General features: G+C 68.2%; 55 protein-coding genes and 1 pseudogene (1 of these 56 only partly in view). 27 read left to right on the plus strand and 29 right to left on the minus strand.

The window, feature by feature from the left end:
- The 3 genes and pseudogenes from J2852_RS21955 to J2852_RS21960 form a co-directional block, all read left to right on the plus strand.
- Positions 1-88, plus strand: a pseudogene (locus J2852_RS21955) (IS5/IS1182 family transposase); the annotation flags it as partial.
- 311 nt (positions 89-399) lie between these two features.
- Positions 400-870, plus strand: a complete 471-nt coding sequence (locus J2852_RS31660) for a DUF4755 domain-containing protein (RefSeq protein ID WP_246499915.1) — start codon at positions 400-402, stop codon at positions 868-870.
- A 1-nt stretch (position 871) separates the two neighbouring features.
- Entirely contained in the window at positions 872-1,258 is a 387-nt protein-coding gene (locus J2852_RS21960) for a hypothetical protein (RefSeq protein WP_209879759.1), read from the plus strand.
- A gap of 631 nt (positions 1,259-1,889) precedes the next feature.
- Here J2852_RS21960 and J2852_RS21965 read toward each other — a convergent pair.
- Together J2852_RS21965 and J2852_RS21970 are read right to left on the minus strand one after the other, a co-directional pair.
- Positions 1,890-2,780 carry a LysR family transcriptional regulator gene (locus J2852_RS21965; RefSeq protein ID WP_209880079.1) on the minus strand — a complete coding sequence of 297 codons (891 nt, stop codon included), beginning with the start codon at positions 2,778-2,780 and terminating at the stop codon, positions 1,890-1,892.
- A gap of 187 nt (positions 2,781-2,967) precedes the next feature.
- Positions 2,968-4,620, minus strand: a complete 1,653-nt coding sequence (locus J2852_RS21970; RefSeq protein WP_246499908.1) for a thiamine pyrophosphate-dependent enzyme — start codon at positions 4,618-4,620, stop codon at positions 2,968-2,970.
- Positions 4,621-4,800: 180 nt separating this feature from the next.
- Between J2852_RS21970 and J2852_RS21975 the strand changes: the two genes are divergently transcribed.
- Positions 4,801-5,046, plus strand: a complete 246-nt coding sequence (locus J2852_RS21975; RefSeq protein WP_209879765.1) for a hypothetical protein — start codon at positions 4,801-4,803, stop codon at positions 5,044-5,046.
- Here the strand turns inward: J2852_RS21975 and J2852_RS21980 are convergent.
- The 3 genes from J2852_RS21980 to J2852_RS21990 form a co-directional block, all read right to left on the minus strand.
- Positions 5,012-5,215 carry a hypothetical protein gene (locus tag J2852_RS21980; protein WP_209879768.1) on the minus strand — a complete coding sequence of 68 codons (204 nt, stop codon included), beginning with the start codon at positions 5,213-5,215 and terminating at the stop codon, positions 5,012-5,014. The genes J2852_RS21975 and J2852_RS21980 overlap by 35 nt on opposite strands.
- A gap of 45 nt (positions 5,216-5,260) precedes the next feature.
- Positions 5,261-6,688, minus strand: coding sequence for a DHA2 family efflux MFS transporter permease subunit (locus J2852_RS21985; protein ID WP_209879771.1), 1,428 nt, complete (start codon positions 6,686-6,688; stop codon positions 5,261-5,263).
- A 203-nt stretch (positions 6,689-6,891) separates the two neighbouring features.
- Positions 6,892-7,698 carry an enoyl-CoA hydratase-related protein gene (locus J2852_RS21990; RefSeq protein ID WP_246499909.1) on the minus strand — a complete coding sequence of 269 codons (807 nt, stop codon included), beginning with the start codon at positions 7,696-7,698 and terminating at the stop codon, positions 6,892-6,894.
- Between the two features lie 117 nt (positions 7,699-7,815).
- On the opposite strand from J2852_RS21990, the gene J2852_RS21995 reads away from it, so the two are divergent.
- From J2852_RS21995 to J2852_RS22005, 3 genes are all read left to right on the plus strand, one after another.
- Complete coding sequence (locus J2852_RS21995) at positions 7,816-9,477, plus strand: peptide ABC transporter substrate-binding protein (RefSeq protein WP_209879774.1); 1,662 nt, start codon at positions 7,816-7,818, stop codon at positions 9,475-9,477.
- Between the two features lie 133 nt (positions 9,478-9,610).
- Positions 9,611-10,576, plus strand: a complete 966-nt coding sequence (locus J2852_RS22000) for an ABC transporter permease (RefSeq protein ID WP_209879777.1) — start codon at positions 9,611-9,613, stop codon at positions 10,574-10,576.
- A complete protein-coding gene (locus J2852_RS22005) occupies positions 10,573-11,466 on the plus strand; it encodes an ABC transporter permease (RefSeq protein ID WP_209879779.1) in 894 nt (297 codons plus the stop codon). Before J2852_RS22000 ends, J2852_RS22005 begins: the two co-directional genes overlap by 4 nt.
- Positions 11,467-11,519: 53 nt before the next feature.
- Here the strand turns inward: J2852_RS22005 and J2852_RS22010 are convergent, their stop codons facing one another.
- From J2852_RS22010 to nhaA, 7 genes are all read right to left on the minus strand, one after another.
- Positions 11,520-11,996 carry a protease complex subunit PrcB family protein gene (locus J2852_RS22010; RefSeq protein ID WP_209879783.1) on the minus strand — a complete coding sequence of 159 codons (477 nt, stop codon included), beginning with the start codon at positions 11,994-11,996 and terminating at the stop codon, positions 11,520-11,522.
- 4 nt (positions 11,997-12,000) lie between these two features.
- Entirely contained in the window at positions 12,001-13,194 is a 1,194-nt protein-coding gene (locus J2852_RS22015; protein WP_209879786.1) for a M20 aminoacylase family protein, read from the minus strand.
- A gap of 36 nt (positions 13,195-13,230) precedes the next feature.
- On the minus strand, positions 13,231-13,848 hold the full coding sequence (locus J2852_RS22020; protein WP_209879789.1) for a glutathione S-transferase family protein: 618 nt from the start codon (positions 13,846-13,848) through the stop codon (positions 13,231-13,233).
- A gap of 275 nt (positions 13,849-14,123) precedes the next feature.
- On the minus strand, positions 14,124-15,530 hold the full coding sequence (gene hemN / locus J2852_RS22025) for an oxygen-independent coproporphyrinogen III oxidase (RefSeq protein ID WP_209879792.1): 1,407 nt from the start codon (positions 15,528-15,530) through the stop codon (positions 14,124-14,126).
- A gap of 105 nt (positions 15,531-15,635) precedes the next feature.
- On the minus strand, positions 15,636-16,310 hold the full coding sequence (locus tag J2852_RS22030) for a hypothetical protein (RefSeq protein WP_209879794.1): 675 nt from the start codon (positions 16,308-16,310) through the stop codon (positions 15,636-15,638).
- Between the two features lie 116 nt (positions 16,311-16,426).
- Complete coding sequence (locus tag J2852_RS22035; RefSeq protein ID WP_209879796.1) at positions 16,427-16,852, minus strand: DUF4112 domain-containing protein; 426 nt, start codon at positions 16,850-16,852, stop codon at positions 16,427-16,429.
- An 87-nt stretch (positions 16,853-16,939) separates the two neighbouring features.
- On the minus strand, positions 16,940-18,166 hold the full coding sequence (gene nhaA / locus J2852_RS22040) for a Na+/H+ antiporter NhaA (RefSeq protein ID WP_209880085.1): 1,227 nt from the start codon (positions 18,164-18,166) through the stop codon (positions 16,940-16,942).
- A gap of 393 nt (positions 18,167-18,559) precedes the next feature.
- On the opposite strand from nhaA, the gene J2852_RS22045 reads away from it, so the two are divergent.
- The 3 genes from J2852_RS22045 (at position 18,560) to J2852_RS22055 (ending at position 20,963) form a co-directional block, all read left to right on the plus strand.
- Positions 18,560-18,814: a hypothetical protein gene (locus J2852_RS22045; RefSeq protein WP_209879798.1), complete on the plus strand. Its 255-nt coding sequence runs from the start codon at positions 18,560-18,562 to the stop codon at positions 18,812-18,814.
- Positions 18,815-18,972: 158 nt separating this feature from the next.
- The gene (locus tag J2852_RS22050) at positions 18,973-20,064 is read left to right on the plus strand and encodes a Tim44 domain-containing protein (RefSeq protein WP_209879800.1); all 1,092 of its coding nucleotides are present in this window, start codon (positions 18,973-18,975) and stop codon (positions 20,062-20,064) included.
- Positions 20,065-20,198: 134 nt separating this feature from the next.
- Positions 20,199-20,963: an ImuA family protein gene (locus J2852_RS22055; RefSeq protein WP_209879801.1), complete on the plus strand. Its 765-nt coding sequence runs from the start codon at positions 20,199-20,201 to the stop codon at positions 20,961-20,963.
- A gap of 21 nt (positions 20,964-20,984) precedes the next feature.
- Here the strand turns inward: J2852_RS22055 and J2852_RS22060 are convergent, their stop codons facing one another.
- On the minus strand, positions 20,985-21,155 hold the full coding sequence (locus J2852_RS22060) for a hypothetical protein (protein ID WP_209879803.1): 171 nt from the start codon (positions 21,153-21,155) through the stop codon (positions 20,985-20,987).
- Positions 21,156-21,418: 263 nt separating this feature from the next.
- On the opposite strand from J2852_RS22060, the gene J2852_RS22065 reads away from it, so the two are divergent.
- Together J2852_RS22065 and J2852_RS22070 are read left to right on the plus strand one after the other, a co-directional pair.
- Positions 21,419-22,126, plus strand: coding sequence for a tRNA-uridine aminocarboxypropyltransferase (locus J2852_RS22065; RefSeq protein WP_209879805.1), 708 nt, complete (start codon positions 21,419-21,421; stop codon positions 22,124-22,126).
- A 9-nt stretch (positions 22,127-22,135) separates the two neighbouring features.
- A complete protein-coding gene (locus J2852_RS22070; protein WP_209879807.1) occupies positions 22,136-22,714 on the plus strand; it encodes a tyrosine phosphatase family protein in 579 nt (192 codons plus the stop codon).
- Positions 22,715-22,859: 145 nt separating this feature from the next.
- Here the strand turns inward: J2852_RS22070 and J2852_RS22075 are convergent, their stop codons facing one another.
- Both J2852_RS22075 and J2852_RS22080 read right to left on the minus strand, forming a co-directional pair.
- Positions 22,860-26,006 carry an error-prone DNA polymerase gene (locus tag J2852_RS22075; protein ID WP_209879809.1) on the minus strand — a complete coding sequence of 1,049 codons (3,147 nt, stop codon included), beginning with the start codon at positions 26,004-26,006 and terminating at the stop codon, positions 22,860-22,862.
- Positions 26,007-26,157: 151 nt separating this feature from the next.
- Positions 26,158-27,693 (minus strand): Y-family DNA polymerase, encoded by a 1,536-nt coding sequence (locus J2852_RS22080; RefSeq protein WP_209879812.1) that lies wholly within the window; start codon positions 27,691-27,693, stop codon positions 26,158-26,160.
- A 194-nt stretch (positions 27,694-27,887) separates the two neighbouring features.
- Here J2852_RS22080 and J2852_RS22085 point away from each other — a divergent pair, with 194 nt between their 5' ends.
- The 3 genes from J2852_RS22085 (at position 27,888) to J2852_RS22095 (ending at position 30,239) form a co-directional block, all read left to right on the plus strand.
- Positions 27,888-28,409: a hypothetical protein gene (locus J2852_RS22085; RefSeq protein WP_209879815.1), complete on the plus strand. Its 522-nt coding sequence runs from the start codon at positions 27,888-27,890 to the stop codon at positions 28,407-28,409.
- 91 nt (positions 28,410-28,500) lie between these two features.
- The gene (locus J2852_RS22090) at positions 28,501-29,064 is read left to right on the plus strand and encodes a HupE/UreJ family protein (protein WP_209879818.1); all 564 of its coding nucleotides are present in this window, start codon (positions 28,501-28,503) and stop codon (positions 29,062-29,064) included.
- 89 nt (positions 29,065-29,153) lie between these two features.
- A complete protein-coding gene (locus J2852_RS22095) occupies positions 29,154-30,239 on the plus strand; it encodes a TAXI family TRAP transporter solute-binding subunit (protein WP_209879821.1) in 1,086 nt (361 codons plus the stop codon).
- A gap of 148 nt (positions 30,240-30,387) precedes the next feature.
- Here the strand turns inward: J2852_RS22095 and J2852_RS22100 are convergent, their stop codons facing one another.
- On the minus strand, positions 30,388-31,041 hold the full coding sequence (locus tag J2852_RS22100) for a glutathione S-transferase family protein (RefSeq protein WP_209879824.1): 654 nt from the start codon (positions 31,039-31,041) through the stop codon (positions 30,388-30,390).
- 144 nt (positions 31,042-31,185) lie between these two features.
- Between J2852_RS22100 and J2852_RS22105 the strand changes: the two genes are divergently transcribed.
- The 7 genes from J2852_RS22105 to J2852_RS22135 all read left to right on the plus strand — a co-directional run bounded on the left by J2852_RS22105 (position 31,186) and on the right by J2852_RS22135 (position 35,576).
- A complete protein-coding gene (locus J2852_RS22105; protein ID WP_209879827.1) occupies positions 31,186-32,568 on the plus strand; it encodes a leucyl aminopeptidase family protein in 1,383 nt (460 codons plus the stop codon).
- Positions 32,569-32,710: 142 nt separating this feature from the next.
- Entirely contained in the window at positions 32,711-33,733 is a 1,023-nt protein-coding gene (gene fliG, locus J2852_RS22110) for a flagellar motor switch protein FliG (protein ID WP_209879829.1), read from the plus strand.
- Between the two features lie 181 nt (positions 33,734-33,914).
- Positions 33,915-34,157, plus strand: coding sequence for a DUF4160 domain-containing protein (locus J2852_RS22115; protein WP_209879833.1), 243 nt, complete (start codon positions 33,915-33,917; stop codon positions 34,155-34,157).
- Positions 34,132-34,389, plus strand: coding sequence for a DUF2442 domain-containing protein (locus tag J2852_RS22120; RefSeq protein ID WP_209879836.1), 258 nt, complete (start codon positions 34,132-34,134; stop codon positions 34,387-34,389). Before J2852_RS22115 ends, J2852_RS22120 begins: the two co-directional genes overlap by 26 nt.
- 58 nt (positions 34,390-34,447) lie before the next feature.
- A complete protein-coding gene (locus J2852_RS22125) occupies positions 34,448-34,702 on the plus strand; it encodes a CopG family ribbon-helix-helix protein (RefSeq protein WP_209879839.1) in 255 nt (84 codons plus the stop codon).
- Positions 34,699-35,004: a type II toxin-antitoxin system RelE/ParE family toxin gene (locus tag J2852_RS22130; RefSeq protein WP_209879842.1), complete on the plus strand. Its 306-nt coding sequence runs from the start codon at positions 34,699-34,701 to the stop codon at positions 35,002-35,004. Before J2852_RS22125 ends, J2852_RS22130 begins: the two co-directional genes overlap by 4 nt.
- A 125-nt stretch (positions 35,005-35,129) precedes the next feature.
- Positions 35,130-35,576, plus strand: coding sequence for a MarR family transcriptional regulator (locus J2852_RS22135; RefSeq protein ID WP_209879845.1), 447 nt, complete (start codon positions 35,130-35,132; stop codon positions 35,574-35,576).
- 8 nt (positions 35,577-35,584) lie between these two features.
- Here the strand turns inward: J2852_RS22135 and J2852_RS22140 are convergent, their stop codons facing one another.
- Positions 35,585-36,523, minus strand: coding sequence for a 2-hydroxyacid dehydrogenase (locus tag J2852_RS22140; RefSeq protein WP_209879848.1), 939 nt, complete (start codon positions 36,521-36,523; stop codon positions 35,585-35,587).
- Between the two features lie 67 nt (positions 36,524-36,590).
- On the opposite strand from J2852_RS22140, the gene J2852_RS22145 reads away from it, so the two are divergent.
- Positions 36,591-37,229, plus strand: a complete 639-nt coding sequence (locus tag J2852_RS22145) for a pseudouridine synthase (RefSeq protein WP_343206799.1) — start codon at positions 36,591-36,593, stop codon at positions 37,227-37,229.
- Here the strand turns inward: J2852_RS22145 and J2852_RS22150 are convergent.
- The 6 genes from J2852_RS22150 to J2852_RS22175 all read right to left on the minus strand — a co-directional run bounded on the left by J2852_RS22150 (position 37,147) and on the right by J2852_RS22175 (position 45,357).
- Entirely contained in the window at positions 37,147-37,632 is a 486-nt protein-coding gene (locus tag J2852_RS22150) for a BLUF domain-containing protein (RefSeq protein ID WP_209879852.1), read from the minus strand. The genes J2852_RS22145 and J2852_RS22150 overlap by 83 nt on opposite strands.
- 11 nt (positions 37,633-37,643) lie before the next feature.
- Positions 37,644-39,284: an ABC transporter ATP-binding protein gene (locus J2852_RS22155; protein WP_209879855.1), complete on the minus strand. Its 1,641-nt coding sequence runs from the start codon at positions 39,282-39,284 to the stop codon at positions 37,644-37,646.
- Positions 39,285-39,310: 26 nt separating this feature from the next.
- Complete coding sequence (locus J2852_RS22160) at positions 39,311-40,453, minus strand: ABC transporter permease (RefSeq protein ID WP_246499911.1); 1,143 nt, start codon at positions 40,451-40,453, stop codon at positions 39,311-39,313.
- Positions 40,453-41,568, minus strand: a complete 1,116-nt coding sequence (locus tag J2852_RS22165; protein ID WP_209879858.1) for a microcin C ABC transporter permease YejB — start codon at positions 41,566-41,568, stop codon at positions 40,453-40,455. The genes J2852_RS22160 and J2852_RS22165 overlap by 1 nt, the downstream gene beginning before the upstream one ends.
- Before the next feature lie 18 nt (positions 41,569-41,586).
- Positions 41,587-43,425: an extracellular solute-binding protein gene (locus J2852_RS22170; RefSeq protein WP_246499912.1), complete on the minus strand. Its 1,839-nt coding sequence runs from the start codon at positions 43,423-43,425 to the stop codon at positions 41,587-41,589.
- Between the two features lie 90 nt (positions 43,426-43,515).
- Complete coding sequence (locus J2852_RS22175; protein WP_209879862.1) at positions 43,516-45,357, minus strand: extracellular solute-binding protein; 1,842 nt, start codon at positions 45,355-45,357, stop codon at positions 43,516-43,518.
- 153 nt (positions 45,358-45,510) lie between these two features.
- Between J2852_RS22175 and aqpZ the strand changes: the two genes are divergently transcribed.
- Positions 45,511-46,251, plus strand: a complete 741-nt coding sequence (gene aqpZ, locus J2852_RS22180) for an aquaporin Z (RefSeq protein WP_209879865.1) — start codon at positions 45,511-45,513, stop codon at positions 46,249-46,251.
- Between the two features lie 240 nt (positions 46,252-46,491).
- On the opposite strand, the gene J2852_RS22185 is transcribed toward aqpZ, so the two are convergent.
- Together J2852_RS22185 and hisN are read right to left on the minus strand one after the other, a co-directional pair.
- Positions 46,492-46,992 carry a hypothetical protein gene (locus tag J2852_RS22185; protein WP_209879868.1) on the minus strand — a complete coding sequence of 167 codons (501 nt, stop codon included), beginning with the start codon at positions 46,990-46,992 and terminating at the stop codon, positions 46,492-46,494.
- A 157-nt stretch (positions 46,993-47,149) separates the two neighbouring features.
- A complete protein-coding gene (hisN, locus tag J2852_RS22190) occupies positions 47,150-47,932 on the minus strand; it encodes a histidinol-phosphatase (protein ID WP_209879870.1) in 783 nt (260 codons plus the stop codon).
- A 135-nt stretch (positions 47,933-48,067) separates the two neighbouring features.
- Here hisN and nudC point away from each other — a divergent pair, with 135 nt between their 5' ends.
- Together nudC and J2852_RS22200 are read left to right on the plus strand one after the other, a co-directional pair.
- Positions 48,068-48,979 carry an NAD(+) diphosphatase gene (gene nudC / locus J2852_RS22195; protein WP_209879872.1) on the plus strand — a complete coding sequence of 304 codons (912 nt, stop codon included), beginning with the start codon at positions 48,068-48,070 and terminating at the stop codon, positions 48,977-48,979.
- 200 nt (positions 48,980-49,179) lie between these two features.
- Complete coding sequence (locus J2852_RS22200) at positions 49,180-50,664, plus strand: SulP family inorganic anion transporter (protein ID WP_209879875.1); 1,485 nt, start codon at positions 49,180-49,182, stop codon at positions 50,662-50,664.
- A gap of 43 nt (positions 50,665-50,707) precedes the next feature.
- On the opposite strand, the gene J2852_RS22205 is transcribed toward J2852_RS22200, so the two are convergent.
- Positions 50,708-51,574, minus strand: a complete 867-nt coding sequence (locus J2852_RS22205; RefSeq protein WP_209879879.1) for a prephenate dehydratase — start codon at positions 51,572-51,574, stop codon at positions 50,708-50,710.
- Between the two features lie 16 nt (positions 51,575-51,590).
- Positions 51,591-52,370, minus strand: coding sequence for a 3-deoxy-manno-octulosonate cytidylyltransferase (locus J2852_RS22210; protein WP_209879882.1), 780 nt, complete (start codon positions 52,368-52,370; stop codon positions 51,591-51,593).
- Between the two features lie 233 nt (positions 52,371-52,603).
- Between J2852_RS22210 and J2852_RS22215 the strand changes: the two genes are divergently transcribed.
- Entirely contained in the window at positions 52,604-53,140 is a 537-nt protein-coding gene (locus tag J2852_RS22215) for a c-type cytochrome (RefSeq protein WP_209879885.1), read from the plus strand.
- A gap of 51 nt (positions 53,141-53,191) precedes the next feature.
- On the opposite strand, the gene J2852_RS22220 is transcribed toward J2852_RS22215, so the two are convergent.
- Positions 53,192-53,788 (minus strand): DJ-1/PfpI family protein, encoded by a 597-nt coding sequence (locus J2852_RS22220; RefSeq protein WP_209879887.1) that lies wholly within the window; start codon positions 53,786-53,788, stop codon positions 53,192-53,194.
- Positions 53,789-53,845: 57 nt separating this feature from the next.
- Positions 53,846-54,426, minus strand: the 3' portion of a protein-coding gene (gene recR / locus J2852_RS22225) for a recombination mediator RecR (RefSeq protein WP_209879890.1). Its footprint extends 13 nt past the window's final position; the window shows 581 of its 594 coding nt (coding positions 14-594); its start codon lies off the right edge, out of view; the stop codon is at positions 53,846-53,848.

The raw sequence follows: 54,426 nt of genomic DNA on the forward strand, positions 1-54,426 counted from the left end.
CGAGCGGCGCGCCGACATCTTCTCCGCCTTCCATCACATCGCCGCCAGCCTCATCTGCTGGCGCTTCGTCCAGAAATGGTTTTGTTAGGCGCTCTAAACGGTAAACAGTTTACCGTCTCTATCGCGGTGCCTGCGACATTGCGCCGCAGAGCGGATGGTCTTCCAGCTTTACCCCTGAGAATTGCAACGGTACTTTCCGCCGTTCGTCAAATGCTACCGCGTCAGTCTGTTTTGCACCATCTAAGGAGAGAGCGAGTGCCCATTAAAACCACGAAGATCTTCGACGATCAGGTGGTCAGCCCAGGATCTGGCGCGGCCGTCATTTTGTTCCTTTTAGCCGTGCTCAGCATAGTCCTCATTCCTATAGCTGTCATCATGTACAAAAGCTCATGCAAGAAGATGACGGAGGAGGCAGAGAAACGGCTCCGCAATCAAGCGCGTGAGTGGGCAGCTAAACACTTTGGGGCAGAGCCAGATTACCTTGATGTTGCGCGAGTTCAAATCGCAGTGAACAGCATAAATGCAAGCGGCTTTGCAGTTTCGCGGAACCGCATCATCGTTATTGAAAAAGGGGTTGCTGCTGAGTTGCCTTGGTCCAGTATTCGCAGCTGGAACTGGAAAGTATCCGGGTATGAACAAATAAGGACTTTCGGGCCGGTTGGCCTCATTCAGGGTGCGCAGGTTGACGCTGTCAACAGAGCGCAGAGAGACCAAGCAAAGGCAGAGAGCGGATTCTTTATTCAAGTCGCTGATATTGAAAAGCCTGAATGGCATGTCCAAACGGACGACATGAAGATGCTGAAGAAGTGGCATGAGATTTTCCTTCAGCTTAAAGAGACATGCAACCAAAGTACGATGGCGCAGGCGTGAGGTGAAAGCCGCCGCCATCATCCTGATCGCCACCACCACGCCAGCGGTGGCGGCCGACCTTGCCGTCCGCGCCCGCGGCCACGAGGTCTATGAGGTGGTGAAGGACACCGCCGTCCTGGACGCGGTGCGCAAGATCATGCCTGCGAAGGATTACAAGGTCTGGTTGAAGTGGGCCAAAAACGGCGTCAGCGCGCCCATGGAGGAGCGCAACGGCGTCGTCTTCGGCTTCGGCTGCCAGCCGGGCAACTGCTCGACGGTGCACGGCCGCTTGGCCTTCGACCACGAAGGCCACGTCTGGGCGTCACTGACCGAGGACGGCGAGATCACCCGCTACTACGGCGATCCGCCCGGCGCAGTGAAGCCGCTGCTGACCGTCGGCACGAACTGAAGCAGTGCCGGGCTCCTGGCCGCCCGCGGGCAGTCAGGAAAGCGGGCAAAACGGGTGCCTGCACCGGCCCCTCCTTTCCCCCGCCCTGCGGTAGGGGTGACGATGCCACCAATCTAGTGGAGCGCGCCAGACGGATCATCTCGTTCTACAAACGTAACGATCCGTCTGGTGCATACCACTAGGTGCCCCCGTGCGAGTTTGACTGAGGCGAATTTAGGAAAGGGCCGGAGGTCGGTTGAATGCCAGCCCGTGCGAACTGTGGCCCCGGTGTGGCTCCAGCGCCCTCCCGATAAAAAAACCGCCGCTAACCCAGTGGATTAGCGGCGAGTTGAACAGGGAGGCTTCACGTCTGGGAGACGCTGGGTCCGAAGACCCAACCCCGGAAGCCAGGCTTCCGGGACGAAACGCCGGATGTTGCGTCGCAATATCCAACGCCCAAAATTTGGCCATTCTGGTGCCGCGAATCCATCCACAAATCGCTAAATCGGCCATGCGATATCCGCATGGCTTGCAAGTGGCTGGAATCGCTCTCAAAAATCGTATTCCAGTGGTGGTGATGCCAAAGAAGCATCACCCCACCACCCGGCGCGGCAACCGGCTTGCAATGCCGCTTTATCGGACGCCTGACTGATCAGAAGGCAGTCTCGGCCACCTTTTTGACCAGGAAGTCGCGGAACACCGCGATGCGCTTGGAATGGCGCAGTTCCTCGGCGTAGACGAAATAGGCGTCCACCTTCGGCCCGTCGATGTCCGGCAGAACGCGGGCCAGATCCTTCGATCCGTCCACTAGGAAGTCCGGCAGGGCCGCGATGCCCAGGCCGCTCTCCACCGCCCGGTAGATGGCGTAGATGCTGTTGACCTGCAGGATCGGCTTGCGGGCACCCGGCGCCGGGTCGCCGATGTCCATGATCCAGTTCACGTTGGTGACCGGGGCGCGCACGTCGGGCGGGTAGGCGATGATGTCGTGCCCGTCCAGGTCGGCCGGCAGCTTCGGCACGCCGCGCTTCTTCAGGTAGCTCTGGTGCGCGTAGAGGTGGAAGCGGATCGACATCAGGTGCCGCTGGATCAAATCCGGCTGGCGCGGCGTGTTCATGCGGATGGCGATGTCCGCCTCGCGCATGGCGAGGTCCAGTTCCGTGTCGTCGATCAGCAGCGTCAGCTGGATGTCCGGGTAGATCGACAGGAACTCGTTGATGCGCGGCGTCAGCCAGGTGGAGCCGAAGGCCACGGTGGTGGTGACGCGCAGCGGTCCCTTGGGATGCTCCCGGCTTTCGGTCAGCATCGCCTCGGTCATCGACAGCTTGGCGAACACGTCGCGCGCCGTCCGGTGCAGAAGCTCGCCCTGCTCCGTCAGGATGAGGCCCCGCGCGTGCCGGTGAAACAGCGGCACCCCGAGGCTTTCCTCCAGCGCACTGATCTGGCGGCTGACCGCCGATTGGCTGAGGTTCAACGTCTCGCCGGCGTGCGTGAAGCTTCCAGCCTCGGCCACGGCGTGGAAGACCCGAAGCTTGTCCCAGTCCATCATGCCTGTCCTTGCCCAGCCGCATCGTGGCGGAGGGCCTCCCGTTCATTCTTTATTGCCGGCGCATAGCCGCCATGCACTTATATACCGGGAACGCGGTGCGAACGCACGTCCAACCGCAAGCGGTCGGCACGAAAAAGAGCCAAGCTTGGTAAGAATTTTCGGCCGCCACAGCAATAGTGGGCCTTTATTCACCCTTTCTCGCCGCCAAGGCGACCGCCCGCAACTGCGAGATGGTAAAGCCGGCGGTGATTTGCTCGGGGTCCACACGCAGTTCGATGACCGCTGGCTTGCGACTCCACATCGCGTCCCAGAAGGCCTGGACGAAATCCTCCGTGCGCTCCACGGTCACGCCGAAGGCGCCGAAGCTCTCGGCCAAGGCCTTCAGGTCGGGGTTGGCGAGCGCGGTGGCACCGACCCGGCCGGGGAAGCGCCATTCCTGGTGCAGGCGCGCGGTGCCGAACATGCCGTTGTTGACGACGATCAGGATCACGGCGGCGCCAGCCTGGACGGCTGTCGCCAGTTCGGCCGAGGTCGCCAGGAAACCGCCGTCCCCCGCCATGCCCACGGCGACCTTCTTCGGGTTGGCGAGCTTGGCCGCGATGGCCGCCGGCAGGGCGTAGCCGAGCGCGCCGTTGGCCGGCCCCAGCTGTCGCCCCGGCCGGCGGTAGAGCAGGTGCCGTTGCGCCCAGTTGGAAAAGCTGCCGGTATCGACCGCCACGGCGGCGTCCAGCGGCAGCCGGTCGCGCAGCCAGCCGAAAACCCAGCCGAGGTCGAGGTCGCCGACGCAGGGGCCCGGTTCCAGCCATGCCATGAAGTCCGCGCGGGCCGCCTCGGTCCATTCCGCCCAGCGCGGGGATTCGGTGGTGGGCAGGGTGGCGGGCATGGCGGCCAGAGCGGCGGCCAGCGGGGCCATGGCGGTGCGGATCGTCAGAGCGGCGCCGGGGATGCGGTCCAGTTCCTCCGCGCAGGGGTGCGCGTGGACCACCGTGCCGGTCGGCGCGGCGTCGCCGATCTCGTCCAGCCGCGCGCCCAGCACCAGCAGCAGGTCGGCGTCAGCCACCCGCTGGACCAGAGCCGGGCTCGGCCAAGTGCCGAGATCGCCGGCATGGCTGGGGCTTTCGTTGTCAAGGATGTCCTGACGCCGGAAGGCGCAGGCGACGGGCAGGCCGTGGGCCTCGGCAAAGCTCTTCAGGTCGGCGCAGGCCGCGTCGGTCCAGGTGGAGCCGCCGACGAGCAGCAAAGGCCGTTCGGCCTCGGCGAGCAGTGTGCGGAGCGCATCGAGGTCGGGGAACGGGGTGTCTTCCGGGGGGAAAGGGGGCGTGTCGGGAATCGCTGCCTCGGCCGCCAGCATGGTTTGCGGCAGGACCAGCACGACCGGCCCCGGCTGACCGGAGATGGCGGTGTGGAAGGCCTGGGCGACGATCTCGGGAAGCTGGGCGGCTTCGTCGATGCGCGCGGTCCATTTCGCGACGGGCTCGAACAGGCGGCAGGGATCGGGGGTGCCGTAAACGCCCGCCGCGCCCTCGCCGATCAACAGAAGCATGGGGGTGGCGTCCTGCCGGGCGGTCTGCACCCCGATCATGACCGACGCGGCGGATGGGCCGCCGTTGACCAGGGCGACGCCGGGGCGGCCAGTCAGCCGGCCGTGCGCCTCGGCCATGAAGCTCAGCCCCACCTCCTGCCGTCCGGTCACCGTGCGGACGTCGGGCGTGTCGAGCAGGGCGTCGAGCACATCCACCAGATGGTCGCCGGGCAGGGTGAAGACGGTGTCGGTGCCGTGGGCGCGCAGCGCATCGACCAGCAGGCGGGCGCCGGTGCGGGCGGGGAGGTCGGGCATGGGCTGGCCTTTCGCGGCGTCCAGACGGTGAATGCGCGCGGAGTTAAGGCGGGCCGCCGCCCTGCTGTCAACGCGGCGAAATCGGCCCATCAAATCTGATGCTGCCACCCTTGCGCCGTTGCGCCCACTCTGGCCGCCCGCTAATCCGGTGGCAGCGGTTCAGGCAAGGAGGACCCCCGAATGCCCGATCAGCACCAGCCGACCCTCACCCGCGATCAGGTGATCGAGATCTGCGGCCGGCTCGACGACATGCGCATCGCCGGCATCATCGGCACCGGCGCCAGCCCGGCCGAGCTGATGGAGGCACGCACCTGGACGGCGGCCGACGACTACATGGGGCTGGCGACCCGCCATCCGCCGTCCGGCCGCGTCGCGCGCCTCGTCGAACTGCTCAAGGCCGACGAGCCGGATTGGGACGATCAGTAGCTTCGTCTTCCGTGCCGACCTCGCTGTTGCTGTCGGCCTCCGGCCGCGACGGCGCGCGTCCGGGCAGCGGCGTCTGCGGGATGGTGCCGGGCGTCGTCTCGATGGACGGCGCCTGCAATCCGTCCAGGTCGTTGGCGAAGGTCGGCTTGTCGCGGTTCTTGTCGGGCATGGTGAATCTCCGGTGGTGTCGTTCCGGAAGTAACAGGCGTAGCCGTCAATCCGCCGCTTCGACCGCCTCCGACACCGCTTTTTGTGTCCGGCCGTGGCCGCTGATCTCCGCGCCCGCGTCGGCCGGCAGCGGCACGAAGAACAGCGCCGAGACGCAGGCCATCACGCCGATGGTCAGGAAGGCCGGCACGAAATCCGCCGGCGCCAGCGCAGTGCCGCCGGTCCACAGCTGCGTCAGGCTCAGCACCAGGGCGCCCACCGCGACGCCCAGGCTCAGCGCGATCTGCTGCATCACGGTGGACAGGGTGTTGGCGCGGCTCATGCGCCGCTGCGGCACCTCGGCGTAGGCGAGGCTGTTGAGGCCGGAGAACTGGAGCGAGCGGAAGAACCCGCCGGCCAGCAGCGCGCCCAGGATGACCCAATGCGCCGTGTCCGGCCGGAAGGCCGCGTAGCTCATCAGGATCAGGCCGCTCAGCAGCGCGTTGGCGATCAGCACGCGGCGGAAGCCGAAGCGGCGCAGGATCGGCGGGGCCACCGTCTTCATGGCCAGGGCGCCGACCGCCCCGGCGAAGGTCAGGCTGCCGGCCTCGAACGCCGTCCGCCCGAACCCGACCTGGAGCAGCAGCGGCATCAGGAAGGGCACGGCACCGATGCCGATGCGGAACAGCGTGCCGCCGAGAACCGAGGCCGAATAGGTCGGCAGCCGGAACAGCGTGGGGTCGAGCACCGGCCGCTCCACCCGGCGGGCGTGGCGCAGGTAGAGCCATGCGGTCAGCACCCCGACCGCCAGCACCCCGGCGACCGCCCAGGGCCGCAGGACGCCGTGGCCGACATTCTCCAGCCCGAACATCAGGGCGGCCAGCGCCAGCGCGCTCAGCACGAAGCCGGTGGCGTCGAACGGGTCGCGCTCCGCCTCCTTGACGTTCGGGATGAGGCTGAGCACAAGGCCGAGGCCAAGCAGGCCGATGGGCACGTTGATGAAGAAGATCCAGCGCCACGAGGCGTAGGTGGCGATGAAGCCGCCGACCAGCGGTCCCAGCGCCGGCCCGATCAGCGCGGGGAGGGTCATGGTCGCCATGGCGCTGACCAGCTGGTCCTTGGGCACGGTCTTCAGCAGGATCAGCCGGCCGACCGGCACCATCATGGCGCCGCCGATGCCCTGGACCACGCGCGCCGCCACCAGCTCGTAAAGCCCGTTGGACAATCCGCACAACACCGAGCCCGCCGTGAACACCACGATGGCCGAGGCGAACACCGTGCGCGCGCCGAACCGGTCGGCGGCCCAGCCGCTGACCGGCAGGAACACCGCCAGCGCCAGCATGTAGGAGGTCATGGCGAGGCTGAGCCGCAACGGATCCTCGCCCATCGACCGCGCGATCTGGGGGAGTGCTGTCGCGATGATCGTCGCGTCCAGATGCTCCATGAAGAAGGCGCAGGCGATGATCAGGGGGACGATGCGGCTGGTGCGAGGCATAGCGAGCTATGTGGGGTTTGCGGGTGCGTGGACCATCGCTTTGGCGGGGACCCTGTCATGCGGTCAGAGAAGTTCGGCAAGCGGGCCCCCATCCCGACCTTCCCCCACCTTCGGTGGGGGAAGGGGTTTAAAGTTCCCTCCCTCGCCGAAGGTGGGGGAGGGTTAGGGTGGGGGCCCGCCGCAGGGGCTTCTCACGGGGCTTCTCACCGCCCCCGGAACACCGGCTTGCGCCGTTCCAGGAAGGCCCGGTAGCCCTCGCGGAAGTCTTCCGTGCCGTAGCAGTCGCAGCATTCGGCGATCTCATCCTCGCTGAGCGGGCCCGGGTCGGCGAAGCGGCGGATGAAGCGCTTGTGCAGGCGGGCGGCCAGCGGGGCGCCGCCGACGATGCGCTCGCAGGTCGCGGCGATTTCGCCTTCGAAGGCGTCCTGGGCGACGATGCGGTGGACGAGGCGCTTGTCCTTGGCCTCCGCGGCGTCGAAGACGCGGCCTTCCAGCAGGATTTCCAGCGCCGCCGGGCCGCCGGCGATGTCGTAGAGAAGCTTCATTTCCGGCAGGGGCATGGAGATGCCGAGCCGGCTGACCGGCACGCCGAAGCGGCTGGCGTCGGTGCACACCCGCAGGTCGCAGGCCAGCGCCACGGCGAGGCCGATGCCGCAGCAGGCGCCCTGGATGGCGGCCAGCGTCGGGTGCGGCAGCTCGCGCAGCAGGTGCAGCCCTTCGTCCATCAAATGGCCGTAGGCGATGCCCTGTTCGGGGCTGTTGCGCTCCGTCTCGAACTCCGAGATGTCGGCGCCGGGGCTGAAGGCCCGCCCGCCGTCCCCGCGCAGCACCACCACGCGCACCGAGTCGTCCGCCCCAAGCTGCCGCAGCGCCGGGATCAGCGCGTGCCACATGGGCTTGTCGAAGGCGTTGAGCTTGTCGGGGTTGCTGAGCGTCAGGGTGGCGACGACGCCCTCGCGCGTCAGGGTCACGGTGCCGGCCATGGGGTTCCCGGTGGTTTCGTTGTCCATTAGCGAATGCACAACCACGCACCCGCGTTGCGCGTCAAGCGCTTAGACTCTGGACCAGGACTGCGCCGCTCCCCATAGTCCGTAGGTTCGAATGTCGAGGAGGGGGACGACACCGCGATGCGATCCGGATTGGCCGCGCTTACCATTGCCACCTCGCTGCTGTCGGCCCCGGCTCTTGCCGAGAAGGACGAGCTGGTCATCGGCCTGACCCAGTTCCCGGCCAACTGGCACCCCTCCATCGAGGCGATGGCGTCCAAGGCCTATGTGCTGTCGATGGCGCGCCGGCCCTTCACCGCCTACGACACGGACTGGCAACTGACCTGCCTGCTGTGCACCGAACTGCCCGCGCTGGAGAAGGGCACGGCGGAGTATGAGACGCGGCCTGACGGCGGCAAGGGCATCAAGGTCACCTACACCATCAACCCCAAGGCGGCCTGGGGGGACGGCAAGCCGGTGACGACCGAGGACGTGCTGTTCACCTGGACGGTTGGCAAGCACCCGCAGAGCGGCTACGGCAACTTCGACCTCTTCGCCCGCGACATCGTCGCCATCGACGTGAAGGACGAGCGCACCTTCACCATTCATCGCGAAAAGCCGGTCTGCACCTACCGCGAGATCAACGACTTCGAAATCCTGCCGTCCCATCTGGAACGCCCGGTGTTCGAGGCCGACCCGGCCAATTACCGCACCCGCTCCAAATACGAGACCGACACCACCAACCCCGGCCTGTGGTTCGGCCCCTACCGCATCACCCAGGTCGAGCCCGGCAGCCATGTGGTGCTGGAGCCGAACCCGACATGGTGGGGTCAGGCGCCCGCCTTCAAGCGGGTGATCGTCAAGACCATCGAGAACACCGCCGCGCTGGAGGCCAACCTGCTGGCGGGCCAAGTGGACATGGTGCCGGGCGAGACGGGCCTGCCGCTCGATCAGGTGCTGGCCTTCGAGAAGCGGCACGGCAGCCGGTTCCAGGTGATCTACAAGCCGGGCCTCTTCTTCGAGCATGTGGAGCTGAACCTCGACAACCCGGCGCTGAAAGACCTGCGCGTGCGCAAGGCTCTGCTGCACGCCATCGACCGCGAGGCGATCTCCAAGCAGTTGTTCGACGGGCGCCAGCCGGTCGCACACAACGAGATCAGCCCGCTCGACCGCGTGCACGCGCCGGGCTACGCGACCTATGCTTACGACCCGGCGCTGGCGGCCAAGCTGCTCGACGAGGCCGGCTGGAATCAGCGGCGCGCCGGCGTGCGCCACAACGCCCAGGGCGAGCGGCTGTCGCTGGAGATCATGACCACCGCCGGCAACCGCTCCCGCGAGGTGTTGCAGCAGGTGCTTCAGGCGCAATGGCGGCAAGCCGGCGTCGACGTGCGCATCGTCAACGAGCCGCCGCGCGTCCTGTTCGGCGAGACCCTGGACAAGCGCCGCTTCAAGGCGATGGCTCTGTTCGCCTGGGTCAGCGCGCCGGAGAACATCCCGCGCACCATCTTCCATTCCAGCATGGTCCCGACCGAGGCGAACAACTGGTCCGGTCAGAACTACGCAGGCTACCGGAACCCCGAGATGGACAAGGTTCTGGAAGACCTGGAGCATGTCTGCGAGCCGGACGCCAACCGCGCGCTGTGGGCGAAGCTGCAAAGGATTTACGCGGAGGATCTGCCGAACCTGCCGCTGTTCTTCCGCGCCGACCCCTACATCCTGCCGCCCTGGCTGGACGGCGTCGTGCCGACCGGGCATCAGGATTCCAGCACCCTGTGGATCGAGACGTGGAAGCCGAAGGGGTGAGGAGGTTCTTGATGCGGGCCCCCACCCAACCCTCCCCCACCTGCGGCGGGGGAGGGCTTCTCTCCTTCCCCCGCCGCAGGTGGGGGAAGGCCGGGATGGGGACTCGTTGCAGAAGCGCGGCCAAGGAGCCCGCATGACCCGCTTCCTCGCCTCCCGCCTGCTCCAGGCGCTGGTCGTGCTGGCCCTGATGAGCCTTGCCGTCACGGTGCTGATGGCGCTGATGCCGGGCGACCCGGTGGACATGATGCTGGCCGGCAACCCGCGCGCCACGCCGGCCGATGCGGCGCGGCTGAAGGCGCTGTACGGGCTCGACAGGCCGCTGCTGGAACGCTACTGGCACTGGCTCTCCGCCGCGCTGTCCGGCGACTTCGGCTATTCGCGGCTCTACGCGCAGCCGGTGCTGACGGTCCTGGGGCCGCGCCTGCTGAACACGCTGGTGCTGCTGGGGGCGTCCATGGCGCTGTCGGTGGCGGTCGCCCTGCCGCTCGGCGTCTACGCGGCGCGGCGGCCGCACGGCTGGGCGGACAACGTCATCAACCTGTTCTGCTTCGCCGGCATCTCCGTTCCGGTCTTCTGGCTGGCGCTGCTGCTGATCCTGCTGTTCGCCGTTGAACTGCAATGGCTGCCGGCCTCCGGCCTCGGCCCGGTCGGCGGGGAGAGCCTGGTGGAGCGGCTGCCCTACCTCGTGCTGCCGGTGGCCTCGCTGACGCTGGCCAGCATCGGCGGCTACACGCGCTACGTCCGGGCGGCGATGATGGGGGAACTGCGCCAGGACTATGTCCGCACCGCCCGCGCCAAGGGGCTGGGCGAGAGCCGCGTCGTCTGGCGGCACGCGCTGCGCAACGCGCTGATCCCCATCGTCACCGTCGTGGCGCTGGAGTTCGGCGTGCTGTTCTCCGGCGCTCTGGTGACCGAAACCATGTTCGCGTGGCCGGGCATGGGCAAGCTGATCTACGACAGCATCATGGGCAACGACCTGAACGTGGCGCTGGTGGCGCTGCTGTTCGCCACGCTGACCACGTTGGTCGGCAACCTGCTGGCCGACATCGCCTACGCCGCGCTGGACCCGCGCGTGTCCTTCAAGGGAGGGGAGGGGTGAGGGGCCGGCGCTTCCTGCGGCGTTTTGGGCGTCACCGTTTGGCGGTCGCGAGCGCCGTTCTGCTGCTGGTGCTGGCCGGCGCGGCGCTGGCCGCCCCCTGGGTGGAAAACGCACTGGGCACGGAGGTGACGGCGATCAGCCTGCTCGACCGCTTCGGCCCGCCGACCCTGGCGCACCCGTTGGGCACCGACGAGCTTGGGCGTGACGTGCTGGTGCGGCTGCTCTACGGCGGGCGGGTGTCGCTGTTCGTCGGGGTGGCGGCGGCGCTGGCCTCCGGGATCATCGGGACGGGCATCGGGCTGCTGGCCGGCTATTTCGGCGGGCGGCTGGATGACTTGCTGATGCGGCTGACCGACGGGCTGATCGCCTTGCCGCTGCTTCCGCTGCTGATCGTGCTGGGCGCCATCGACCTGACGCGGCTGGGTGTTCCGCCGGAGGTCGCGGGTGCGGAGGACGCCAGCCTGCTGCGCATCGTCGTGCTGGTGGCGCTGTTCGGCTGGACCACCGTGGCGCGGCTGGTGCGCGGGGCGACCCTGTCGGCGCGGCGGCGCGACTATGTGCGGGCGGCGGTGGCGATGGGGGCGGGCAGCCGGCGCATCATGCTGGCCCACATCCTGCCGAACGTGGCCGCCCCCGCCGTGGTGGCGACGACGCTGACGGTCGGCAACGTGATCCTGCTGGAATCGGTGCTGAGCTTCCTCGGCCTCGGCATCCAGCCGCCGCTGCCCTCCTGGGGCAACATGCTGACCAACGCGCAGGAACTGGTCGGCACGGCGCCCCTGCTGGCCGTGTGGCCGGGGCTGCTGATCTTCCTGACGGTGATCGCGGTCAACCTCCTGGGGGATGGGTTGCAGGATGCGCTGGACCCGAGGACCTCGGGGAAGCGGTGAGGCGCTCTGCCCCCTCCCTAACCCTCCCCCGCTTCGCAGGGGAGGGGATGTGGTTACTTCTCGCGCTGGAACTTCGGCGTGCCGGCGACCTTCGGCAGCAGGCGCACGGCGTAGGGGCTGGTTTGCATCTGCGCCACGGCCTGCGTCGGGCCGGGGACGCGCTCATGATAGCCGACGAGGAGATCGCCGCCGTTCACCTGCACGCGGTCGATGCTGACGCCGTAACCCGCCGTGTCACGGGGGCCGACGAACACGGCGACCGCCATCTGGCCGTCCGGCAGCGACACCGGCGCGGGTTCGCCGACGCGGGACCACAGCTCCGTCCATTCCTGGGGAGTGCGGGCGACGACGTAGGCGCGCTCGAACGCCTGGCTGCGGTCGCCCTGCCAGTAGGTGCCGGGGGCGGCGTCGGCGGGGATCAGCGAACGCGACGCCCCCGCCCCATCCGAAGTCGTCTGGCAGGCGCCCAGCAGAGGCAGAGCGACGGCGAAGGCGAGAAGGGCGGCGGCGGGGGAGGTCGTCACTCGCATGCGGTCAGGCGCTCCGTGGCAGGATGGTCTCGACCAGCGTGGCCCAATAGCTGGCGCCCGTGGTCAGGATGTCGTCGTTGAAGTCGTAGTGCGGGTTGTGCAGCCGGCAGCCCGGACCCCCATGCCCATCGTTGCCGCGGGCTCCGTGGCCGAGCCAGATGTAGGCGCCCGGCCGTTCGCGCAGCATGTAGCCGAAATCCTCCGCCCCCATGGTCGGGTCGGGGGCCCAGGACACGTTGGTCTCGCCCACCACCTTGGCCGCGACGGCGGCGACGACGCGCGCCTCGGCCTCGGTGTTGACGGTCGGCGGATAGCCGGGGCGGAACTCCAGCGACGCCTTCGCGCCGAAGCCGGCGGCGATGCTCTCGGCCATGCGGCCCAGCTGCTGCTCGATGCGGGCGCGGGTGGCCTCGTTGAAGGTGCGCACGGTGCCGTGCAGCTTCGCCTCGTCGGGGATGACGTTGTAGGCGGTGCCGGCCTGCACCCAGGTGACGGAAACGACGGCGCTGTCCGCCGGGTCGGTGAAGCGGCTGACGAGGCTCTGCACCGCCGTGACGATGTGTGCGGCGACCAGCACCGGATCGACCGCCTTGTGCGGGATCGCGGCGTGGCCGCCGTGGCCTTCCACGGTGATGGTGAACTGGTCGGCCGCCGCCATCACCGGGCCGGGGTGCACGGCGATGGTGTTGGCCGGCAGGTCCGGCCAGTTGTGCAGGCCGTAGACCTGTTCGCAGTCGAACTGTCGGAACAGCCCTTCCTCGATCATGCGCCGGCCGCCGCCGCGCCCTTCCTCGGCGGGCTGGAAGATGAAATGCACCGTGCCGTCGAAGTTGCGCGTCTCCGCCAGATAGCGGGCCGCACCCAGCAGCATGGTAGTGTGGCCGTCGTGGCCGCAGGCGTGCATCTTGCCATCGTGGCGCGAGGCGTGGTCGAAGGTGTTCGCCTCCGGCATCGGCAGCGCGTCCATGTCGGCGCGCAGCCCGATGGCCCGCGTGCCCTCGCCCCGGCCCTTCAGCGTGCCGACCACGCCGGTGCCGGCAAGGCCGCGGTGCACCGCGATGCCCCACTCGGCCAGCTTGGCGGCCACGATGTCGGAGGTGCGGTGCTCCTCGTACCCCAGTTCGGGGTGGGCGTGGATGTCGCGCCGCCAGGCGGTCATGTCCGTGTGGAATTCGGCGATGCGGTTGATGATGGGCATGTTTCTAACGTGCGTTGGTTGGGGCGGCGGGCCGGGTTACTCCGGCACCGCCATGCCGCGCTTGACCGCCGGGCGGTCGGCGACCGCGTCGTGCCAGCGCTTCAGGTTGGGGAAGCGTTCCAGCAGGCTGCCGCCGGCCACTGCCGCCGCCGCGATGAAGGGATAACAGGCGATGTCGGCGATGGAGTAGCTGTTGGCCAGATACTCCGCCTCGCCCAGCCGGCTATCCAGCGCGCCGTAGGTGCGCATCAGCTCGCCCTTGAACAGGTCGATGGCGTAGGGGATGCGCTCCGGCGCGCGGACGGAGAAGCGGAACATGTCCACCGCCGTGGGGCCGAGATCGCTGATGCCCAGCATGAACCAGCTCATCGCCTCGGCGCGGTCGTCCACGCTTTCGGGCAGCAGGCGGCCGGTGCGCTCGGCGTAATGCAGCAGGATGGCGCCCGACCCGAACAGCCGGCGCTTCTTGCCGCCGGGCAGATCCTCGACCACCGCCGGCACCTTGCTGATCGGGCTGACGGCCAGATAGTCGGGCCGCTTGTTCTCGCCCGCGACGATGTCGATCTTCTGGACCTTGTAGGTGAGGCCCAGCTCCTCCAGCAGGATGGAGGCCTTGTGCCCGTTCGGCGTGGCGAAGGTGTACAGCGTGATCATCGGTGTCGGCCCTCTCCCGCATCGGTGATTGTGCGGTTTGGACACACTGTCGCCGATTTGCGGCCGGAAGGCCAGAGGGCGCGGCGTCCTGGCTGTGGGCCCCCACCCTAACCCTCCCCCACCTTGCGGCTCTCAGCGAATGCCGAAGGCATTCGCCTGACGCCGTCAGCGCAAACCATTGGTTTGCGCGAGAGGCGGGGGAGGGGACGAAGCTCCTTCCCCCGTGCCCAGCATGGGGGAAGGTTGGGATGGGGGCCCGATTGCCGGACTTGTCCTTACACCGCGCGGCTGTGCCGCCCAGCACCTGTGGACAGGTAAGTATCAAAGCGCGCGGCCACGATGCGCATCAGCGGGCGGGCGGATTCGGGCACGCTGACCCGGCGGCCTTCCACCACGGCGACGCCGTCGGCGACCAGATCATCCATCCCCGCCAGATCGGCGTCGAAGGCCCCGGCGTCGAGCCCGTGCGCGGTCGCCACGGCGCCCACGTCCACCGCCAGATCGCACATCAGCCGCACGATCAGGTCGCGGCGCAGCCGGTCCTCGTCGGTCAGAACAAGACCCTTCCCGGTGGCAAGCTTCCCGGCCTCGATGGCCTGGGCGTACTGGTCGAAGGGCACGGCGTTCTGCACGTAGCCCTGCGGCAGCGCGCCGATGGAGGACGCGCCGAAGCCCAGCAGGACCTCCGCGTCGTCGGTGGTGTAGCCCTGGAAGTTGCGGCTGAGCCGCCCTTCGGCCTGCTGCACCGACAGCTCGTCGGTTGGCTTGGCGAAGTGGTCGAGGCCGATGGGGTGGTAGCCGGCGCCGGTCACCACCTCAGCGATGGCCGCGAACTGCTCCCACCGGCCGAGCGTGTCGGCCAGGGCGGACTCGTCGATCTTCTTCTGGTGCGTCTTCATCCACGGAACGTGGGCGTAGCCGAACACCGACAGGCGGTCCGGATCCATGGACAGCGCGATCCGGGCGGAGCGGGCGACGCTCTCCACCGACTGCTTGGGCAGGCCATACATCAGGTCCAGGTTGACGTGGTGGATGCCGGCGGCGCGCAACCATTCCAGCGTCCGCTCGGTCATCTCCTGCGGCTGAAGGCGGTTGATGGCCGCCTGCACGTCGCCGTCGAAATCCTGCACGCCCAGCGAGGCGCGGTTGACCCCGGCGCGGCCCAGCGCGTCGGCCATCTCCTTGGTCAGGGTGCGCGGGTCGATCTCCACCGCGATCTCGGCGCCGTCCACCACGTCGTACCGCTGGCGCAGCAGGGCGATGATCGACTCGAAATCCTCGGGCGCCATCATGGTCGGCGTGCCGCCGCCGAAATGGATGTGGCGAACCTTCAGCCGGCCGGGGATCAGATCGGCGACCATGCCGACCTCGCGCCGCAGATGGCCCAGATACTCCGCGATGGGGGCGTAGCGGGCCACGATCTTGGTGTGGCAGCCGCAGTACCAGCACATCTTCTGGCAGAAGGGCACGTGCAGGTAGAGCGAGCCCGCGAGGCTGGCCGTGTCCAACTCCGCCAGCCAGCCGCGATACACGTCCGCGCTCACCTGGGGCGTGAAGTGCGGCGCGGTCGGGTAGCTGGTGTAGCGGGGCACGCGCAGGCCGTCGTACTTGGCGAGCAGGCCGGCGTTGAGGCCAACATTCAGGGAGGCGGCGGCGGAGGTCACGGGGAGGATCGCGTTCATGGCTCGGGAAGATCGTCGAGGCGGCATCATACCGCTTTGACCCACGTCAAGCGACCGTCAAGGACCCCCTCCCTCACCCTTTTGCGCGAAGCCCCCCTTTCGCCGTCAGCCGGCGGCCCAGCCCGGCACGCCCAGGAAGGCCGTGGCCATGTCCATCGACGCGCTGCTCATCTGCCCGCCCGACAGGGTCATCTGGCCGGACGCCTTGCTCAGTTGCTGGATGACGGCGTCGAAGCGGCGCATGACGCGGTCGCGCTCCTCCTCGTCCTTGGCCTCGTCGAGCGCGATGCGGTAGCGCACCCCGACCATGCCCAGGGCGATCATGGAGTTGTCCTGCGAGACCTGGCGGTACCGATTGGCGAAGTCCGGATCCTCGGCGAAGAGGCTTTCGATCTTCGCCTTGTCGGGATGGTCGCCGCGCACGACGACGCTGCCGTCCTGGGCCACGTCCAGCGTGACGGGCACGTCCGTGTTCACGCCCGCGCAAACCAGCCGCTGGTGCAGTTCCTCGGCAAGGGCGGCAGTTTCTGCCTTCACCTCCTGGGCGGAACGGGACAGTGGGACGCTTTTGCCGACCTGGGTCCCCGCGCTCCCGGACAGCGAGGAGGCGGGCGCCTTGCCGGTGGATGGGGCGGCCGCTTTCGTCGCGGCCTCTCCGGCCGGCGCCGCCGCCTCGGCCAGGAACGTTGAAAACGGCCGGTCTTCCGGCGGGGCGGCCGTGTGTTGGCGGTGGGGAAGGGCGTGCGCTCTCGCGGCCTCCGCGACGGATGTCACGGTCATGTGTTTCTCCTGCTCGTTTCTCTGCGGCCAAGCTTGGGCCCAAGCCATGCAAGCGGCTTGCCGTCAATCCGCCTGGGCATGGACCGGCCGGGAGAGTGCGGGCGTCGAAGAGACCGCTAAGCGAACGCCGCCAGCCGTTCCTCCAGATGCTCGTGCAGCAGGTCGAGGTTGCGGCGGTTGGCCTTGAAGGCGATGTCGAAGATGGTGCCGACCACCGGGACCGAACCGCCCGCCCAGTCCAGAACCACGTTTCCGACCATGCGGGCGATCAGGCTTTTCGGCAGGCCGAAGCGCGCCGCCTCCAGGACGATGTAGACCGACACCACCGCCGTCGCCGTGTCGCCGACGACGGGGAGGAGGCTGGCGATGCCGTCCAGCCCGACCGGGATCCGGGTGCCGGGAACGCGCCAGCGCGTGTCCATCAGCCGCGTCAGAGAGCGCAATCGCTCCAGCCGCTTCAGGTCGATGTCGATCGCCGGCGACGCGGCCGAGGCTCGCGAATGGCGTGAGGCGGGCGCGGGGCGGGTGCTGGTGGCGTTCATGGTGGTCACCGGATGGTGTTCGCCGGGCAGGCTACATTCGATCAACCACCTGCCCCGCGACCGGGTTCCATGAACCTCCACACCCGATCATCGCATGGGTTGGGCCACCCGGACGGCGCGCGTCGCCCCGGCGACGTAAAGCAGCGCGTAGCCGAACAGCGCCGAGGCGATGGACCCCGCCAGCACGCCCAGCCGCACCGCCACCGCATGCTCCGGATCGGGGAAGGCGAGGTTGCCGATGAACAGGCTCATGGTGAAGCCGATGCCGGTCAGCACCGACACGCCGTAGAACTGCACCCATCCGGCCCCGGCCGGCAGTGCGGACAGGCCGAAGCGGACCGCCAGCCAGGAGGTCAGCATCACGCCCACCTGCTTGCCCACGAACAGGCCCAGGGCGATGCCCAGCGGCACCGGCTCGGCCAGGCTCGCCGGGGTGATGCCGGCCAGCGAGACGCCGGCGTTGGCCAGCGCGAAGACCGGCAGGATCAGATAGGCCACCCAGGGGTGCAGCGCGTGCTCCAGCCGGTGCAGGGGGGACTCCTCATGACCGTTTCCATGTTCATGCCCGTTCCCGTTTCCATTCCCATCGCCGCGCAACGGAATGGCGAAGGCCAGCGCCACGCCGGCCAGCGTGGCGTGGATGCCGGATTTCAGCACGCAGACCCACAGCACCAGCCCCAGCAGCATGTAGGGCGTCAGGCTGCGCACCCCGATCAGGTTCATCCAGAACAGGCCCAGCCCGGCGATGGCGGCGAAGCCCAGCGCCGTGGGGACGATGCCGTGGCTGTAGAAGGCGGCGATGATGACGATGGCGCCGAGGTCGTCCATGATCGCCAGCGCCAGCAGGAAAATGCGCAACGTCGTCGGCACCCGCGACCCCAGCAGCGCCAGGACGCCGACCGCGAAGGCGATGTCCGTGGCCGCCGGGATGGCCCAGCCCTGGAGCGTCACCGGGTCGCCCCAGTTGAAAAAGACATAGACCAGCGCCGGTACCGCCATGCCGCCCAGCGCCGCGATGCCCGGCAGCATCGCCTTGGCGCGGTTGGACAGTTCCCCCGCCAGCACCTCGCGCTTGATCTCCAGCCCGACGAGCAGGAAGAACACGGCCATCAGGCCGTCGTTGATCCACAGCAGAAGCGGCTTGTCGATCCCGATCCCGCCCGCCGTCATGGTCACCGGCAGCGCGAGGAACGCCTCGTACAGCGGGGCCGCGGGCGAATTCGCCCAGATCAGCGCAATGGCCGAGGTGATCATCAGCGCCACGCCGGCGGTGGCCTCGCTTTGCAGAAATTGGCGGATCGCGGGAAGCTTCATCATACTCGCCTTGTTGTGTCGTCTTTTTGCGGTCATCCGGGCTTGCGGGGGCGGCCGCCTTGCCCTCAACACGCGGGGCGCTCCAGGGTGCTCTGGAATCGGGGGTACCGGAATCGGTCTGTCGGGCATGTAGGGGCATCAGGCCCCGAGCGAAAGGTCGAGCTTGCGGCGGATTGACGCGGAACGGGGGTTGCGTTTGGACGCTAAACCATTCTTCGCGCAACAATTTCAACCGCCCTTTGTTGGTCTTAGGAAGCGGATACCAACGGCCATATGCCGATTGCTCGCTGGCGTGCGAAGGGCTGGCGCGCGAAATAATGGGCTCAACGACAACAAAACGAACAAACGGCACCGGCCACCAAAGGCCGGGCATTCGGAGCTTGGGAGGAAACCATGGAAACCCTTTACTGCGCCTGCTGCGGGCAGCCGTTCAAACGCAGTTCGTCCCGTGGACCGGCGCCGCTTTACTGCTCGCGCGACTGCCGCCGCCAGATCGAGGTCCGTCGCCGCACCTGGGCTGCCATGGGGGCCGCCGTGGGGTCTCTCGGAGCGTCCGTGGGAGCGAGCGACAAAGCCTGGGGCATCGCGGCCCTTCAGGGTGGCGGTTCCGACCGTGACGGCCGCTTCGCCCGCGCGGTCTCGGCCTGACGGTCTCGCGCACCGAACGATCAAAAGGGCATCCCCCGGGGGTGCCCTTTCGTGTTTCGGAATGCCGCATCCCCCTCTAAAAAGGCGGCAAGACCACACCATATATGCGGACGTCATACACAGCGGACGACCCGACCAGAGGGCTGATACGACAGGCCATGACCCAGAACACCCGACCCACTCGTACCAAGACCCGCGCCTTTGGCGCCGTCGCCCTCGCGCTGGCGGTTGCGCTGACCGCCGGCACCGCCGACGCCCGCGCCGGCAAGAGCAGCTCCTCGGGCAGCCGAGGCTCGCGCACCTATGAGGCCCCGGCGACGACCAACACGGCGCCGTCCACCGCCGCCCCGATGGAACGCTCCGCGGCCCCGACCCCGTCGCCGGGCATGCAGCAGCGTCCGGGCGCGGCCGCTCCGGCGGCGCAGTCCGGCGGCTTCTTCTCGCGCGGCGGCTTCATGCCGGCCCTGATGGGCGGCCTGATCGGCGCCGGCATCGGCGGCCTGCTGTTCGGCGGCGGCTTCTTCTCGGGGCTGGGCAGCTTCGCCGGCATCCTGGGCTTCATCCTGCAGATCCTGCTGGTCGTGTTCCTGGTCCGTCTGGCCATGAAGTTCTTCCGGAACCGCTCCGCGCAGGCCGGCCGGCCGATGGGCGCCGGTCCGCTGGGTGGCAACACCGCCTACGCCGGCCCGGTGCCGCCGGGTGGCCCGCTGAACCGCGACGCCGCCGACGTGCGCTACAACCCGGTCGGTGGTGGGCCGGTCGGTGGTGGGCCGGTCGGTGCTGGCCCGCTGGGCGGCGGCGCCGCTCCGGCCGGTGCGGCCCGTCCGGGTGTCGGGCGTGACGACGTGGGCATCGGCCCGGCCGACTACGAGGCGTTCGAGAAGACGCTGGTCGAGGTCCAGACCGCCTACGGGCGGGAGGATCAGGCCGCTCTGCGCGCCGTCGTGACGCCGGAGATGCTGTCCTACTTCTCCCAGGAACTGGCCGAGAACGCCAACCGCGGCGTGGTCAACAAGCTGTCCGACGTCCGCCTGCTCCAGGGCGACCTGGCCGAGGCGTGGCGCGAGGGCAACGTCGAGTACGCCACCGTCGCGATGCGCTTCTCGCTGATCGACACGACGGTGGAGCGCGCGACCAACCGCGTGGTCGATGGCGACCCCAACCGCCCGGTCGAGGCGACGGAGGTCTGGACCTTCGCCCGTCCGCGCGGCGGCCGCTGGCATCTCTCGGCGATCCAGCAGGTCCGCTGACCGGTTCCGGCGCAACAGCCGATCCCGCGAAGGGGCGTCCGAAAGGGCGCCCCTTTTGCTTTGCGGACTCCCCTGGACGGGCGGGCTGTGATAGAACATATCAGGAACAAAAGCCTGATCGACGGACTCGAGTCATGCCCGACGCCCTGCTTTCGGCGGCCCCGGATTCATCTCTGGATAAAGCCGCACGCCTTGCCGATCTGCGCGCCCGCATCCAGCGCCTGGAGGGGCTGGGCGGGGAGGGCGCGCGCGTTCTGCCCTTCGGCCTGCCCGATCTCGATTCGGCGCTGCCGGGGGGCGGGTTGCCGCTCGGCTGCCTGCACGAGGTGGCGGGGGAGGACCCCGGCGCCGGAACGGCTTTCGCCGCCGGCCTGCTCGCGCGGCTGGCGACGGGGGCGGCTCCAGCCGTGTGGATCGTGCGGGGACGGGATTTGCACGCCGCCGGGCTGGCGGCCTATGGGCTGACGCCGGATCGCCTGATCGCCGTGCGCGCGACGCGGGATGCCGACGCCCTGTGGGCGATGGAGGAGGCGTTGCGCTGCAAGCGCCTGTCGGCCGTGCTGGGCGAGGCCGGCGGCCTGGATCTGACGGCAAGCCGGCGGCTTCAACTGGCCGCCGAGTCTTCGGGTGTGACGGGATTCCTGCTGCAACTCGGCCCGCGCCGTTCCGCCGCGAGTGCCGCCGTTACGCGCTGGAGCATCGGCTCGGCCCCCAGCGATCCCGATGAACCGGGCGTGGGAGACCCGCGCTGGCGGGTGGCGCTGGAGCGCTGCCGGGGAGGCCGTCCGGGCGCGTGGTTGCTCGACTGGCGTGACGGTGCGCTGACCCAGGCCGCGCCAGTCGTGGCTGAACCCGCCGAACGCCAATTGGCCCAACACAAGCTGGTCGGGGTCGCCTGAGCGAACAGGGTCAGGACCGGCTCAGTAGTTGGTCGCCCAGTCCGGCTCCGTGCGCGGCGTCTCGCCGTCCTGTTCCGGGTCATGAAGGTAGGCGGGGTCTTCCACATAGAGCGGAAGCTGCCGGGTGAATTCCGCCGATTCCTCGGCCCGCCGCTGCTTCAGCAAACGGTCGGCCAGATGTGGGGGCAGCATGGCGGGCCTCCTTCTGATCGTCGGGGAGAGCCTTTCCAAGCCCAACCCGTCCTGTGTATGCCTGGACCCTATCATGCAAGGTCCAGACCCATAGTGATCCAGGTCACTGGTTACCGAACGTTTAATCCCATTGTTTTCATCCGACCCCGCTCCCGACCCTCGATACAGGCTATATCACGGCCCTGAATCCGCCTTTCGGTTTCCTTTTGCCGCCGGGCGGCCCATATAGTCGCGCCATCGCGCTTTTCTGTCCGAGACTGACCATGCACGCCGAACCCTGCCCCACCTGCCTAAAACCTCAGCATTTGTGCGTTTGCGAGGCGGTGGAGCCGATCGACAACCAGATCTTCCTGCTCATCCTCCAGCACCCGCAGGAAAAGCGCGAGACGCTGGGGACGGCGCAGATCGCGCATCTCCAGTTCAAGAATTCGGCCCTGAAGGTCGGCCTCAGCTGGTCGAACCTGAAGCGCATCCTGGGGCGCGAAGTCGATTACAAGCGCTGGGGCGTGCTCTACCTCGGCCCGGTCAAGCAGGGCGACAACGCGCCGAAGGCCGAGGTCGCCGTGGTGGACAAGGGCGGCAACGTCCAGAAGGACAGCGATCTGGTGCTGGGCGATTTGGAAGGCGTCATCGTGCTGGACGGCACCTGGAGCCAGGCCAAGACCCTGTGGTGGCGCAACCCGTGGCTTCTGAAGTGCCGCCGCATCGTGCTGCACCCGCAGTTTCGCTCGCTTTATGGGCAGGCCCGCAAGGAGCCCCGGCGCGAAAGCGTTTCGACCCTGGAGGCCGGCGCCTTCCTGCTGTCCCGGCTGGAGGCCGACCCGACGGTCCTCGACCGGGCGCTGAAGCCATTCTCGCTGTTGCTGAAGAAGCTGCGCGCGCCGCGCCCGCGCCCGGTGCTGCCGAAGGCTGCGCCGGCCGAGGCGGAGGTTCAGGCGGACGCGCCGGCAACGCCGGAAGACCACGGATAAGAGGCATTCATGTCCCGCGATTTCGTCCCGTTCGGCCTGACCGTTTGCGGCCTCGATGAACTGAACGGCTTCTGCGAGGCCGGGGTGACGCATGTGCTGTCGATCCTCGACCCCAACCACCCGGAGCCGACCGCCTTCGGCGCCTATGGCGAGCACGAGCGGCTGGAACTGCGCTTCCACGACATCATCGACCCGTATCTCGGCCAAGTCCTGCCGCAGCGGTCGGACGTGGAACGCATCCTCGCCTTCGGCCGCGACCTGCTGGCCGAACCGGCGGGGGTGGGGCATCTGCTGGTGCACTGCCACGCCGGCATTTCGCGCTCGACCGCCGCGCTGACCATGATCCTGGCCCAGGCCCGCCCGGAGCGTCCGGCCGCCGACGCCATGGCCGCCGTGGTGAACATCCGCCATAAGGCTTGGCCCAATCTGCGCATGATCGAGTTCGCCGACGACCTGCTGGGCCGGGGCGGCGATCTGGTCGCCGCCGTGCGCGCCCGCCACCTTGCCTACGGCAAGGAACGGCCGGATCTCGTCCAGTACATGATCGACAACGGCCGCGTCCGCGAAGTGGCCGACCTGATCGACTGACGTTTCGAAGGCGTTCCCCAAAGGCGTTTGCAACGGGCCCCCATCCCGACCTTCCCCCATGCTGCGCACGGGGGAAGGGGCTTTTAATTCCCTCCCTCGCCGAAGGTGGGGGAGGGTTAGGGTGGGGGCCCAACGGCCGGAGCCCTCACCGGAAATTCCGCCCTTCCGGGAGCGCCCCGACCGCCATGCCGGGGGCGAAGTCTCCCATCAGGTCGTTCAGCCTGTGGGTCAGGTCCACCAACCGTTCGACGCGCAGGTGGATGACCTCGCCCGCCGGTCCTTCCTTCTCCACGCGGCCGGTGGCGGCAAGCAGGCGGGCGCTGAGGATCTCCTTCCGGAACGTCTCGAACACGTCGGGCATGATGACGAGGTTGGCGATGCCGGTTTCGTCCTCCAGCGTGATGAAGATGACGCCGTTGGCGCTGCCCGGCCGTTGGCGGACCAGCGCCAGCCCGACCACGGTCACCCGCCGGCCGGGGCGCACCGCGCGCAGTCGATCGGCCGGGGTAACGCCCGCGAAACCGTCGCGCAGCAGATCCATCGGGTGCGCCTTCAGCGACAGCGACAGGCTGCCGTAATCCATCACCACATGCTCGCCCAGGGCCATGCCGGGCAGGGCGGCGGCCGGCTCGTCGATGCCGGAATCGTCCAGTTGCGCGAACAGCGGCAGCGGTTGCTCCCCCAGCGCCTTCACCGCCCACAGCGCCGCCCGCCGGTCGAGCCCCGCCGAGCGGAAAGCGTCGGCTTTGGCCAACCGCTCCAGCGTGGCCACAGGCAGCCTCGCCCGGCGCCACAGGTCGTAGGGGTCGCGGTAGCCGGTCCCACGCGACAGGACGAGGGCGTGAGCGTGGTCTTCGGTCATGCCCCGGATGAGGCGAAGGCCAAGGCGCAGGGCGTGCCTCTCTCCGGAGGGGCGAGGGTGCAAGGGCTCCAGCGTGCAGTCCCAGTCGGACCGGTTCACGTCGGGCGGCAGGATGGTCACGCCATGCTCCCGCGCGTCGCGGACGATCTGGGCGGGGGCGTAGAAGCCCATGGGCTGGCTGTTCAGCAGCGCCGCCGCGAACACGTCGGGATGGAAGCACTTCACCCAAGCCGACACGTAGGCCAGCAGGGCGAAGCTCGCCGCGTGGCTTTCCGGGAAGCCGTATTCGCCGAAGCCCTCGATCTGGCGGAAGCAGCGCTCGGCGAAGGCGCGGTCGTAGCCCTTGGCGGCCATGCCCTCAATGAACTGGTCGCGGAAGGTGTGGACCAGCCCGGTTTTGCGGAAGGTCGCCATGGCGCGGCGCAGCCGGTCGGCGTCCTCCGGGCTGAAGCCGGCGCCGACGATGGCGATCTTCATCGCCTGCTCCTGGAACAGCGGCACGCCCAGCGTCTTGTGCAGAACCGCTTCCAGTTCGGGTGAGGGATAGCTGACCGGCTCCAAGTCGTTGCGGCGGCGCAGGTAGGGGTGGACCATGTCGCCCTGGATCGGGCCGGGCCGCACGATGGCGACCTGGATGACCAAATCGTAGAACTCCCTGGGGCGCAAGCGCGGCAGCATGGACATCTGCGCCCGGCTCTCCACCTGGAAGACGCCGAGGCTGTCGGCCTTGCTCAGCATCGCGTAGACGGCCGGATCCTCCGCCGGGACGGTCGCCAGCGTCAGCGAGCGGCCGTAATGCCGTTCCAGCAGGTCGAAGGCCCGGTGCATGCAGGTCAGCATGCCCAGCGCCAGCACGTCCACCTTCAGGATGCGCAGCGCGTCGATGTCGTCCTTGTCCCATTCGATGGTCGTGCGGCCGTCCATGGCGGCGTTGGCGACGGGGCACAGCTCGCTCAGCAGGCCGCGCGTGATGACGAAGCCGCCGACATGCTGCGACAGGTGGCGGGGAAAGCCGATCAGCTCCCGCGCCAGCTCCAGGGTCAGCTTCAAGCGCGGATCATCGGGGTCGAGGCCGTATTGGCGGGCGCGTTCCTCGTCCACGCCTTCGCGGCTCCAGCCCCAGATGGAATTGGACAGCCGCGCCACCAGATCGGCCGACAGCCCCATGGCCTTGCCGACCTCGCGGATGGCGCCGCGCGCGCGGTAGCGGATCACGGTGGCCGTCAGCCCGGCGCGGTCGCGGCCGTATTTTCCATAGATGTACTGGATGACCCGCTCGCGATGCTCATGCTCGAAATCGACGTCGATGTCCGGCGGCTCGTTGCGGGCGGCGGAGACGAAGCGTTCGAACAGCAGATCGAAGCGGGCCGGATCGATCTCCGTGATGCCCAGGCAGTAGCACACCGCCGAGTTGGCCGCCGACCCGCGCCCCTGGCAGAGGATGTCCTGTGAGCGGGCGTAGCGCACGATGTCGTGCACGGTCAGGAAATAAGGCGCGTAGCCCAGCTGCCCGATCAGCCCCAGTTCATGGTTCAGCGCCGCCGTGACCTTGTCCGGAACGCCGTCCGGGTAACGCTTCGCCGCCCCGCGCCACGTCAGGTCGATCAGCGTCTCCTGCGGGCTGCGGCCGTCCTCCGCGACCTCGTCCGGGTATTCGTAGCACAGCTCCGTCAGGGAGAAGCGGCAGGCCTCGGCGATCTCCACCGTGCGGGCGACGGCGTGCGGGTAATGGCGGAACAGGCGGGCCATTTCGACGCCGGGCTTCAGGTGCCGTTCGGCGTTGGCGGACAGGCGCCAACCGGCCTCGTCGATGGTCGTGCCCTCGCGGATGCAGGTCAGCACGTCGGCCAGTTGGCGGCGGGCCGGGGAGTGGCACAGCACGTCGTTGGTCGCCACCAGCGGCACGCGCTCCGCCTCCGCCAGACCGGCCAGCCACGCCAGCCGCCTGGCGTCGTCGCCCCGGTAGCGGTGGCTGGCCGCAAGGTGCAGCCGCCGGCCCAGCCCCGCCTTCCACGCGCGCAGCTCATGGATGAAGGAGGCGTCGCGCCGCTCCGGCGGGACCAGCAGGAACAGCATGCCCCGGCCGTGCTCCAGCACGTCCTCGCGTCCCAGGAAGCATTCCCCCTTCGGCGCCCGGCGCTTGCCCAGCGTCAGCAGGCGCGACAGCCGCGCGTAGGCCGCGCGGTCAGTGGGGTAGGCCAGCACGCTGCCCGAGTCGGTCAGGTCGAGCCGGCAGCCGACGACCAGCCGCAGCCCGTGCTCCTTGGCGGCAAGGTGTGCCCGCACCACCCCGGCCAGCGTGTTGCGGTCGGTCACCGCGATGGCCGCATGCCCGAGCGACGCGGCGGTCCGCGCCAGTTCATCCGGGTGCGACGCCCCTTCGAGGAAGCTGAAGTTCGTGGTGACCTGGAGTTCGGCGTAGGGGGTCATGATTCCCCTCTCCCATCCCCGATGGGAGAGGGTGGCCCGCAGGGCCGGGTGAGGGCTAGGTTTTCCCAAGAAACCAAGCCCTCACCCTCCCGCTTCGCGGGTCCCTCCCTCTCCCGGCGGGGCCGGGCGAGGGGATTTGGGGCAACCCCGCTCACCCGAAGAACCCGTGCAGGAACCACGGGGCCGTCACGTCGGGCTGGTAGAGCCCCTGGCGGAAGACCCAGAAGCGGCGGCCGTCGGCGTCCTCGACGCGGTAATAATCGCGCACCTCTCCCTCCCGCCGCCACCATTCGGCCTCAATGCGTTCCGGCCCGTCGGCGTGGCGGACGCGGTGGACGGCGCCGCGCCAGCGGAACATCACCGGCGGGTCGTCGGGGACAGGGGCCATGGCGTCGATGGGCTCCGGCGGGGCGAGCAGCCGCACCGGGCGCGGCCGGTCGTCAGGCCATAAGACAGGGGGCCATAAAGCGGGGGGCCAAAGCGGATCGTTCGCGGCGGCCATCATCGCCGCCGCCGGTGCCACGCTGCGCTCGGGCAGCCAACTCGGCCGGGGAATGAGCCGCAGCACCGCCCGCTCGCCCAGCCGGTTGCCGATCCGGTCCACCAACTCGCCCAGCGCCGACTCGTCGCCCGTCCCGTCCAGCCCGGTCTGCACCGCGCCCAGCGGCCCAGCCTCAGTGGTGGAGAGTACTATCAGCTCGATGCCGGGGCCGGGTTCGATGCGTTCAAGCTTCTGCGCGAACAGGCGCATCAGCGCGCCCGCGTCGCGCACCGGACGGCTGGTGCCGATGGTGAGCGTTTGCGGCGGATCCTCCAGACGGTGATCCACCCGGTGCGTCTCCAGCAGCAGGCGGCGGGCGCCCTCCTGCGCTGCCTCCAGCCCGACGCGGAGCCTGTCCAGCAGGTGACGCACGGCGCCGGCGATGGCTTCGGGCGTCGAGATCGGCTCGGGCAGAGCGAGGCGCACGCTGTGCGGCGGCACCGGCCGGCGCGGCGACACCGGTTCGTCCAGCCGCCCGAGCGCCTGGTCGAGCCGCCGCGTCACCGCCGTCCCGAATCGGGCGGCCAGCGCGGCGCGTGGCATGGCGTGCAGATCGCCGATGCGCCGCAGGCCCACCGCCGCCAATCCCTCCACGGCGGTGACGGGCAGGCGCAACGCGGCGACCGGCAGCAGGTCGAGGGCGGCGCGTTGCTGGGTGGCGGGGATGATGGCGTGCGTGCCGAACCGCGCCACGGCCCAGGCCGCCGCCGGGGTATCGGCCAGCGCGGCGCGCGACTCGAAGCCGGCCGCCGCCAGCCGCGCCTTCAGGTCGGCCAGCAAGGCCCGCTCGCCGCCGAACAGATGGGCGCAGCCGGTGACGTCCAACACCACCCCGTCGGTCCCGTCCGGCGCCGTCCAGGGTGTGTAGCGCGTGCACCACGCAGCGAGCCGTTCCAGCAGCCGCGCGTCCGACTCGGGTTCGGCGTCGAAGACGGCCAGAGCCGGCTCGACGGCGCGGGCGTCGGCCAGAGTCATGCCCGGCAGCACCCCGGCCGCCTCCGCCGCTTGGTTCACGGCGACGACGGTGAGCCGCCCGCACTCCGCCAGAACGGCGGCCAGCGGCCGGTCCCGCAGCTCCGGGAAACGGCGGACGTGCGCGTCGGTGGACAGCCGTGGCAGCCAAAGCGATACGATGCGCCGTGTCATGCCCGTCCTCCTTCCCGCCGTTGGATTGCTCAGAACAAATCAAGAACATGATAGCGGCAAACAGCGGCGGAGGGGAGTCCGCACGCACGATGCACGCACATTGATCCCCGCACATTGATACACGCGTATGGGATATCGGCTGACCCCGCCTGGGGCACCTTGTCCCCATCGTGGCGGAGGACGACATTCTTGGAATGAAACCGCATCCACTGTGTCTCGCCGCCGCGTTGCTGCTCGCCGCCTGCGCGACGGGGGAAATTCGGGACGAGACGCCCGGCCAAGCCCAGTCCGTCTCGCCCGTCCGCACGCAGACCTACCTGCCGGGTGGTGAGCGCAAGACCCTGCGCCAACTCCAGGCCGAGGAGAACGCGCGGCCCGATGTGGCCCAACCCCAGGCCCAACCCCAGATCCGGCAGAAGACCGCGCAGGCTCCGGAGCAGCCGCCGACTCAGCAGCAGCCCGCTCCACAGCGCCGCCGGGGCAGCTCCTCGCCACCGCCGCCGTCGCTCATCGAGATGCCGACGCCGCGACCGCAGCCCACCGCCCCCTCGACCGAGGCGATGACCGACCGCTTCAAGTACGACCTGATGCGTCCGGAGGTGGACCGCCTGCGCACGGAGGACGCCTTGGGCCAGCTCGACCCGCTGCAACAGCGCGACCTGATGCGCAAGCAACAGGATCTGCGCCAGTATGGGACCAGCCCGCTCGGCCGCTGATGGGAGCGGTGATCGGTCGGTAAGCATGGTCACTTGACCCCACCCGCGCCCGCCGCCATACCGGCGCAACGGTGCGCGAAAGGGGTAGGGCATGGCGGCGATCCGGTCGGTTCTTCTGGCGGTTCTTGCGATCGGGCTGACAACCGCGCCCGCGTTAGCGCGGGTGACGGTGACCGGGCCGTTCGGCACCGGCCTGACCGAGCCGGTGTGGGTCCTGCAACATCTTCTGGGCTTCCTCGCCATCGGCGTCTGGGCCGGGCAGAACGGCGGGGCCGCCGTGTGGCAGCTGCCGGTTTCCGCCCTGACGGCGGCGCTGGCCGCCGGGCTCGCCGCCCAATTCGATGTGCGCCTGCCCTATGCGGGGGAGGGGCTGGCGGCCTCCCTCATCCTGATGGGCGTTCTGGTCGCCGCCGCCCTGCGGGTGCCGCTGGTGCTGGCGGTGCTGATCGTGGCGGTGGCCGCCGTCTTCCACGGCTACGTGCACATGGGCGGCCCGCTGTTCTGGGCCGGCTACGCGGCGGGGCTGCTGCTGGTGGCCTGCGCCGGCCTCGGCCTGTCGGCGGTTCTGGGGCAGGCGGTGTCGGCGCGGGCGGTGCAGGTGTGTGGCGGCGCGGTAGCACTCGTCGGCCTTCTTGATCTGCTGGGCACCTTTTGACCCTTACCGCCTTGAAAAGCGCCGCGTGCTGGCATTTCTTGTAGAGGCGTTTCCTCAAACCGATTCCAGCAGGAAGGGTGGACCCGCCGGTGCCGCGCGCAGGAGCCAACACCCGCCTTTTGCCGAAAGGCCCCAGTCGCCGCCATGTTCTGGCGGGGTTGGCCGGATCCCTTCTGCTGAGCGGTTTGCCCGGCCGGCTGGCCGCGCAGGACATCCGCTATTTCCGCATCGGCACGGGCACCACGTCGGGCACCTATTTCCCGATCGGCGGTCTGATCGCCAACGCCATTTCCAACCCGCCGGGCTCGCGCCCCTGCGACCGGGGCGGCAGCTGCGGCGTGCCGGGCCTGATCGTGGTGGCGCAGGCGACGCTGGGCTCGGTCGAGAACATCGAGCTGCTGCGCTCCGGCGGCGTGGAGGCCGGGCTTGCGCAGGCCGACATCGCCTATTGGGCCTACACCGGCACCGGCACCTTCACCGGCAAGCCGCCCTTCGAGGCGCTGCGCTCCATCGGCATGCTCTATTCGGAGGCGCTTCAGCTGGTGGTCCGCGCCGACGGCGATCTGCACACCATCGCCGACCTGAAGGGCAGGGCGGTGTCGCTGGGCGAGGAGGGCTCCGGCACGCTGGTCGAGGCGCGTCAGATCCTGGACGCCTTCGGCGTGAAGGAGGCGGAGATGAAGCCCGCCTACCTGAAGCCCGGCACGGCGGCCGACCGTCTGGCGAAGAACGAGCTGGACGGCTTCTTCATGGTCGGGGGCTGGCCCGTGGCGGCGGTCAGCGACGTGGCGGCACGCGTGCCGATCCGGCTGCTGCCGTTGGACGGCGAGATGGCCGACCGCCTGCGCGCCCGGCAGCGATTCTACACGGAACTGACCATCCCCGCGGACACCTATCCCGGCGTGGCGGCCACGCCGACGCTGGGGGTCGGGGCCGAACTGCTGGTCCGCGCCGACCGCGACCCGGACCTGATCCACGGCGTGACCAAGGCGCTGTGGCACGAGAACACGCGCCGTCTGCTGATCGAAGGCCACCCGAAGGGGCGCAGCTTCGACCCGACGAAGGCCATCGCCAACGTGTCGGTCCCGCTGCACCCCGGCGCCGAGCGCTACTACCGCGAGGTCGGCCTCGCCGGCAACGCCGCCAACGAGCCGACGTCGGGTCCGTCGCAGTAGCCGGGCCCCCATCCCGACCTTCCCCCACCTTCGGCGGGGGAAGGAGAATTCTGCGCCAATTCCCTCCCCCGTGCGCAGCATGGGGGAGGGTTAGGGTGGGGGCCCGCCGCAGGAGCTTATCGCAGGGGGCCGCTCAAAGCGCCCCGCCTTAGAGCGCCTCGACCGGGATGACCCAGGGCTCGGCCTCGGCGGCGGCGGTCCATTCCCGCATGGACGGGAGGGCGCGCACCGTCTCCGCATACTCCCGGCAGACCGCGTCCAGCTCGACCCCGTAGGTGACGAGGCGCGTCACCACCGGTGCGTACATGGCGTCGGCGATGGAGAAGCGGCCGAACAGGAACGGTCCTTCCTTTCCAAACCGCTCCCGCGTCTCGCGCCAGATCGCCGTCACGCGGGCGATGTCGGCCTCGCTGTCCGGGGTGCGGCCCACGCCGGGGCGCATGGTCTTCAGGCTCATGGGCATGTGCGTGCGCAGACCCATGAAGCCCGAATGCATCTCCGCCGACACCGAACGCGCCACCGCGCGGGCGTGGGCGTCGTCCGGCCACAGCTTCGCCTCGGGGAAGGTTTCCGCCAGATACTCGCAGATCGCCAGGGAATCCCAGATCACGCGGTCGCCATGCTTCAGCGCGGGCACCTTGCCGGCCGGCGAATGCTCCAGAACGCGCGCCTTGCTGTCCGACTGACGGAGCGGGATCACCACCTCCGCGAACGGCTGGCCGATGTGCTTCAGCACCAGCCAGGGCCGCAGGGACCAGGACGAGTAGGCCTTGTTGCCGATGATGAGGGTCAGGTCGGTCATCGAATGTCCCCGGTTGCAGGCGAGAGCCGGAGCATACCCGATCCCCCCTTGGGGGCAAGGTCGCCCTCATTCCCCCTTTTCAGGCCCGCCCCGGCGCGCCATCCTCCTGTCCCTGTTTTCAAAGTCAGACGAAGGACGCCCGTCTTGCTCGCCACCCTGCTTGCCACGGCCGGCACCGACACCGTTGCCATCACCCCGCTGACCAAAGCCGACCTGTCCGGCTGGCTGGACGCCCAGCCGCCCGCCACGGCCGCCTGGGTCAAGGCGCTGAATTTCGGGGCGGAGGCGGGCGCCACCGCCTATCTGCCGGGTGATAACGGGGCAATCGCCCGCGTGCTGGTCGGCGTCTCGGCGCTCGACGACCTCTGGGCTTTCGCCGGCCTGCCGTCCAGCCTGCCGCCGGGCAACTACCGCATCGACGCCGATCTGGATCGCCGCGCCGCCACCCGCGCCGCGCTGGGCTGGGCGCTGGGCAGCTACCGCTTCGGCCGCTACAAGGCGTCCGACAAGACCTTCGCCAACCTGATCTGGCCGAAGAACGCCGACCATGGCGAGGTGGAGCGCGCCGCGACCGCCACCTACCTCGTGCGCGACCTCGTCAACACGCCGGCCAACGACCTCGGCCCGGCCCAGCTCGCCGAGGCCGCCGCCCTGCTGGCCGAGGAGTTCGAGGCGGGGCTGGACGTCATCGTCGGCGACGGCCTGCTCGACCGCGACTATCCGGCCATCCACGCCGTCGGCCGCGCGAGCCCCCGCGCGCCCCGGCTGATCGACCTGCGCTGGGGCCACCCGACTCACCCGAAGGTGACCATCGTCGGCAAGGGCGTGTGCTTCGACAGCGGCGGCCTGGACATCAAGCCGTCCTCGGCCATGCTGATGATGAAGAAGGACATGGGCGGGGCGGCGCACGCGCTGGCGCTCGGCCGCATGATCATGATGGCGGGGCTGCCGGTGCGCCTGCGCGTGCTGGTGCCCGCCGTGGAGAACGTCATCTCCGGCAACGCCTTCAAGCCGATGGACGTGCTGAAGACGCGCAAGGGCCTGACCGTAGAGGTCGGCAACACCGACGCCGAGGGGCGCCTGATCCTGTGCGACGCGTTGGCCGAGGCGGATTCGGAAAAGCCGGACCTCATCATCGACTTCGCCACGCTGACCGGTGCGGCGCGTGTGGCGCTCGGACCCGACCTGCCCGCGCTGCTCTGCAACGACGACGCGCTTGCCAACGACCTGCTGTCCGCTGGCGAGGCGGAGAACGACCCGCTGTGGCGCCTGCCGCTGTGGGCGCCCTACCGCAAGGGGCTGGACAGCAAGGTGGCCGACATCGGCAACGTCACAAGCAACGGCTTCGCGGGCGCCATCACCGCCGGCCTGTTCCTGCAGGAGTTCGTGTCGAAGGAGACGCCCTGGGCGCATCTCGACACCTACGCCTGGAACGGTTCGGCCCGTCCCGGCCGGCCGGAGGGCGGGGAGGCCTTGGGCCTGCGCGCCGCCTACGCCGTGATCGCCAAGCGCTTCGGGAAGACCTGAGCGGCGGAACCTGATCGGGTATGGTTAAAATTGTCACCCCCGTGCCCGCGCGCGGGGGTGGATCGGCGATTCGGAAAGGTTTAAAACGATTGCGTTACGACCGGCGGAATTGTGCGTCCGGTGATGTGGTGGAGACCGATTCATGGCGCTGAAGGTTCGCGAGGACTACCGTACCCTCACCGGTCCGGAGAAGGCCGCCATCCTGATGCTGGCGCTGGGCGAGGAGCATTCCACCAAGCTCTTTTCGATGATGGATGACGAGGAGATCAAGGAGCTGTCCCAGGTCATGGCGAACCTGGGCACGGTGTCCGCCAACATCATTGAGCGCCTGTTCGTCGAATTCGCGGAGCAGATGTCGGCCACCGGCTCGCTGGTCGGCTCGTTCGACTCGACCGAACGCCTGCTGATGAAGACCCTGCCCAAGGACAAGGTCGATCAGATCATGGAGGAAATCCGTGGTCCGGCCGGCCGAACCATGTGGGATAAGCTGGCGAACGTCAACGAATCGGTCCTCTCCAACTATCTGAAGAACGAGTATCCGCAGACCGTCGCCGTGGTGCTGTCCAAGATCCGGCCGGAGCATGCGGGCCGCGTGCTGACCCAGCTGCCGGAAAGCTTCGCGATGGAAGTCATTATGCGCATGCTGCGCATGGAGGCTGTGCAGAAGGAGGTTTTGGACGACGTCGAGCGCACGCTGCGCACCGAGTTCATGACCAACCTCGCCCGCACCAGCCGCCGTGACAGCCACGAGATGCTGGCGGAAATCTTCAACGGCCTGGACCGCACGACCGAGCACCGCTTCATGGCGGCCCTGGAGGAACGCAACCGCGACAGCGCCGAGCGCATCAAGTCGCTGATGTTCACCTTCGAGGATCTGTCGAAGATGGACCCGTCCGGCGTCCAGACCCTGCTGCGCAGCGTGGACAAGCAGAAGCTCGCCACCGCCCTGAAGGGCGCGTCGGAGACGCTGAAGGACCTGTTCTTCTCCAACATGTCCGAGCGCGCCGCGAAGATCCTGCGCGAAGACATGGCGGCCATGGGGCCGGTCCGCGTCCGCGAGGTGGACGAATCGCAGATGTACATGGTCCAGCTCGCCAAGGACTTGGCTGCGCGTGGCGAAATCGTCATCGCCGAGGGTGGTGGCGAGAACGAGCTGATTTACTGACCATATTCCACTGCAGCATAGGTTGGGCCAAGTGCAGCGCGGCCCAACACCCGTTTTCGTGGCGACGAGTGTTGGGGGAACGTTCGGGGCATATTTGGGAACAATCGTTCCGGTTTTTTGTAGAGACTTTTTCTATTTTATGTGCATAATCGGTTGTCGCCCTTCCCTTCAGGACGACACCATGCCGACCATCCATCGCCAGGACGGCTTTCGGTTCTACTTCTACAGCCATGAACCCAACGAGCCGCCACATGTACATGTGGACCGTGGCGGCGCATCGGCGAAAGCGTGGCTGACCCCGGTGTCGGTTGCCCTTAATATGGGCCACTCGGCAAAGGATCTGGCCGAGGTGCTGCGGATTGTGCGCGAGCACCGTGAGCGGTTCCTGGAGGAATGGCATGGCTTTTTCGGCACCCAAGGTTGACCTGCGCATCAAGTCCGTGTCGCTTGACGATGAGCGGCTGACGGTGGACCTGAAGGATGGGCGCTCCATCGCCGTGCCGCTCGCCTGGTACCCGCGCCTGTTCGACGCCACGCCGGAACAGCGCCGCAATTGGGAAATCGCCGGTGGCGGTTACGGCATTCACTGGCCCGACGTGGACGAAGACCTCAGCACTGAAGGGCTCTTGCGCGGAGCGCCCGCGCCGCGTGCTTGAAAGCTTGCCCACTCACGCCTACCCTTCACTTCGGTTCTAAAGGCAGCGAGGCCTGAACATGCCGTCAGCGGTGTCGATGACCATTCGTGTGGATGAAAAGACCGCCGAGACACTCGACCGCCTGTCACGGGCTAGCGATCATGACGCCGCATGGCACCTGGAACGCGCTGTAGAATCCTATCTGTCTGAGCAGCTTGAGGAATTCGAGGAAATCCGCCGTGCCGTCGCCGAAGCCGATGCCGGTGATTTCGCCACAGACGACGAGGTGGAGCAGGCTTTTGCCTCGTTCGGCAAGCCGCTGAACGCGCCGTGAAGGTCCGTTACCTTCGTAGCGCCATTCGGAACATCGAAGAAATCTCCCAATACATCCGTCAGCACAATGAAACAGCCGCATTGAAAGTCGGTCAACGTATCCACGATGTGGTGGACCTCATCGCGGAACGCCCAGGGCTCGGGAAGCCGGGCCTTTTTCCGGGAACGCGAGAGTTCAAAATTCCCAATCTTCCGTACCGGATCATCTATCGCGTCTCGGCAACCAATGAACCGGCGGCCGTTCTGGAAATCCTGCGCGTTCATCATATCCGCCGCCGTCCGGTTCCGCCGGATTGGGCCTGAGGTGCCCGCGACTCCGTGACCAATTTGATCCGGCTCCGAAACGCTTGCCAGTTTGGGCGGGGTTGGGCAAAACTCGGGACCGCGCGTCCGGGGGCGGGATCCGGGTGCGGCTTGCGGGGGTAAGCATGGCACGGAACCTCAAGGCGCTCGGGTTGTGGCGCACCGCGCTGGTTGCCAGCGTGCGGCAGGATGGGCCGGATTTGTCGGCCCGCCAGATGGCGATCATGCTGCAGATTTACCTGACCGACCCGCCGCACACCGTGCGCGGGCTGGCCGCCACGCTGAACATCTCAAAGCCCGCCGTCACCCGCGCGCTCGATCGGCTGTCGCTGCTGGGCTTCGTCAAGCGCAAGCGCGACACCGAGGACAAGCGCAACGTGCTCGTCCAGCGCACGGTGAAGGGCAGCGTCTTCCTTTCCGACTTCGCCGAACTGGTCATCGCCGCCGGGGCAGTGGCGCCGGAGGACATGGCGAAGGTCCAGGCGGAGGAGGAAATGGCCGCCGCCGCCAAGGCGAGGCTTGAGGCGGAACTGAAGCCCGCCAAAACCCCCGTCCCCAGCGAAGCGGTTTAATCTCCTCCTCAGTATCCCTTGGAGCGGTCCACGAGGTTCGGCAGGGGCCGCCCCTCGCGGAAGGCGCGGACGGCATCGGCCACCACGTCGGCGGAGCGCGAGGCGTGGGTGATGGCAGCGACGTGCGGTGTGACGTGCACCTTCGGGTGGCGCCAGAACGGGTGTCCCTCCGGCAGCGGTTCCTCCACGAACACGTCCAGGCTGGCCCCGGCCAGATGACCGCTGTCGAGCGCCGCCAGCAGATCGTCCTCGACCAGATGCCCGCCGCGCGCGGCGTTGACGACCACGGCTCCCTGGGGCAGGGCGGCGAACAGGTCGCGGTTCAGGATGCCCTGGGTGTCCGGCGTCAGCGGCAGCAGGCAGACCAGCAGGTCGCATTGCGGCAGCATCGCCGCCAGCCCCTCCGGCCCGGCGAAGCCTTCCACCCCCTCCAGGGCCTTCGGCGAGCGGCTCCAGCCCAGCACGCGGTAATCCATGCTCAGCAGCGTCCTGGCCGAGGCGGTGCCCAGCTCGCCCAGCCCCAGGATGCCGACGCTGACCTCCGAGGCCGGCTTGTGCCCCAGCGGCTTCCAGCTGCCGGCCCGTTGCAGATCCTTGTACTCGTCCAGCTGCCGGTGCCAGCGCAGCACCTGAAGGGCGACGTAGCCGGCCATGTCCACGGTCAGCCCTTCCGACACCATGCGGACCAGCGGCACATCCGGCAGGGTGGGATCGAGCAGCAGGCTTTCCACGCCAGCGCCCAGCGACACGATCAGCTTCAGGTTCGGCAGGCTGGCCAGCAGGCCGTGCGGCGGCTTCCACACCAGCGCCATGTCGATGTCCGCCGGGTCCCCGCCATTCCCGTTCAGGTCCGGCCAGTAGCGGACCTCCAGATCGGGCAGGCGCTTGCCCAGTTCCTCCGGCCAGCGCCCGGGCTCGTCGGTGGTGGAGCAGAAAAGAAGCGTCACGATGCAAACCCCTGTATCATTGAAAGCTGTGGTGCTGTCATTCGTTCTCGAACCCTTTGAGCCAACCGTGCCCCGTCTGATCCTGCTGAACAAGCCCTATGGCGTGCTGCCGCAATTCACCGACGACCAGGGCCGCCCGACGCTGGCCGACCATGTTCCGGTGAAGGGCGTCTACGCCGCCGGGCGGCTCGACCGCGACAGTGAGGGGCTGCTGGCGCTGAGCGACGACGGCGCGCTGATCGCGCGCATCGCCTCGCCCAGGCACAAGCTGCCGAAGACTTATTGGGTGCAGGTGGAGGGCTTGCCCACGGAGGAGGCGTTGCAGCGCCTGCGCGACGGGGTGACGCTGAACGACGGCCCGACCCTGCCGGCCGAGGCCCGGATGATGGACGAACCGGCCGACCTCTGGCCGCGCGACCCGCCAGTGCGCTACCGCGCCAGCATCCCGACCCGCTGGATCGCGCTGACCCTGCGCGAGGGCCGCAACCGGCAGGTCCGCCGCATGACGGCGGCGGTCGGCTTCCCGACCCTGCGCCTGATCCGCTGGTCCATCGGCGACTGGACGCTGGACGGGCTGGCGCCGGGCCAGTGGAGGGAAGTGGCGTTGGAAAAAGAGAAGCCCGTCAGCTCCGCGGGGAGGGATCGGGCGGGGTCGCGTCCGCCAGCTCGCGCAGCAGGCGGACCATCGCGGCGCTCTCGGCGATGACGGTCGGGTCGAACCCGGCGGGCATGTATTTCCGGATGATCGCTTCCTGAAGCGGCCCGGCGCCGATGTAGCGCATCTCCCATTCGGCGAAGAGGCGTTGCTGCGCGGTGCCGAATTCCATCAGCGTCACGCCCGTGTGGCGCGGGTCCGCCGAAATCTTCAGGAACATCTGCGTTACGATGTCGCGCGCGCCCTCCAGAACCTGAACGAACCAGCTGCCGTTGTAGAAAAGGGCGCCCGTGAGGTTCTCCAGATAATTGTTCGCGTAAGATTTTGTCAGAATGTCGGTAACATCTGCATTCCCAAGCGGAACGGGATGACTAAAATAGACAAGCCGCGACAAAAACATGGGCGCCTCCAATTCTTGATCGGAGGCTACCGCATCCGTGCGTATGAACAACACGGAAGATTGATTTATGTCCTCACGGCCTCCGATTTCATGGCTTCCAGATTCAGCGCGGCGGCCAGCAAGGCGCGTGTGTAGTCCTGCTCCGGCTCCTCGAAAATGCGGCGGGTCGGGCCTTGCTCCACCACCTTGCCGTCCTTCATGACGATGACGTGGCTGCTGAGCGCCCGCACCACCCTCAGGTCGTGGCTGATGAAGAGGTAGGCGAGGTTGTGCCGCGCCTGGATGTCGCGCAGCAGGTCCACGATCTGCGCCTGCACCGACATGTCGAGCGCCGAGGTCGGCTCGTCCAGCACCACGAACTTCGGCTTCAGCACCAGCGCGCGGGCGATGGCAATGCGCTGGCGCTGGCCGCCGGAGAATTCGTGCGGGTAGCGGTGCCGGCTGGCGGGGTCGAGGCCCACCTCCTCCAGCGCCTGGGCGACCATGGCGTCGCGCTCCTTGCCGGACCCCATGCCGTGGATCTGCAACCCCTCGCCGATGATCTGGCCGACCGACATGCGCGGGCTGAGGCTGCCGTAGGGGTCCTGGAAGACCACCTGCATCTCCCGGCGCAGCGGGCGCAGCCTCGCCGCCTGCAAGCCCTGGATGTTCTTTCCGTCGAAGCGGATCGCCCCCTCGCTGGCGTGCAGCCGCAGCAGCGCGAGGCCCAGCGTCGTCTTGCCGGACCCGGACTCGCCGACCACGCCGACCGTGTGGCCCCGGCGCACGTCCACCGACACGCCGTCCACCGCGCGGACGTAATCGACGGTCCGGCGCAGCAGGCCCTTCTTGATCGGGAAATAGACCTTCAGGCTGTCGGCGGCCATCACCTCCGGCGCGTTCTCCGGCGGGGTCAGCGGGTTGCCCTTGGGCTCGGCAGCCAGAAGCTTCTGGGTGTAGGGGTGCTGCGGGCGGATGAAGATGTCGGCGACGTTGGCTTGCTCGACGATCTCGCCCTGATTCATGACGCAGACCCGGTCGGCCATCTTGCGCACCACGCCCAGGTCGTGGGTGATGAGCAGCAGCGCCATGCCGAAGCGGCGCTGGAGATCCTTCAGCAGCTCCAGAATCTGCGCCTGGATGGTCACGTCCAGCGCGGTCGTCGGCTCGTCGGCGATCAGAAGGTCCGGCTCGTTAGCCAGCGCCATGGCGATCATCACGCGCTGGCGCTGGCCGCCCGACAGTTCATGCGGATAGGCGCCCAGGCGCTTTTCCGGGCTCGGCAGGCCGACCAGCCGCAGCAGCTCCAGCGTGCGCTTGCGCGCGGCGGCGCGGGTCAGGCCCTTGTGCAGGAACAGCGTCTCGTTGATCTGCCGCTCGATGCTGTGGAGCGGGTTCAGCGAGGTCATCGGCTCCTGAAAGATCATGGCGATGCGGTTGCCGCGCACGTCGCGCAGCACCTTCTCCTCCGCCCCCACCAGCTCCGTGTCGCGGAAACGGATGGAGCCCTGGGGATGGTGCGCCATGGGGTAGGGCAGCAGTTGCAGGATCGACAGCGCCGTGACCGACTTGCCCGACCCGGACTCGCCGACCAGCGCGACGGTCTCGCCCTTCGCGATGTCGAACGACACGCCCTTGACCGCGTGCATCGTCCCGCCGGCGGAGCGGAAATCGACGTGCAGGTTGCGGACCTGGAGGAGATCGGTGAGGGGAGGCTGGGTGGTCATGGGCTATTCCGCCTTCTTGAGGGTGGTCATTCCGCCGCCTTCTGCTTTTCGACCACCGCGCCCGACTCGTTGGCGGTTGCGGTTGCGGTGGACAGCTGGCCGATGGTCTTGCGCGGATCGAAGGCGTCGCGCACCGCCTCGCCGATGAAGATCAGCAGGCTCAGCATGATCGCTAGCACGAAGAAGGCGGTCAGGCCCAGCCATGGCGCTTGCAGGTTTGCCTTGCCCTGCGCCAGCAGCTCGCCCAGCGACGGTGATCCCGGTGGCAGGCCGAAGCCCAGGAAGTCCAGCGCGGTCAGCGTGGTGATGGAGCCGTTCAGGATGAAGGGCAGGAAGGTGAGCGTCGCGACCATCGCGTTGGGCAGCACGTGCTTGTACATGATGGTGGCGTCGGTGGCGCCCAGCGCGCGGGCGGCGCGCACATAGTCGAAGTTGCGCGCCCGCAGGAACTCCGCCCGCACCACTCCGACCAGCGAGGTCCAGGAGAACAGCAGCAGCAGGCCCAGCAGCCACCAGAAGTTCGGCGTGACCACGCTGGACAGGATGATCAGCAGGAACAGCGTCGGCAGGCCCGACCAGATCTCGATGAAGCGCTGAAACAGCAGGTCGGTCAGCCCGCCGAAGTAGCCTTGGACCGCGCCCGCCATGATGCCGACGACCGACGAGAACAGCGTCAGCACCAGCCCGAACAGGACCGAGATGCGGAAGCCGTAGATCAGCCGCGCCACCACGTCGCGCCCCTGGTCGTCGGTGCCCAGCCAGTTGTCGGCGGACGGCGGGGCGGGGGCGGGGACCGGCAGGTTGTAGTTGATGGTGCGGTAGCTGTAGGGGATCGGCGGCCAGACGGCCCAGCCCTTCCCGTTGATCAGGTCGCGCACGTAGGGGTCGCGGTAGTCGGTCTCCGTCTCGAACTCGCCGCCGAAGGTCGTCTCCGGGTAGGTCTGGAAGACCGGCCAGTACAGCGCGTTGTCGTATTTGACCAGCAGCGGCTTGTCGTTGGCGATGAACTCCGCGAACAGCGACAGCGTGAACAGCACCAGGAAGATCCAGAAGGACCAGAAGCCCCGCCGGTTCGCGCGGAAGTTCGACAGCCGCCGCCGCGTCAGCGGCGTGACGCGCATGCCCATGAAGCGCGGTGCGAGAGGCGAGGCAAGGGGCGATGCGGCCATCACACCCTCCGCGCTTCGAAGTCGATGCGCGGGTCCACGGCGACGTAGGTGATGTCGCCGATCAGGTTCATGATCAGACCCAGCAGCGTGAAGAAATACAGCGTCCCGAACATCACCGGGTAATCGCGGTTGATCGCTGCCTCGAAGCCCAGCAGGCCCAGCCCGTCCAGCGAGAAGATCACCTCGATCAGCAAGGCGCCGGTGAACAGGATGCCGATGAAGGCGCCGGGGAAACCGGCGATGACGATCAGCATGGCGTTGCGGAAGATGTGCCCGTACAGCACCCGCCGCTCCGCCAGCCCCTTGGCCCGCGCGGTGATGACGTACTGCTTGTTGATCTCCTCCAGGAAGGAGTTCTTGGTCAGCATGGTCAGGCCGGCGAAGCCGCCGATCACCATGGACATCACCGGCAGCACCATGTGCCAGAAGTAATCCAGCACCTGTTGCCACCATGGCAGATCCGACCAGTTGTCGGACACCAGCCCGCGCAGCGGGAACCAGTCCAGATAGCGCCCGCCTGCGAACACGACGATCAGCAGCACGGCGAACAGGAAGCTGGGGATCGCGTAGCCCACGATCACGATGCCCGACGTCCACACGTCGAAGGGCTGCCCGTCGCGCACCGCCTTGGCGATGCCCAGGGGAATGGACACCAGATAGACGATCAGCGTGGTCCACAGCCCCAGCGAGATCGACACCGGCATCTTCTCGATGACTAGATCGACCACGCGGCGGTCGCGGAAATAGCTCTTGCCGAAGTCGAACACGAGATAGTTCGACATCATGTGGATGAAGCGCTCGTGCAGCGGCTTGTCGAAGCCGAACTCGCGCTCCAGCTGCTTGATGAACTCCGGATCCAGGCCCTGCGCGCCGCGATAGCGGCTGCCGGCGTCGCCGCCCTGCGCCGCCTGCTGCTGGGCACCGGCCCCGCCGCTGTCGCCGCCGGCCGTGCCGCCGATGCGGGCGGTGGCCTCCACGGCCGTGCCCTGGACGCGGGCGATCATCTGCTCGATCGGGCCGCCGGGGGCGATCTGCACGATCAGGAAGTTGATGACCATGATTCCGAACAGGGTCGGGATGATCAGCAGCAGACGGCGGATGATGTAGGCCAGCATCGCGCGGGTTCGTGCTCCTTAGGGTCCGGTGCGGCGGGCGGTCGAGGCGAGCTTCGCATTCTTCTCCGGATCGACCCACCAGGTGTCGGCGAAGGCCAGCCCGTACTTGGGCGCAACCGCCGGGTGGGAGAAACGGTTCCAATAGGCCACGCGCCGCACGGTGTCGTGCCAGTGCGGGACGACGTACCAGCCCCACAGCAGCACGCGGTCCAACGCCCGCGTCGTCGCCACCAGCGTTTCGCGGTCGGGGGCCCGGATCAGCTTCTCGACCAGCTCGTCCACCACCGGGTCCTTGATGCCGGCCATGTTGCGGCTGCCCGGCTGGTCGGCCTTGGCCGACTGCCAGAAGTCGCGCTGCTCGTTGCCGGGCGACAGCGATTGGGGCAGGCGCTGGATGACGATGTCGTAATCGAAATTGTCGGTGCGGTTCTGGTACTGCGCCGTGTCCACCACGCGGATGGACGCCTCGATGCCCGCGCGCTCCAGGTTGCGCAGATAGGGCTGGACGATCCGCTCCATGTCCGCCTGCACCAGCAGGAACTCGAAGCGCATCGGCTCGCCGGTCTTCACGTTGACCAGCTTGTTGCCCTTCAGCTCCCACCCCGCCTCCTTCAGCAGGCCGAGCGCCGTGCGCAGGTTCTGGCGGATGTTGCCGGACCCGTCGGTCTTCGGCGGTTCGAAGGGCTTGGTGAAGACCTCTTCCGGCACCTTGCCGCGATAGGGCTCCAGCACCTTCAGCTCGGCCGGGGAGGGCAGCCCCTCCGCCGCCAGTTCGGAATTGGAGAAGAAGCTTTTGGAACGCTGGAACAGGCCGTAGGACAGGTTCGCCCGCGTCCATTCGTAATCGAACAGGTAATTCAGCGCCTCGCGCACCTTGCGGTCCTGGAAGACCGGGCGGCGGGTGTTGAAGACGAAGGCCTGGAGCCCCTGCGGGTCCTGGTGCTTGATCTCTTCTTTCACGATGTGCCCGTCTCGCACGGCGGGCGTGTCGTAGCCGGTGACCCAGTTCTTGGACGAATGCTCCAGCCGGAAATCGACCGAACCGGCCTTGAACGCCTCGAACGCCACGTCCAGGTCGCGGTAATAGTCGTAGCGGATGCGGTCGAAGTTGTAGCGCCCCCGGTTGATCGGCAGATCCTTGCCCCACCAGTCGGCCACGCGCTTGTAAGCGATGGAGCGGCCCGGCTGCACGTCCGCCACTTCGTAGGGGCCGCTGCCGATCAGCGGCTCCAGCGTCGTGGAAGCGAAGTCGCGCGTCGCGAAGGCGTGTTTCGGCAGCACCGGAAGCTGGCCCATGATGACCGGCAGTTCCGGGTTGCTGGTGTTCTTGAAGCTGAACTTCACCGTCCGCTCGCCGGTCTTCTCCGCCTTGCCCACGTCGGCGTAATAGGTGCGGTAGACCGGGTGGCCCTTGTCGCGCAGGGTCTCGAAGCTCCACAGCACGTCTTCGACGGTCACCGGCTTGCCGTCGTGGAAGCGCGCCTGCGGGCGCAGCGTGAAAGACACCCAGCTGCGGTCGTCGGCCACGGCGATGCTCTCGGCCAGCAGGCCGTATTCGGTGATGAACTCGTCGCCGCTGCCGGTGGTCAGCGTTTCGAACACCATCCCGGCCCCGGCGGCGGTCTGGCCGCGCAGGATGAAGGGGTTCAGGTTGTCGAAGCCGCCGTAGGTCGCTAGCTTCACCTCGCCCCCCTTGGGCGCGTCGGGGTTGACGTAGTCGAAATGCTTGAAGTCCGGCCCGTATTTCGGCGCCCCGTGCAGCGCGATGGCGTGGCTGCCCGTCGATTGCGCGAAGGCGGCCGGTGCCAGCAGCGACAGGCCGAACACGGCCGCGAGCATCATCGCCTTTTTCGTCATGCGCCCCTCTGTTCCCTCTGCGGTCTGGAAAGCCGCGTTCCCGGTAAGGTAGGGGGCGACCTATGGCACAATCAAGGCGGAGGCACCGCCTTATTGCCCGCGCTTCTCCCACCACGCCGCCGGATAGCCGGTGTTGCGGAAATCCAGATCGTATTTCGGCGTCTTCTCGGGAAAGGCGAGCGTGGTCTTGTAGGAGATCCAGCTTTCCGGGTTGTACCAGTGCGGGACCATGTAGAAACCCCACAGCAGCACGCGGTCCAGCGCCTTTGTCGCCGCCTGCACGGACGCCAGATCCTTGGCCGCCAGCGCACGGTCGATCATCGCATCCGCCGCCGGCTCCTTGATTCCGGCATAGTTGGCCGATCCCTTCACGTCCGCCGCCGCCGAGCCGAAATAGCTGCGCAGCTCCGTCCCCGGCGGGGTGAAGAAGTTGAAGTTCGCCACCACCACGTCGAAATCGAAATCGTCGGTCCGCGACTCGTACTGCGCGGTGTCCACGATGCGGTAGGACGCGTCGATGCCGACCTTGCGCAGCGATTCGACGTAGGGCTGGATCACGCGCGCCAACCCGCCGGAGCCGTCGAGGAACTCGATCGACATCGCCTCGCCCGTCTTCACGTTGGTCAGCCTGCCGTTCTTCAGCTCCCAGCCGGCCTCCTTGAACAGGCGCGTCGCCTCGCGCACGTTCGCGCGGTTGTTGCCGGTGCCGTCGGTCTTCGGCGGCTCATAGGCCCTGGTGAAGACGGCGTCGGGGATCTTGCCCCGGAAGGGCTCCAGCAGCTCCAACTCGGCCGGCGTCGGCAGCCCCTTCGCCCCGAAGTCGGAGTTGGGGAAGTTCGAGGTGGTCCGGACATACTGGCCGTACAGGATGTTCTTTTGGATCCACTCGAAATCGAACAGGTAGCCCAGCGCCTCGCGCACGCGCAGGTCGGCGAACTTGGCGCGGCGGGTGTTCAGGCGGAAGCCTTGGGCGCCCAGCGGCAGCTCGCTCTTCACGCTGACGCGCGCGACGCGGCCGTCCTTCGCGGCCGGGAAGTCGTAGCCGGTGGTCCAGCGCTGCGCCCGATTCTCGGCGCGGAAGTCGTAGGCGCCGGCCTTGAACGCCTCGAACATCACGTCATCGTCGCGGTAATAGTCCACCTTCACGACGTCGAAGTTGTTGAAGCCCTTCGCCGTGGGCAGATCCTTGCCCCAATAGTCCGCCACCCGCTCGTAGGTGATGGAGCGACCCGGATCGACCGCCTTGATCTTGTACGGACCGCTGCCCAGCGGCGGTTCCAGCGTGGTCTTGGAGATGTCGCGCCCGTTGGCCGTCCACCAATGTTTGGGCTGCGGCGCGATGGACTGGGCGAAGTCGATGATCGGCTTGATCTCGTTCGTCGTCTTCAGCGTGATCTTCAGCCGTTGGTCGTCCAGCGCCTCCACCGTCTCCACGCGGTCGAGGAAGGACTTCAGGAAGGGCGCCCCGTGCGCCTGGATGGACTCCCAGGCGAACACCACGTCGCCCGCCGTCACCGGAACCCCGTTGTGCCAGCGCGCCTCCTTCCTCAGGTGGAACACCGCCCAACGCCTGTCGTCGGGCAACTCCACCGTTTCCACCAGCGCACCGTAGGCGGCGTCCATCTCCCACCCCGAGGGCACCATCAGCGCGTCGGAAATCAGCCCCATCGTGCGCGGCCGCACGCCGCGCAGGATGATCGTGTTCAGGCTGTCGAAGCTGCCCAGCGCGCCGAGGGTCAGCTGCCCGCCCTTGGGCGCGTCGGGGTTGGCGTGCGGGAAGTGGGTGAAGCCCGGCTTGAACTCCGGCTCCCCGAACTGCTTCAGCGCGTGGACCGTGACGGTGTCGGCGTAGGCCGGAACGGCCGCCCCCAAAATTGGAAGCGTCAGAACGGCCAGCATCGGAACGGCGAAGGCGGTGAGAATGCGGCGCATCGGCGGACCTGTCCTTGGTGAGGGGCGACAGCTTAGCACGGCCGCCGGCCGCCCGCAGGCAACCGTATGTTACGGGCACGGCCTTCGGCATGAACGCGCTGCGGCGCAAGATGCGCCCCCGTGACGTGCAATCACAAACGGAGGGCGGCGGCCATGACCATGGTTCGGCGGACAACGGCCGAGTTCATCGGCACATTCTGGCTGGTGTTCGGCGGTTGCGGCAGCGCCGTGCTGGCCGCCGCCTTTCCGCAGGTGGGCATCGGGTTGACCGGCGTGTCGCTGGCCTTTGGGCTGACGGTGCTGACGATGGCCTATTCCATCGGGCACATCTCCGGCTGTCATCTGAACCCGGCGGTGACGGTGGGCCTGTGGGCCGGCGGGCGTTTTCCGGCCAAGGACATCCTGCCGTACGTCATCGCCCAGCTGGTCGGGGCCTTTCTGGCGGCGCTGGTGCTGTACGTCATCGCCAGCGGCAAGGCCGACTGGTCGCTGGCCGAGAAGGGGCTTGCCGCCAACGGCTACGCCGACCATTCGCCGGGCGCGTACAACCTCACCTCCGGTCTGGTGGCGGAGGTCGTGCTGACCTTCATGTTCTTGGTCGTCATCCTCGGATCGACCGACCGGCGCGCGCCCGCCGGCTTCGCCCCGCTGGCCATCGGGCTGGCGCTGACGCTGATCCATCTGATCAGCATTCCCGTGACCAACACGTCGGTGAACCCGGCGCGCAGCACCGGGCCGGCGCTGGTCGTCGGCGGCTGGGCCTTGCAGCAGCTCTGGCTGTTCTGGCTGGCGCCCATCGTCGGCGGCGTCCTCGGCGGCTTCGCCTACAAGCTGCTGGCCGAGGAGCTGCCGCCCAAGCCGGCCATCACCGGCGAGGCCCGGCCCTCCGCCTGAGGCACTTCCTCCCTGTTGGCCTTGGCCGCGACGCCCCGGTCGCGGCCGCTTTTTTGCGCGCTTGTCACGGGAACTCCGCGCGCGTCAACGGTTACTCTGGGGTGACCGTTGACACATTCGGAGTACACCCGTGCGGCAGTTCGACCCCGATTCCAATCCGATGACCGACGAGGATTATGGGATCGTCCTCGGCCTCCTGACCGGCATCTATCTCGGTCTGCTGATCGTCTCTGTGCTGCCTTAGCCGACGCGTTGCGCCGCGCGCTTCCAGTGGTCGGCCATGCGGTCCATCAGCTGGCGGTAGCGGCGGTCGGTCTTCATCAGCTTGCGCACCGCCTTGCCGTTGCGCGGGTCGGCCAGCATCCAGGCCTCGGCGGCGCTCTGGTGCTCCGGGTGGATGGACAGGATGTAGACGGCCGCCTGTTCGGGGACGGTGATGGCGTCCTCGTTCAGCCCTTCCAGGATCGCACCGACGTAGAGCGGCAGCACGTTGCGAAAGTCCGCCGGCCCCGTGTCGTCGCTCTCCGGCGTCTCGCCGCCGTGACCCATCAGAGCCATCCGCTCCTCCGCCGGCAGGGCGAAGAAGGCGTCCAGCCCCAGCAGCAGGTCGCAGACCGTCTTCTTGCGCACCATCCAGTTCGACCCGCCCGACACCCGGTCGGCCAGCGAATGCAGGAAGGGGCGCAGCTTTTCCGGCGAGGTCTCGAAAACGGAACGCTCGGGCTTGGGGATTGCGGTCATGTCGTCTCTGTGAAGAAAGGGGCGCTGTGGGCCCCCACCCAACCCTCCCCCACCTTCGGCGAGGGAGGGCTTAAATAACCTGCCCCCGCCGTCAGGTGGGGGAAGGAGGGGCCCACGGCGCAGCCGTGGGAGGAAGGGGGCTCACCTCAGCGACGTTTCACCCGGCCAGCGCGGCCAGGGTTTCCTGATGGGTGCGGGCGTCGCCGGCGGCGACCACGCGGCCGTCGGACTCGGCGTTCAGCGGGTTGCCCTGCCAGTCTGTCATCAACCCGCCGGCCCCGGTCACCACCGGCACCAGCGCGGCGAAGTCGTACAGCTTCAGCCCCGACTCGACGACCAGATCATAGTAGCCCGACGCCAGCAGGCCGTAGGTGTAGCAGTCGCCGCCATAGACCGACACCTTGGCCCGCCCCGCCACCCGGCGGAAGCCGTCGATGTCCGCGCCCGGAAACAGGTCCGGCGACGTGGTGCCCAGCGTCGCGGCGGCAAGGCCCCCGGCGCAGGCGCGCACGCGGGCCGGCTGGCCGTTGTGGATGGTCGGCTGGCCCTTGATGCCGACCCAGCGGTCGTTGATGATCGGCTGGTCGATGATGCCCAGCACCGGCGTGCCCCGATGCAGCAGCGCGATCAGCGTGCCGAAGATCGGGCGGCCGGTGATGAAGGACTTGGTGCCGTCGATGGGGTCGATGACCCACACCCACTCGGCGTCCAGATTTTTGGTTCCGAACTCCTCGCCATAGATGCCGTCGTCCGGGCGCTCGGCCTCGATGATGGCGCGGATGGTGCGCTCGGCCTCGCGGTCGGCGATGGTGACCGGCGAGGCGTCGGCCTTGTCGTCCACCGCCACCGGCGTGCGGAAATACCGGCGCACCACAGGGCCGGAGGCGTCGGCCAGACGCTGCGCCAGCGTCACCAGGGGGGCGGGACAGGTCTCGGTCATTGCGGGCTCCGCCGGCTTGCGAGGGGAAGGGGAGCGGCATCCTAAACGCGAGGCAGACGGCCGCAAACCGGAAAGGTGGAGGATTGCACCGCCGGGCACTTCCGTGCCGCCCGGCCTTGTGGCAGCCTCTCGCCCATGCTCGACCGACCCAACATCTACGCGGGCGTTCCGCTCGACCGTGCCGCGCTTCGCCGCAAGGACAAGGACTGGCTGGCAGAGGCCTGGGCCTCGCCCGCGGCGCGGGTCATTCCCGTTTGGCGGACGCGCAGCTTCGTCGGCGGGCCCGCCGAATCGCCCTGCGCGGTTTTCACCCCCGCCAGCCTGGGCGTCGAGGGCGACCCCATCTTCCTCGGCCTGTGGTCCGGCGCGCCGCTGTTCGCCCTGGATCTCTCCACTCACGAGACGCCGGAGGAGCATCCGGCCCTCGCCGGCCTTGGCCGGTTCGAGGATCTGCGCGTTGCCGGCCCATTGATGGAAGCGGGGGAGGCCGGCCTGTGCGCCTACGCGCGGGGCATCGTCTGGTGGAACGCACGGCACCGCTTCTGCGGCGTCTGCGGCTCCCCGGCCGAGAGCGCGGAGGCCGGGCACGTCCGCGTCTGCACCAACCCGGACTGCGCCACCCACCATTTCCCGCGCACCGACCCGGCGGTCATCATGCTGGTGCACGACGGCGGCGGCCGGATGGTGCTGGGCCGCAACTCCCGCTTTCCGCCCGGCATGCACTCCGTCCTGGCCGGCTTCGTGGAACCGGGCGAGAGCCTGGAGGACGCCGTCGCCCGCGAGGTGCAGGAGGAAGTCGGCCTGACCGTCACCGACATCCGCTACCATTCCTCCCAGCCCTGGCCGTTTCCGTCATCCCTCATGCTGGGCTTCAGCGCGCGGGCGGTGGACTTCGACATCCGCGCCGATCAGGACGAGCTGGAAACCGCCCGCTGGTTCGACCGCGCCTTTCTGCGGGACCACACCCCCGGCGACGACTTCCGCCTCGCCCGCCGCGACAGCATCGCGCGGCGCATGATCGATGAGTGGATCGCCGCGGGCGACTGACCGGATGAATTGCCACGGCCGGCGCGCTCTGCTAGGGTTGTGGCATGCTGCACCGCAATACGCCGCCTTGATCGACCTGTTCTGATCCCCCCTGGCCCTCTGTCCGGGCCGGGTGCGGCGTGCCGTGCCTTTGGACACATCGCTTGCCTCTTCACCGCGCGATTCGCGCGATCCCTTTCCCTGTTCCCAAAAGAAATCCGATGACGTTCGATTTGAAACGACTCCGCGCGGAGTGGTTCGGCAATGCGCGTGGCGACGTTCTCGCCGGGCTGGTCGTGGCCCTCGCGCTCATTCCCGAAGCGATCGCCTTTTCCATCATCGCCGGCGTGGACCCCAAGGTCGGGCTCTACGCCTCCTTCTGCATCGCCGTGACCATCGCCTTTGTCGGCGGACGGCCCGGCATGATCTCGGCGGCGACCGGGGCCATGGCGCTGGTGATGGCCGATCTGGTGAAGGACCATGGGCTTGACTACCTGCTGGCCGCGACGCTGCTGACCGGCGTGCTGCAGATCGGTATGGGCCTGCTGCGGCTGGGGCGCTACATGCGCTTCATCTCCCGCTCGGTCATGACCGGCTTCGTCAACGCGCTGGCGATCCTGATTTTCATGGCCCAGACGCCGGAGCTGATCGGCGTTACCTGGCAGACCTATGCGATGGTCGCGGCCGGTCTGGCCATGCTCGTCCTGTGGCCGCGCCTGACCAAGGCGGTGCCGGCGCCGCTGATCGCCATCGCGGTCCTGACGGCGGTGGCGATGCTGACCGGCGCTGACGTGCGCACGGTGGGCGACATGGGCCAGCTGCCGACGGAGCTGCCAGCCTTCGCCCTGCCCAATGTGCCGCTGACGCTGGACACGCTGTGGATCATCCTGCCGGTGGCGATCACCCTGTGTTTCGTGGGCCTTCTGGAATCGCTGCTGACCGCCGCCATCGTGGACGACCTGACCGACACGCGCAGCGACAAGAACGTGGAAGCGCGCGGCCAGGGCATCGCCAACATCGTCGCCGGCCTGTTCGGCGGTATGGCCGGCTGCGCCATGATCGGGCAGTCGGTCATCAACGTGACCTCCGGCGGTCGCGGCCGCCTGTCCGCCTTCGTGGCGGGCAGCGTGCTGCTGGTGCTGGTCGTGGCCTTGCAGGAGTGTCTGGTTCGCATCCCCATGGCGGCGCTGGTCGCCGTGATGATCATGGTGTCGGTCAACACCTTCGACTGGCGCTCTCTGACCCGCATCCGGACGGTGCCGGTGGGCTCGACCATCGTGATGCTGGTGACCACCGCCACCATCGTCGCGACCCATGACCTGTCCAAGGGCGTGTTCGTCGGCGTGCTGCTGAGCGCGGTGTTCTTCGTCCGCAAGATCGCCCGCCACGTCGGCGTGTCGGTGGAGCCGGGGGCCGACGGCCGCACGCGCACCTACCACGCCCATGGTCAGGTCTTTTTCGCCTCGGCCGACCGCTTCGCCCGCTCCTTCGACACGGGCGCCGGGGCGGAGCGCGTGGTCATCGACCTGACGCGCGCCCATTTCTGGGACCTGACCGCCGTCGCGGCGGTGGACAAGGTGGTGATGCGCTTCCGCCGCGCCGGTGCCGACGTCCAGCTGATCGGCCTGAACGAGGCCAGCGCCACGCTGATCGACCGCCTCGGCCGTCACGACAAGCCGGAACTGGCGGCGCAACTCGGCCACTGATGCGAAAAGGGCGGCCCCGTAGGCCGCCCTTTCTTTTTCGGTTTCAGTCTTCGCCGACCCGCTGGCTTTCCTGATAGCGGAAGGGGTTGGCCGGATAGACGCCCAGGATCTTCACCTCGCGGGCGAAGAAGTCCAGCTCCTCCAGCGCCAGCCGCAGGGGCCGCTCGTCGGGGTGGCCTTCCACATCGGCGTAGAACTGGGTCTGGTGGAATTGCCCGCCGACCATGTAGCTTTCCAGCTTGGTCATGTTGACGCCGTTGGTGGCGAATCCGCCCATCGCCTTGTACAGCGCGGCCGGCACGCTGCGGACGCGGAAGACGAAGGTGGTGATGACCTTTCCCGTACCCACGGGCGGCAGCTTCGGCTCGCGCGCCAGGATCAGGAAGCGGGTGGTGTTGTGCTCCGCGTCCTCGATGCTGCCCTTCAGGATGTCCAGCCCGTAGATCTCGGCGGCCAGCGAGGAGGCGATAGCGGCGTGCCGCGGGTCGTTCAGCTTGGCGATCTCGACGGCGGCCCCGGCGGTGTCGGCGTGGCTGATCGCCTCCAGCCCCAGTTCGCGGATCATCTTGCGGCACTGGGACAGCGCCTGGATGTGGCTGCGCACCGTCTTGATGCTGTCCAGCGTGGCGCCCTTCGGGGCGAGCAGCTGGTGGTTCACCCGCTGGAAATGCTCGCCGATGATGTGCAGGCCGCCTTCGGGCAGCAGATGGTGGTTGTCCGCCACGCGGCCGGCGACCGAATTCTCGACCGGGATCATGGCGAGCGCCGCGCGCCCTTCGCGCACGGCGGCGAAGGCGTCCTCGAACGTGGCGCAGGGCAGCGTCGTCATCTCCGGAAAGACGTTCCGGCACGACAGGTCGGAGTAGGCGCCGGGGAAGCCCTGAAAGGCGATCACGTTCGAGGTCGGCATGGGATTTTTCTTTAAATTATGAGCTGCGTTTGGCCAGGATCGCGCGGGCGCGCTCCAGGTCGGCCGGAGTATCGACGCCGAGCGGAACCGCGTCAACGACGGCGGCGTCGATGCGCATGCCGAAGGCGAGCGCCCGCAGCTGTTCCAGCTTCTCGCGCTGCTCCAGCACCGACGGCGGCAGCCGCACGTAGCGCTCCAGCGCGGCGCGGCGGTAGGCGTACAGCCCGATGTGGTGGTACAGCGGCCCGTCGCCCCACGGCGCGGTGGTGCGGCTGAAGTACAGCGCCCGGCCGCGCCTGGCGCCCGGCGGCAGCTCGATGATTGCCTTCACCACGTTGGGGTCGGTCCGCTCCTCCTCGCGGGTGATCTCCACGACCAGCGTGGCGATGTCCACCTGCGGGTCGGACAGCGGCGCGAAAGCCGCGCGGACCACGGCGGGTTCGACGGTCGGCAGATCGCCCTGCACGTTGACCACCGCGTCGTACTTCTCCTCGGGGTCGAGCAGGCTGACCGCCTCGAAGATGCGGTCGGAGCCCGACGGATGGTCCGGCCGGGTCAGCACGGCGGTGCCGCCCGCCGCCTCGATGGCCCTGGCGATCTCCGGCTCGGCGCAGGCGACGACCACGGGGCCGATCTCCGCCTCCATGGCGCGGCGCCAGACCTGGACGATCATCGGCTCCCCCGCGATGTCGGCCAGCGGCTTGCCGGGCAGGCGGGTGGACGCCATGCGGGCCGGGATGACCACGATCGGATTCGATGGCGGGGGATTTGAGGGCGGGGGATTGGCGGCGCTCATCGGACTTGGACCCGTGTCACGTCTGGGAATTGGCGCGGGTGAACCATGGATCCCTCTTTTCGTCAAGCGTCGCGGCACCAACATTCAGGCAACGCTTGCGCTTGTCCGTCCCCCCGCCGGGGCGATGACAAGCGGCGGCGCGCGCGCTATCGTTCGATGAAACGCCTCCGATGGAACGCCTCGATCACGGGCGGTCACCCCGCAGGGCAAACGAATAAAGGGATAGAGACGCAATGAGCATGGAGTGGAACAAGATATTCGGCGCCGTGCTGCTGGCGGGTTTGATCGCCATGTTGTCGGGCTTCGTCGCCGAGGTGCTGGTGCATCCGAGACAGCTGGAGAAGGCCGCCTACGTGGTCGCCATGCCGGAAGGCCAGGGCAAGGCGGAGACCGCCGCGGCACCGTCCGGCCCGGCCCCCATCGGCCCGCTGCTCGCCAGCGCCGATCCGGCGGCCGGCCAAGCGGCGTCCAAGGCCTGCGCCGCCTGCCACAGCTTCGATAAGGGCGGCGCCAACAAGGTCGGCCCGAACCTCTACGGCATCGTCGGGGCCAAGCACGGCCACATCGACGGCTTCGCCTATTCCGACGCCATCAAGGGCAAGGCCGGCGACTGGAACTACGACGAGCTGAACAAGTTCCTCTACGACCCGAAGGCCTATGCGCCGGGCACCAAGATGACCTTTGCCGGCCTGAAGAAGGATCAGGAGCGCGCGAACGTCATCGCCTATCTCCGCTCCCTCTCCGACAACCCGGCCCCGCTGCCGCAGTAAGGGGGCAAGGGGCGTTCAATCCCTCCCCCGCCCAGCGGGGGAAGGGGCTCCTCACAGGTAAGGGCCGATCACCGCCATGGCCCGCGCCAGATACTCGTCCTTCTGGCCCACCGGGGCGACGTAGTGCAGGATAGCCTCCGCCTCCTCGCGGCCGGCCCCGCGCGCGATGACCCATCCCGCCAGATAATGGGACCCCAGACAGCCGCCGGCCGTGGCGATGTTGCCGACCGCGTGGAACGGCTGCTCCAGCACGGTGATGCCCGCCTCGACGGCCCACGGCTTCGTGACCGTGTCCGTGCAGGCCGGCACGTTCTCCAAAAGACCCAAAGCTGACAGCAACAGCGCGCCGCTGCATTGTGCGCCAATCAGCTGACGCGACGGGTCGAGAGCCAATTCCTGCAAAATCTTTTCATCCCGCGCAATGTCGCGGGTCCTCACGCCGCTGCCGACGAGCACGATGTCGGCCTCCCGTGCGAAGGAAAGCGGCTGCTGGCGCTCCACGCGCACGCCGTTCATGGAGGTGACGACCGGGGTGGGGCTGGTGATCTCGGCTTTCCAGCCGGGGCGGTTGACCCGGTTCAACAGGGCGGACGCGATGAAGGAGTCCAGCTCGTTGAATCCGTCGAAGGTCAGGACGGCGGTGCGCATGGCGGGGCTCGCTTGTTGTTCGCCCCGATTATGGCTGCCGTTCGTCGTTTTTGAAAACTAAAGCGGCCGCCGCGCCTTCAGCGCCGCCGTCAGGGTCCCGTCGTCCAGATAATCCAACTCCCCACCCACCGGCACGCCGTGGGCGAGGCGGGAGACGGCGACGTCCGTGCCGGCCAGCCGGTCGGTCACCACATGGGCGGTGGTCTGGCCGTCCACGGTTGCGTTCAGCGCCAGGATGACTTCCCGAACCGCCGGGTCCTTGGCCCGCTCCACCAGAGCGGGGATGTTCAGGTCGTCCGGCCCAACGCCCTGCAAGGCCGACAGAACGCCGCCCAGCACATGGTAGGTGCCGCGAAAGGCGCGCGTGCGCTCCAGCGCCCACAGGTCGCCGGCATCCTCCACTACGCAGATAGTGGCGCGGTCGCGCGTCGGGTCGGAACAGACGGTGCAGGGATCGCGGCTGTCCAGGTTGCCGCAGACCGAGCAGCCGCGGATCGCCTCGCCGGCCAGCGCCATGGCCTCCGACAGCGGCACCAGCAGGGTGTCGCGCCGCTTCATCAGATGCAGCGCCGCCCGCCGCGCCGACCGGGGACCCAGCCCCGGAAGCTTGGACAGCAGGTGGATCAGCCGCTCGATTT

Origin of the sequence: Azospirillum soli (assembly GCF_017876165.1) — a bacterium.
GTDB classification, from domain to species: Bacteria; Pseudomonadota; Alphaproteobacteria; order Azospirillales; family Azospirillaceae; genus Azospirillum; species Azospirillum soli.

What these genes read in the sequence shown, in the direction of transcription:
- J2852_RS31660 (WP_246499915.1), top strand. Translation starts at nt 400, where the DNA reads ATGACGGAGGAGGCAGAGAAACGGCTCCGCAATCAAGCGCGTGAGTGG.
- J2852_RS21965 (WP_209880079.1), bottom strand. Translation starts at nt 2,780, where the DNA reads ATGGACTGGGACAAGCTTCGGGTCTTCCACGCCGTGGCCGAGGCTGGA.
- J2852_RS21970 (WP_246499908.1), bottom strand. Translation starts at nt 4,620, where the DNA reads ATGCCCGACCTCCCCGCCCGCACCGGCGCCCGCCTGCTGGTCGATGCG.
- J2852_RS21975 (WP_209879765.1), top strand. Translation starts at nt 4,801, where the DNA reads ATGCCCGATCAGCACCAGCCGACCCTCACCCGCGATCAGGTGATCGAG.
- J2852_RS21980 (WP_209879768.1), bottom strand. Translation starts at nt 5,215, where the DNA reads ATGCCCGACAAGAACCGCGACAAGCCGACCTTCGCCAACGACCTGGAC.
- J2852_RS21985 (WP_209879771.1), bottom strand. Translation starts at nt 6,688, where the DNA reads ATGCCTCGCACCAGCCGCATCGTCCCCCTGATCATCGCCTGCGCCTTC.
- J2852_RS21990 (WP_246499909.1), bottom strand. Translation starts at nt 7,698, where the DNA reads ATGGACAACGAAACCACCGGGAACCCCATGGCCGGCACCGTGACCCTG.
- J2852_RS21995 (WP_209879774.1), top strand. Translation starts at nt 7,816, where the DNA reads ATGCGATCCGGATTGGCCGCGCTTACCATTGCCACCTCGCTGCTGTCG.
- J2852_RS22000 (WP_209879777.1), top strand. Translation starts at nt 9,611, where the DNA reads ATGACCCGCTTCCTCGCCTCCCGCCTGCTCCAGGCGCTGGTCGTGCTG.
- J2852_RS22010 (WP_209879783.1), bottom strand. Translation starts at nt 11,996, where the DNA reads ATGCGAGTGACGACCTCCCCCGCCGCCGCCCTTCTCGCCTTCGCCGTC.
- J2852_RS22015 (WP_209879786.1), bottom strand. Translation starts at nt 13,194, where the DNA reads ATGCCCATCATCAACCGCATCGCCGAATTCCACACGGACATGACCGCC.
- J2852_RS22020 (WP_209879789.1), bottom strand. Translation starts at nt 13,848, where the DNA reads ATGATCACGCTGTACACCTTCGCCACGCCGAACGGGCACAAGGCCTCC.
- hemN (WP_209879792.1), bottom strand. Translation starts at nt 15,530, where the DNA reads ATGAACGCGATCCTCCCCGTGACCTCCGCCGCCGCCTCCCTGAATGTT.
- J2852_RS22030 (WP_209879794.1), bottom strand. Translation starts at nt 16,310, where the DNA reads ATGACCGTGACATCCGTCGCGGAGGCCGCGAGAGCGCACGCCCTTCCC.
- J2852_RS22035 (WP_209879796.1), bottom strand. Translation starts at nt 16,852, where the DNA reads ATGAACGCCACCAGCACCCGCCCCGCGCCCGCCTCACGCCATTCGCGA.
- nhaA (WP_209880085.1), bottom strand. Translation starts at nt 18,166, where the DNA reads ATGAAGCTTCCCGCGATCCGCCAATTTCTGCAAAGCGAGGCCACCGCC.
- J2852_RS22045 (WP_209879798.1), top strand. Translation starts at nt 18,560, where the DNA reads ATGGAAACCCTTTACTGCGCCTGCTGCGGGCAGCCGTTCAAACGCAGT.
- J2852_RS22050 (WP_209879800.1), top strand. Translation starts at nt 18,973, where the DNA reads ATGACCCAGAACACCCGACCCACTCGTACCAAGACCCGCGCCTTTGGC.
- J2852_RS22055 (WP_209879801.1), top strand. Translation starts at nt 20,199, where the DNA reads ATGCCCGACGCCCTGCTTTCGGCGGCCCCGGATTCATCTCTGGATAAA.
- J2852_RS22060 (WP_209879803.1), bottom strand. Translation starts at nt 21,155, where the DNA reads ATGCTGCCCCCACATCTGGCCGACCGTTTGCTGAAGCAGCGGCGGGCC.
- J2852_RS22065 (WP_209879805.1), top strand. Translation starts at nt 21,419, where the DNA reads ATGCACGCCGAACCCTGCCCCACCTGCCTAAAACCTCAGCATTTGTGC.
- J2852_RS22070 (WP_209879807.1), top strand. Translation starts at nt 22,136, where the DNA reads ATGTCCCGCGATTTCGTCCCGTTCGGCCTGACCGTTTGCGGCCTCGAT.
- J2852_RS22075 (WP_209879809.1), bottom strand. Translation starts at nt 26,006, where the DNA reads ATGACCCCCTACGCCGAACTCCAGGTCACCACGAACTTCAGCTTCCTC.
- J2852_RS22080 (WP_209879812.1), bottom strand. Translation starts at nt 27,693, where the DNA reads ATGACACGGCGCATCGTATCGCTTTGGCTGCCACGGCTGTCCACCGAC.
- J2852_RS22085 (WP_209879815.1), top strand. Translation starts at nt 27,888, where the DNA reads ATGAAACCGCATCCACTGTGTCTCGCCGCCGCGTTGCTGCTCGCCGCC.
- J2852_RS22090 (WP_209879818.1), top strand. Translation starts at nt 28,501, where the DNA reads ATGGCGGCGATCCGGTCGGTTCTTCTGGCGGTTCTTGCGATCGGGCTG.
- J2852_RS22100 (WP_209879824.1), bottom strand. Translation starts at nt 31,041, where the DNA reads ATGACCGACCTGACCCTCATCATCGGCAACAAGGCCTACTCGTCCTGG.
- fliG (WP_209879829.1), top strand. Translation starts at nt 32,711, where the DNA reads ATGGCGCTGAAGGTTCGCGAGGACTACCGTACCCTCACCGGTCCGGAG.
- J2852_RS22115 (WP_209879833.1), top strand. Translation starts at nt 33,915, where the DNA reads ATGCCGACCATCCATCGCCAGGACGGCTTTCGGTTCTACTTCTACAGC.
- J2852_RS22120 (WP_209879836.1), top strand. Translation starts at nt 34,132, where the DNA reads ATGGCTTTTTCGGCACCCAAGGTTGACCTGCGCATCAAGTCCGTGTCG.
- J2852_RS22125 (WP_209879839.1), top strand. Translation starts at nt 34,448, where the DNA reads ATGCCGTCAGCGGTGTCGATGACCATTCGTGTGGATGAAAAGACCGCC.
- J2852_RS22135 (WP_209879845.1), top strand. Translation starts at nt 35,130, where the DNA reads ATGGCACGGAACCTCAAGGCGCTCGGGTTGTGGCGCACCGCGCTGGTT.
- J2852_RS22155 (WP_209879855.1), bottom strand. Translation starts at nt 39,284, where the DNA reads ATGACCACCCAGCCTCCCCTCACCGATCTCCTCCAGGTCCGCAACCTG.
- J2852_RS22160 (WP_246499911.1), bottom strand. Translation starts at nt 40,453, where the DNA reads ATGGCCGCATCGCCCCTTGCCTCGCCTCTCGCACCGCGCTTCATGGGC.
- J2852_RS22165 (WP_209879858.1), bottom strand. Translation starts at nt 41,568, where the DNA reads ATGCTGGCCTACATCATCCGCCGTCTGCTGCTGATCATCCCGACCCTG.
- J2852_RS22170 (WP_246499912.1), bottom strand. Translation starts at nt 43,425, where the DNA reads ATGACGAAAAAGGCGATGATGCTCGCGGCCGTGTTCGGCCTGTCGCTG.
- J2852_RS22175 (WP_209879862.1), bottom strand. Translation starts at nt 45,357, where the DNA reads ATGCGCCGCATTCTCACCGCCTTCGCCGTTCCGATGCTGGCCGTTCTG.
- aqpZ (WP_209879865.1), top strand. Translation starts at nt 45,511, where the DNA reads ATGACCATGGTTCGGCGGACAACGGCCGAGTTCATCGGCACATTCTGG.
- J2852_RS22185 (WP_209879868.1), bottom strand. Translation starts at nt 46,992, where the DNA reads ATGACCGCAATCCCCAAGCCCGAGCGTTCCGTTTTCGAGACCTCGCCG.
- hisN (WP_209879870.1), bottom strand. Translation starts at nt 47,932, where the DNA reads ATGACCGAGACCTGTCCCGCCCCCCTGGTGACGCTGGCGCAGCGTCTG.
- nudC (WP_209879872.1), top strand. Translation starts at nt 48,068, where the DNA reads ATGCTCGACCGACCCAACATCTACGCGGGCGTTCCGCTCGACCGTGCC.
- J2852_RS22200 (WP_209879875.1), top strand. Translation starts at nt 49,180, where the DNA reads ATGACGTTCGATTTGAAACGACTCCGCGCGGAGTGGTTCGGCAATGCG.
- J2852_RS22205 (WP_209879879.1), bottom strand. Translation starts at nt 51,574, where the DNA reads ATGCCGACCTCGAACGTGATCGCCTTTCAGGGCTTCCCCGGCGCCTAC.
- J2852_RS22210 (WP_209879882.1), bottom strand. Translation starts at nt 52,370, where the DNA reads ATGAGCGCCGCCAATCCCCCGCCCTCAAATCCCCCGCCATCGAATCCG.
- J2852_RS22215 (WP_209879885.1), top strand. Translation starts at nt 52,604, where the DNA reads ATGAGCATGGAGTGGAACAAGATATTCGGCGCCGTGCTGCTGGCGGGT.
- J2852_RS22220 (WP_209879887.1), bottom strand. Translation starts at nt 53,788, where the DNA reads ATGCGCACCGCCGTCCTGACCTTCGACGGATTCAACGAGCTGGACTCC.